Source organism: Blastococcus sp. SYSU D00813 (assembly GCF_054050735.1).
In genome coordinates, this window is record NZ_JBJGZX010000025.1 from 1 (window position 1) to 56,754 (window position 56,754).

Below are 56,754 nucleotides of genomic sequence, written 5' to 3' on the forward strand. Positions count from 1 at the left end.
CCCGCCCCCCCCCCCCCCCCCCCCCCCCCCCCCCCCCCCCCCCCCCCCCCCCCCCCCCCCCCCCCCCCCCGCCCGGTCGGGGGTCAGCTCAGGTCGAGGCCCGGGTACAGCGGGTGGGCGCTGAGCAGCTCGGCCGCCGCGGCGCGGGTCTTGTCGGCCAGCCCCTCGTCCATCGCGTACCTGGCCTTCGACGGGCTGCCGTCGCGCGTGGTGGTCGGCGTGGTGGCGGCGAGCACGTCGGTGATCAGCTCGGCGACCCGGTCGAACTCGGCGGCGCCGAACCCGCGGCTGGTCAGCGCCGGGGTGCCGATCCGGACGCCGGAGGTGTACCAGGCGCCGTTCGGGTCGGCCGGGACGGCGTTGCGGTTGGTCACGATGCCGGCGTCGAGCAGCGCCGACTCCGCCTGCCGGCCGGTCAGGCCGAAGGAGCTCACGTCGATGAGCACCAGGTGGTTGTCGGTGCCCCCGGTGACCAGCGTCGCGCCCCGCCGGGACAGGCCCTCGGCCAGGCTCTTCGCGTTGTCGGCGACGGCGGCCGCGTAGCCGGCGAACTCCGGCCGGCGGGCCTCGGCGAAGGCCACGGCCTTGGCGGCCATCACGTGCGGCAGCGGGCCGCCGAGCACCATCGGGCAGCCGCGGTCGACCGCGTCGGCGTACTCCGGCTGGGCCAGCACGAACCCACCGCGCGGGCCGCGCAGCGACTTGTGGCTGGTGCTCGTGACGATGTGCGCGTGCGGCACCGGGTCGAAGTCGCCGGTGAACAGCTTCCCGGCGACGAGGCCGGCGAAGTGGGCCATGTCGACGACGAGGGTGGCGCCCACCTCGTCGGCGATCTCGCGCATCTTCGCGAAGTCGACGCGTCGGGGGTAGGCGGAGTAGCCGGCCATGAGGATCAGCGGCCGGAACTCCCTGGCCCGCGCGCGGACGGCGTCGTAGTCGAGCAGCCCGGTCGCGGGGTCGGTGCCGTAGGAGGACTGGGCGAACATCTTGCCGCTGATGTTCGGGCGGAAGCCGTGGGTGAGGTGGCCGCCGGCGTCCAGGCTCATGCCCAACATCCGCTGGTCGCCCAGGGCCCGGCGCAGCGCCGCCCAGTCCTCGTCGGTGAGGTCGTTGACGTGCTTGGCGCCGGCCCGCTCCAGCGCCGGGGACTCCACGCGGGTGGCCAGCACGGCCCAGAAGGCGACCAGGTTGGCGTCGATGCCCGAGTGGGGCTGCACGTAGGCGTAGGGGGCGCCGAACAGCTCGCGGGCGTGCTCGGCGGCCAGCGCCTCGACGGTGTCGACGTTCTGGCAGCCGGCGTAGAAGCGGTGGCCGACGGTGCCCTCGGCGTACTTGTCGCTGAACCAGTTGCCCATGGTGAGCAGCACGGCGGGGCTGGCGTAGTTCTCGCTGGCGATCAGCTTCAGCGAGGCCCGCTGGTCGGCCAGCTCGCTGCTGATCGCGTCGGCGACCCGCGGCTCGACCGAGGAGATGACCTCCAGCGCCGCCCGGTAGGCGGTGCTCGCGGCGGAGGCGTCGAAGGGCGTGGCGTGCGTCATGGCAGGCTCCTGCGTGGCGTCGTCGGAGTGGATGCCCAGGCGCCCGGCGGGGGGTTGCAGGCCGCTCCCCGGTGGTCGGTCCCACCTCGATGCGCCAGTCACGGCCCGGCGTCGATGCTACCGGGCAGGACCGGTGCCCGGACCACGGTCTCCCTCGGGACGGTGGTGACGTCGGCGAGCCCGCAGAGGGTCATCGTGGTGGCGAGCTGGGCGGACAGGCCGTCCAGGACGGCGCGCACGCCGTCGGCCCCGCCGGTGGCCAGTCCCCAGATGACCGGGCGGCCGACGAACACGGCCCGGGCGCCGAGGGCCAGCGCGGTGAGGACGTCGGAGCCGGCCCGCACACCCCCGTCGACGTACACCTCCGCTGTGTCGCGCACCGCCTCGGCCACCTCCGGGAGCGCGTGCGCGGTGGCCACGACGGGGTCGGCCTGCCGCCCGCCGTGCGCCGACACCCACACCGCGGCCGCCCCGGCGTCCACGCACGCGGCGGCGTCGTCGCCGCGCAGCACGCCCTTCACCACGACCGGCAGCCCGGAGAGCCGGCCGAAGCGGGCGATGTCGTCGAACGTCCAGACCGGGTGGTCGACCGCGGGCACCGTGCCGCCGGGGCGGTTGGGGACCGGCAGGTCCACCGGGAGCGCGAAGCCGTGCGCCGCCTCGCGCAGCCGCCGGCCGAAGACCGGCAGGTCGACGGTGAGCACCAGCGCCCGGTAGCCGGCGTCCCCGGCGCGGCGGGCCAGGTCGTCGGTGTGGGCGGGGGAGTGCAGCCGGTAGAGCTGGAACCAGCGCGGCCCGGGCGGCTCGACGGCGGCGACGTCGGCCAGGCCGGTGGTGGCCGAGGTGGACACGGTCATCAGCGCCCCGGCGGCGGCCGCGCCGCGGGCGGTGGCGCGCTCGCCCTCGGGGTGGGCCAGGCCCTGGTAGGCCCACGGCGCGACCCCGACCGGGGTCGCCACCTCGTCGCCGAGCAGGGTGGTGCGCAGCCGGACGGCGGAGACGCCGGTCAGCACCCGCGGCCGCAGCCGCCACGAGCGCCAGGCCGGCGCCGCCTCGCGCAGCGTCGTCTCGCTCTCGGCGCCCCCGGCGTAGTAGTCGAAGACGTCGGGTGGCAGCAGCTCGCGGGCCCGGCGCTCCAGCGCGGCCGGGTCCAGCAGCTCCGGCCGCAGGCCCGGGTCGTCGGGCAGCTCCTCGCCCCGGCGGCGCTGCACCGGCGCGCCGGCACCGCCCCGGTCCGGCCCGGGGAGGGGTCGCGGGTCCGGGGTGCGTCGGTCCTCGGGCAGCGCCATAGGCTCGGAGCCTATGGAGACGCTCACGCCCGCGGAGGTCGCCCAGGCCCTGGGGGTCTCGCCGAACCGGGTCCGGCAGCTGCTGCGCGAGCACAAGCTGATGGCCGTGCCCGGCAGCGGCAACAGCCGCATCCCCGCGGACTTCCTGCAGGACGGCCAGGTGCTCAAGCACCTCCCCGGGCTGATCACCGTGCTCAAGGACGGCGGCTTCCGGGACGAGGAGGTCTTCGAGTGGCTGTTCCGGGCCGACGACACGCTCCCGGGCACCCCGGTGGAGGCGCTGCGCAGCGACCGGCACACCGAGGTGACCCGCCGGGCGCAGGCCCTGGCGTTCTGAGCGTGCATCCGGGCCGGGGCGGCGGGCCGAAGCTGGTCGCGTGGGCTCCCTGACGTACCTGGCGCTGCTCGCCGGGTGCCTGGTGGTCACCGCGCCGCTGGAGCTCCTGCTGCGGGTGCGGGTCTACGCCCGCTGGCGGCGGCTGCTCGTGGCCGTGCTGCCGGAGTTCACCGTCTTCGTCGTCTGGGTGCTGTACGCGATCGCGCAGGGCCACTGGGACTACTCGGCCGAGCTCACCCTCGACGTCCGCCTGCCCGGCGGCATCCCGGTCGAGGAGGTGCTGTTCTTCCTCGTCGTCCCGCTGTGCTCGGTGCTGGCGCTGGAGGCGGTGCGGCGGGTGACCGGCTGGGACGCCGGCTACCCGGCCGAGGAGGCCGACCCCGAGCCGGCGGAGGCGGCGCGGTGAGCTACTCGGCCCTGGCCGTGGCGGCCGTCGTCGGCGTCCTCGTGGTCGACCTGCTCGTGTACCGCACCCGCATGGTGACCCGCCGGGTGTTCTGGGTGGCCTACGCGATCATCGTGACGTTCCAGCTGCTGATGAACGGCGTGCTCACCGGGCTGGACGTCGTCACCTACGACGAGCGGGCCATCTGGGGGCCGCGGGTCGCCTACGCCCCGGTCGAGGACCTGCTCTTCGGCTTCGCCATGGTCACCCTGACCCTGGCCAGCTGGGCGGCGGTCAACCGGCGGGCGAACACCGCCAGGCGCCGCGGCCTCGACACGCGCACCCGCCGGTCGAGCACCCGGTAGCCGGCCCGCTCGATCTCGTCGAGGATCCCGCCGTAGAGGGCGGTCGCGGCCCGCACGCAGTCCCGCGACTCGGGCGCGAGCAGCGGGGTGCCCGGCGCGGCGTCGTCGTAGCGGCGGCGGACGATCGCGACCATCTCCCGCATGAGCGCCTCGAACCGGGCGTCGTGCCGCCGCTGGGCCAGCTGCTCGCGCGTGACGCCGTGGGCGGCCATCAGGTCGGCGGGCAGGTAGACGCGGCCGCGGTCGACGTCCTCGGCCACGTCGCGGCAGAAGTTGGTGAGCTGGAAGGCCTCGCCCAGCGCGATCGCGTGCGGCGCGGCCTCCTCGCGCAGGACGCCGGGCGCGGTCCCCAGCACCGGCAGCACCTGGAGCCCGATCACCGAGGCCGAGCCCCACATGTAGCGGTCGAGCGCGTCCATGTCGGCGTAGCCGGTGACGGTCAGGTCGCTGGTCATCGCGGCGAGGAAGTCGACGAGGTGCTCGACCGGGATCGCGTACCGGCGGTAGGTGTGCACCAGCGCCAGGCGGACCGGGTCGGCCGACCAGCCGGCCTCCAGCTCGGCGAGCACCGCGCGCGACCAGTCGCCGAGGTCGCGCTCGGGGTCGGCCCCGGGGTGGTCGACGAGGTCGTCGGCGGTGCGCGCGGCGGCGTACAGGGCGTGCACCGCCGGCCGCCGGTCGGCGGTGAGCAGGCGGGTGGCCAGGTGGTAGCTCTTGCCGTGCTCGGCGGCGATCGCCGCGCAGTGCCGGTAGGCGGCGGTGAGGTGCGCCTGCTGCTGCTCGCGCGTGGGCGGGGGCTCGACGAGCGTCATCCCGTGGTCCTCCCCGTGATCCGCTCGGCGGCGAGCCGGCCGCTGATCACGACCATCGGGACACCGACCCCGGGCTGCACCGACGACCCGGCCAGCACCACGTTCTCCGGCCCGCGCCGGGGCAGCGTCGGCGGGCGGAACGGGCCGGTCTGGCCGAAGGTGTGCGCCAGCGCGAACGGCGTCCCGGCGGCCATGCCCTGCGCGGCCCAGGTCAGCGGGGTGTCCATGTGCTCCACCTCGATCGCGTCGGAGACCCCGGTGTACCCGCGGGCCTCGAGGGTGGCCAGCAGCTCCTCGCGGTAGCGCGGCGCCAGCGCCGTCCAGTCGATCGACGGGTTGCCGCCGCTGCGCGGGTCGAGGTTCGGGGTGGGGGCGACGACGCTGAGCACCTGCCCGCCGTCGGGCGCCAGGGAGCGGTCGGTGACCGACGGCGTGCTGATCAGGAGGCTGGGGTCGCTCATCGGCCGGCCGTCGCGGGTGAGCTCGTCGAACACCTGCCGCCACGACTCGCCGAAGCTGATCGTGTGGTGCGCCTGGCCGGGCAGCTCCGCCCGGACGCCGAGGTGCAGGGCCACGCAGCTGGGCGAGTACACCGGCCGCCGCGGCCCGCGCAGCCCGGGCACGAGGGTGTGCGGCGCGTCGGCGGTGACGACGACGGCGTCGGCCGGCAGCCGCTCGCCGTCGTCCAGCACGACGCCGGTGACCCGGTTGCCGCCGACGTCGAGCCGCCGCACCGGCGTGGCGTACCGGAGGACGACGCCGGCCTCGGCGGCGGCCGCGGCCATCGCCCGGGGGACGGCGCCGATGCCGCCCACCGGGTGCCAGACGCCGGCGCCGATGTCGAGCTGGGCGATCACGGCGTAGGCGGCGATCGCGCGGTAGGGGGAGACGCCGGCGTAGAGCGCCTGGAAGCTGAACAGCCGGCGCAGCCGGTCGTCGGCGAAGTGCCGCTCGACGTGCCGGGAGAGCCGGCCGAAGCCGCCGCGCCGGGCCAGCTGCACGAGCTCGGGGCCGAGCAGGTCCAGCGGGGTGTCGAGGTTGCGGTCGATGAAGGTGCGCAGCTGCAGCCGGTACAGGTCGGCGAGGTCGGCCAGGTAGCGGCGCAGCGCCGCGGCCTCGGCCGGGCCGCACAGCGCCTCGACCTCCGCGGCGAACGCGTCGGGGTCGGCGTGCACGTCCAGGTGCGAGCCGTCGGGGAACTGCGCCCGGTAGGAGGTGGTGAGCGGGACCAGCTCGAGCCGGTCGTCGAGCTCCTCGCCGACGGCGGCGAGGGTGTCGGCGACCAGCTCGGGCGCGGTGAACACCGACGGGCCGGTGTCGAGGGTGTAGCCGCGGTCGGCGACCACGCCGGCGCGGCCGCCGGGGCCGGGGCCGCGCTCGACCACGGTGACCTCGCGGCCGGCGCCGCGCAGCCGCAGGGCGGCCGACAGCCCGGCCAGGCCGGCGCCGACGACGACGACGCGGTCGGTGCGCCCGGGGACGGTGCGCACCTCAGGCGGTGCGGGAGGTCGCTGCGACGGCGAGCGCGTCGAGGGCGGCGCGGGCCTCCTCGGCGATCGGCGCCTCGGCGATGGCGGCCCGGGCACGGGCGGTCTGCTCGGCGATCCGCTGCTCGACCCGGCCCCGGGCGCCGGTGCTCTCGATGAGCGCGCGCAGCGAGTCGAGGTCGGCGGCGTCGCAGTCGGGGTTGCCCAGGCACTCGGCGAGCAGCCGCCGGCCGACGTCGTCCGCCTCCTCCTCGGCCAGCGCCACGAGCAGGGTCCGCTTGCCCTCCCGCAGGTCGTCGTCGACGGACTTGCCGGTGACCGCCGGGTCGCCGAACACGCCGAGGACGTCGTCGCGCAGCTGGAACGCCTCGCCCAGCGGCAGGCCGATCGCGGTGTAGACGTCGGCGGCGCGGGGGCCGGCCCCGGCCAGCGCCGCGCCCAGCTGCAGCGGGCGCTGCACGGTGTAGCCGGCGCTCTTGTAGCGGGCGACGGTCAGCGCGCCCTGGGCGCCGGGCAGGCCACCGGCCGCGCGCAGCAGGTCGAGGTACTGGCCGGCGGTCACCTCGGTGCGCATGGTGTCCCACACCGACCGGGCGCGGGCCAGGGCGGCGGCGGAGATGCCCGAGCGGCGCAGCAGCTCGTCGGACCAGACCAGGGCGAGGTCGCCGACCAGGATCGCCGCCCCGACGCCGAAGGTGCCGCCGTCGCCGGCCAGGCCGTCGTCGCCGTGGCGCGTGGCGAACCCGATGTGGGTCGCCGGCCGGCCGCGGCGGGTGAGCGCGCCGTCCATCACGTCGTCGTGGACCAGGGCGCTGGCGTGCACGAACTCCAGGGCGGCGACGGCACGCAGCACCGCGGCGTCGTCCTCGGCGGGCCCGGAGACGGCCTCGACCGCGCCGCGCCAGCCCCAGTACGCGAAGGCGGGGCGCAGCCGCTTGCCGCCCTCGGCGACGGCGGTGACCTCGTCGACGACGGGGCCGAGCGCCGGGTCCATGCCGGTGAGGACGGCGCGCTGCTCCTCGAGGAAGCCGGTCAGGGCGGCCGCCACGGCGCTGCGGACGCGCGGCAGGTCGGCGCTGGCCAGCGGCGCGCTGCTCAGCGGGGCCGGCGGCGGGGGTGCGGGCTGGCGGCGCTCCGCCCCGGTGATCACGGGGCCAGTATCGCCCCACCGGGTGGCGTGCCGCTGGTCCGGGCGCTGCCGTCCGGGTCCGGGCAGGGGGTGCGGGGTCATGCCGGTGGCCTCCTCGTTCCGGTGCGTCCCGCTCTTCGTCCGGGGGGACGGCCGTGGATGCACCGGTGCCTCCCGGGCCGGCCGGTGGGGCCGCCGTATCCTCCACAGCCATGACCCGGACCGTCCGCGAGCTGCTGGCCCAGGGCGCGCCCACGTGGTCCTTCGAGTTCTTCCCGCCCAAGACGCCCGAGGGCGAGCAGCAGCTGTGGACGGCGCTGCGCGAGCTGGAGCGGCTGCAGCCGTCGTTCGTGTCGGTGACCTACGGGGCCGGCGGCAGCACGCGCGAGGGCACGGTGTCGGTCACCGAGCGGATCGCGACCGAGACCACGATGACGCCGCTGGCGCACCTGACCGCGGTCGACCACAGCGTCGCCGAGCTGCGGCACGTGGTCAGCCGGCTGGCCGCGGCGGGGGTGCGCAACCTGCTGGCGCTGCGCGGCGACCCGCCCGGCGCCGACCCGCAGGCCGACTGGGTCGCCCACCCCGAGGGGCTGTCGTACGCGGCCGAGCTGGTCGAGCTGATCCGGTCGATGGGGGACTTCTCGGTCGGCGTCGCGGCCTTCCCCGAGCGGCACCCGCGGTCGCCGGACTTCGACACCGACGTCCGGATGTTCGTGGCCAAGTGCCGCGCCGGCGCCGACTACGCCATCACCCAGATGTTCTTCCGCACCGAGGACTACCTGCGGATGCGCGACCGGGTCGCCGCCGCCGGCTGCGACGTGCCGATCATCGCGGGGGTGATGCCGGTGACCAACGCCCGGCAGATCGCCCGCATCGTGCAGCTGTCCGGCCAGGCGTTCCCGGAGGAGCTGGCCGCCCGCTTCGCCGAGCTCGACGGGGACCGGCCCGAGGACAAGGCCGCGGTGCGCGCCTACGGCGTCGAGGTGGCGACGGCGATGTGCCGCACCCTGCTCGACGAGGGCGTGCCCGGCATCCACTTCATCACCATGAACCGGTCGACGGCGACGCGCGAGGTCTTCGCCAACCTCGTGCCAGCGGCACCCGGGACGGCGGCGATGACGGCGGTCCCCGCGGACGCCGGCGCGGCCGTCAGCTGACCCGGGCACGTCCCGCGGCGAGCGCGGCGGCCCGGCCCGCGGCCCGGCGCAGGGCCTCGCGCTCGGCGGCGTAGCCGCCCAGCACGCCCACGACGGGCAGGTTCGACAGGGCCCGCGCGCCCAGCCGGCCCTTCGGCCGGGCGTCGAGCGCGTCGTCGATGCGGCCCAGCAGGCGGGCGGCGCGCCACAGCGTGCGGCCCGCGCCGCGGAGGCCCGCCCGCTCGTCGCGGGCGCCGAGGGCGGCCTCGGTGTAGGTGCCGCGGGTGCGCTCGAGCAGCGGACGGACGCGGTCGGCGGGCAGGTCGCGGTCCAGCAGCACGCGGGCGAGCAGCGACACCCGGTCGGCCGGGTCCTCGACGCCGTACTCGCCGGCGACGCCGAGCACGACCACGGCCTGCGCCGCCGCGCCGACGGTGTTCTGCAGGGGGAGCAGGTCGGCGAGCTTGCCGGCGAAGCGGGGAGCGGCCGAGACGCCGGCGGCGTAGCGGGAGACGCGGTCGGCCCACCACTGGTCGCGCTCGGCCTGGGACAGCGCCGGCGGCCGCCCGAGCCGGCGCACCAGCGGGGCGGTCAGCCGGTCCACCCGGCGGAGCACGTCGACGACGGCGGCGTCACTGTTCGGCGGGGCCATGCCGACCCCCTACCCACCGCCGGTGGCCGCTCATGCCCGGCCCGTCCGGCCTACCGTGGGCGCCGTGGCACGTCGCGGATCGGGCGCCGCGGCGCGCTGGGCCGTCGTCGGCCTCCTCGTCGCCGCGCTGGTCGCGCTGCCCCTGGTCCTCCGGGTGCTGCCGGCCCGCGACCGGCCCCTCTCCGCCGACGACCTGCGGGCCGCCGTGCTGGCGGGCGCGGACGTCGGGTTCTCCGGCTACGCGGTGTCGGCCGGGGGCCTGGCCCTGCCGGTGTCCGGGCAGCTGCCGGAGGTCGCCGACCTGTTCAGCGACCGGACGGCGATGCGGGTGTGGTGGCGCACGCCCGAGGAGCACCGGGTGGACGTCGTCACCCCCGCCGGTGAGACCGGCCTCCACCGGGACCCCGCCGGGTCCTGGACCTGGGACCACGAGGAGGGGACGGCGACCCGCGCCGACCCCGCCGTCATCGCGCTGCCCGCGCCGGCCGACCTGCTGCCCGCGACCCTGGGCCGGCGCCTGCTGTCGGAGGCCGCCCCCGGCGAGCTGAGCCGCATCGGCGCCCGACGCGTCGCCGGCACCGACGCCCTGGGCGTCCGGCTGGTCCCCGCCGAGCCGGCCGCCTCGGTGGGCCGTGTCGACGTCTGGGTCGAACCCACGTCCGGGCTCGCCGTCCAGGTCCAGGTCTTCGCCGCGGGGGCGCGGCAGGCGTCGCTGGACACGCGGTTCCTCGACCTGACCCTGGGGGACCCGCCGTCCTCCGTCCTGGCCTTCACCCCGCCGCCGGGCGCCGAGGTCCGGCCGGCACCCGAGCTCGAGGGCCTGGTCGCCCTGGCCCAGCGCGGGCTCGCGCCGGTGGACCTGCCGGCGACCCTGGCCGGACTGGCGCCGCGGTCGCAGGGCGGGGTCCCCGTGGGCATCGACCTCTACGGCCGCGGGGTGACGCTGCTCGCCGTCGTCACGCTGCCGACGAGCCAGGCGGCCACGATCCGGCGCGCCCTGGACGAGGAGCCCGCGGCGGTCACCGACGAGCTCGGCACGCGCGTGGCGGCGGGCCCGCTCGCGATCATGGTGGTCCGGCAGTCGCCCGAGGCGAGCCGCCTGCTGGTCGGCACGGTCACCCTCGACGCCGTGGCCGCCGCGGCCCGAGAGCTGACCGGGGCGCCGTCGTGACGGCGGTGGTCCGCACGTCCGGCCTGGTCAAGCGCTACGGCCGGGTGGTGGCCGTGGACGGGATCGACCTCGACGTGCGTGCCGGTGACGTCTACGGCTTCCTCGGGGCCAACGGCTCCGGGAAGACGACGACGGTCCGCATGCTGCTCGGCCTCGTGCTGCCCACCCGGGGCGAGGTCGAGCTGTTGGGCGAGCCGATGCCACGTGCCGCGCGCCGCGTCCTGCCGCGGGTCGGGGCGCTCGTCGAGGCACCGGCCGCCCACGGCCACCTCTCCGGCCCGGTGAACCTGGCGCTGCTGGACGCCGCCGGCCCGGGCGGTGCCCGCCGGACCCGGCGCCGGAGGATCGGCGAGGTCCTCGACCGGGTGGGGCTCGGCGGGGTGGGACGCCGGCCCGTCCGTGCCTACTCCCTGGGCATGCGCCAGCGGCTCGGGCTGGCCGGTGCGCTGCTGCGCCGACCCGAGCTGCTGGTCCTCGACGAGCCGACCAACGGCCTGGACCCGCAGGGCATCACGGAGATCCGCGAGCTGCTGCTCGAGCTCAACCGCGACGGCACGACCGTCCTCCTCTCCAGCCACCTGCTCGCCGAGGTCGAGCAGCTGTGCACCCGGGTCGGGGTGCTCGACCGCGGCCGGCTCGTCCTGCAGGACGACCTCGGCAGGCTCACCGCGCCGACCGGCGCGACGGTCGTCGACACCCCCGAGCCCGACCGGGTGCGGGGTCTCCTCGACGGGCGGGTCCTGTCGGTGACCGGGACCCGGGTGCTGGTCCGCGGGGACGACCCGGCGGAGGTGAACGCGCGCCTGGTCGCCGCCGGTGTGCCCGTGTCCGGGCTGGCCCTCGACCGGCCCAGCCTCGAGAGCGTCGTCCTCGCGGCCGCGACCGCCAGCGCGGACCGGGTCGACGCGCCCGCCCCGGGACGGCGCCGGTGATCGCCGTCGAGCTGCGCAAGCTGTTCGGCCGGCCGCGGACGTGGACGACGATCGCGGTCCTCAACGCCCTGCCCGTGCTGGTGGCCGTGCTGCTGGCGGTCACCGACCTGGCGCCGCGGCCGGGGGAGGGCCCGCCGTTCCTGTCCGCCGTCCTGACCAACGGGGCGCTGTTCCCGCTGGCGGCGCTGGCCATCGTGCTGCCGCTGTTCCTGCCCATCGCCGTGGCGGTGGTCGCCGGGGACTCGGTCGCCGGAGAGGCGCAGGCCGGCACGCTGCGCTACCTCCTGGTGCGGCCGGCGGGGCGGACCCGGCTGCTGGTGGCCAAGCTGCTGGCCGTCATGGCCTTCGTGCTGGTCGCGGTGGTGGTCGTGGCCGCGGTCGGGTACGTGGTCGGCCGCCTGCTGTTCGAGGCCCAGCCCGTCGCCGGCACGTCGGTCTCGGGCACCACGCTCACGGCCGGGCAGCTCGGCGGCCGGACCCTGCTGGCCATCGGCTACGTGACCGTGAGCATGCTCGGCGTCGCGGCGTTCGGGCTGTTCTTCTCGACGCTGACCGACTCGCCGCTGGCCGCCGCCCTGGGGGCGCTGGCCGTCCTCGTCGGCTCCTCGCTGCTGTTCACGCTGGACGCGGCGTCGCCGATCGCCCCGTACCTGCCCACCCGCTACTGGCTGGCGTTCGTCGACCTCTTCCGCGACCCGATCCACTGGCGCGACGTCATCCGGGGTCTGTCGCTGCAGGGCGTCTACGTGGGCGTGCTGCTCGCCGCGGCGTGGGCGCGCTTCACCACCAAGGACGTCACGAGCTGAGACGCCCGCCGTCGCCCGGGCGTGGTGGACTGCACCCCGTGGGGCGGGCGCCGTGCTGAGCAGGGACGAGTACCTCGCCGCGTGGTCGCGCTGGCACGGCGGCACCGACCCCGCCGGCAGCCGGCTGGTGCGCGGCTGGCTGACCGCGGCCTACACGCTCGCCCGCCCGGTGGCCGGCATCCCTCCGGTGGTGGCGACGGCGGTCGGGCTGCTCGTCGCCGTCGCGGCGGTCGGCCCGGCGCTCGCCGGCGGGTACTGGCTCGTCACCGCGGGCCTGCTCGTGGGCCTGTCCGGACTGCTGGACTCGCTCGACGGCGCGCTGGCCATCGCCACCGGCCGGGCCTCGCGCCGCGGGTACGTCCTCGACTCCGTCGTGGACCGGCTCACCGAGGCGGCGTACGCGGCCGCCCTCTGGGCCGCCGGCGCGCCGGGCTGGCTGGCCGCCGTCTTCGGGGCCCTGTGCTGGCTGCCCGACTACCTGCGGGCCCGCGCCGGGCAGGCCGGCGTCAGCGAGACCGGCGCCATCTCCGTGTGGGAGCGGCCCACCCGGGTCGCCATGACCGGCATGACCCTGGGCGGCGCCGGCGTGGTGGCCGGGGCCGGCGACGGCGTGGTCGCGGGCGTGGTCACGTCGGGGGCGGCGGTGGGCTCGCTGCTGGGCGTCGTGGCCGTCGTCCAGCTCGGGAGCGCCATCCGGCGGTCACTGGCCGACTGACACCTCCTACTCTTGTCGGGCCCGATCCCGCGCCGCCGGCGCTGGTCGCCCAGCCGAGGAGCACCCGTGCCCGTCGTCGTCACCGGCTCCATCGCCACCGACCACCTCATGACCTTCCCGGGGAAGTTCACCGAGCAGTTCGTCGAGGGCCAGATGGAGAACGTCTCGCTCTCCTTCCTCGTCGACGACCTCGTCCAGCACCGCGGCGGGGCCGGCGCCAACATGGCCTACGGCCTCGGGCAGCTCGGCGTCGGCCCGGTCCTGGTCGGGGCGGTCGGCAACGACTTCGCCGACTACGAGGCCTGGCTCAACCGCCACGGCGTCGACACCGGCAGCGTCCACTGGTCGGAGCTCAAGCACACCGCCCGCTTCGTGTGCACGACCGACCAGGTCAACAACCAGATCGCGTCGTTCTACTCGGGCGCCATGGCCGAGGCCTGCCAGATCGAGCTGGCGCCGGTCGCCTCCCGGGTGGGCGCGCCCGACCTCGTCGTCGTCGGCCCGAACGACCCGACGGCGATGGTGCGGCACACGCAGGAGTGCCGGCAGCGGGGCTACCCGTTCGCCGCCGACCCCAGCCAGCAGCTGGCCTGGGCCGACGGCGCGATGATCCGCGAGCTGGTCGCCGGCGCCGAGCTGCTGTTCACCAACGAGTACGAGTCGCACCTGCTGCTGCAGAAGACCGGCTGGTCCGACGCCGAGGTGCTCGAGCGGGTCGGCCTCTGGGTGACCACGCGCGCGGCCGACGGCGTGCTCGTCCGCTCCGCCGGCGCCGACCCGATCGAGGTCAAGGCCGTGCCCGAGACCAAGCCGGTCGAGCCCACCGGCGGCGGGGACGCACTGCGGGCCGGGTTCATCGCCGGGCGCTCCTGGGGCCTGTCGGTGGAGCGGGCCACCCAGCTGGGCTCCGCCGTGGCGACCGAGGCCGTCGAGGTCATCGGCACCCAGGAGTACGAGCTGCGCCGGGAGCCGTTCCTGGCCCGCTTCGCGGAGGCCTTCGGCGAGGCGGCCGCCGCCGAGGTCGGCGAGCACCTGCCGGCCTGACGCCCGCGCCGGGATCAGGTCACCTGGTCATCGAGCGTCCTCCCTCACGGTCTGCGGTGAGGGAGGACGCGCCACGATCAGGTGAGCTGATCGTGGCGGGTCAGCGGTCGCGGACGCGCTCGCCGATCGCGGGGTCCTCCGCCCAGTGCCGGTAGGGGATCCGCGCGATCTCCAGCACCTCGCCGATCGTCGACCACTCGTTGCCGCCGAGCCGGGCCAGCGGCCGCAGCTCCTCGATCCGCGGCCGCCCGTCGCGCACGGCGCTGCTGCGCACGCTGATCAGCTGCACCCGGCCGAACACCACGGTGCTGTCGCCCAGCCGCACCGTGGAGTGCAGCGTGCACTCGATCGACACGGGTGACTCGGCGACCCGCATCGCCGCCACCCGCTCGCTGGGCTCCAGGTGCACCCCCGCGTGCTCGGCCTCGCTCTGGTCCGGCGGGAAGTCGGTGCCCGTGGCGTTGACCTGCTCGAACAGCGGCTCGGGGGTGAGGTTCACCGTGAAGTCGCCGGTGGCCTCGACGTTGTTCAGCGAGTCCTTGCGGCCCACCGAGGTGAACTGCACGACCGGCGGCTGCACGCACGCGACCGTGTAGAAGGAGTGCGGGGCCAGGTTGTGCACGCCCTCGGCCGACCGGCTGCACACCCACGCGATCGGCCGCGGCACCACCACCGAGTTGAGCACCCGGTAGAACGACCGGCCCTCCATCTGCGCGGGGTCGAAGACGGTCCGGTCGGCGGGGGGCTGGGAGGTCACCGGGTCATCCTCTGCCACCGGCCGGGACGCGGCGCGACCGGTGGGCCGGGATCACACCCGGCGGCCGCGCCAGGTGAGCGTGCCCCGGCGGTGCCCGGCGACGGAGCGGGCGAGCAGCAGGTCGAAGGCCAGCAGCGACACGGGGTGCGCCAGCGCGTCGGGCCAGACCCGGCTGCCGGTCGCGGCGGCGCTCACCGCCCGCCCGGCGACCCCGGCCGCGTAGCCGAGCAGCCCGGCGCGCGAGCCCCGCAGCGCCGCGACCGCCGGGACGACGCCGACGGCGCTCAGCACCGCCGCCGCCGCCACGCTCGCCGCGGGGGAGCCGCCGACCGCGGCCCACAGCGACTTGGCGTAGCCGGCAGACAGCGCCGTCCACCCGTCGTACATCCGGCACGCGGCGAGCTCCGCGCCGGCCACCGGCACCGCCCGCCCGCCGGCGCGCTTGACCGCCCGCGCCAGGGCGACGTCCTCGAGCACCTCGCCGCGGACGGCGGCGTGCCCGCCGGCCGCCAGGTAGGCCGGCACCGTCATCACCAGGAACTGGCCGTTGGCCGCGGTCAGCGACGGCCGCCGGGACCGCTCAGCCAGCCGCAGCGGCAGGGTGGTGGCCCACAGCCACGGCGACAGCGGCTGCACCAGGCGCTCGGCGAGGGTCCCGGCCAGCGGCCGGGGCCAGGGCGAGGCGAGGTCCAGGCCGTGCGCGTCGAGGACGGCGACCGCGCGGGCGATCGCGTCGGGGAACAGCCGGACGTCGGCGTCGAGGAACACCAGCACCCCGTCGGGGTCGGCCGGCACCTCGGCGACGCCGGCCGCGCAGGCGTGCGGCTTGCCCAGCCAGCCCGGCGGGGGAGGCGGCGCCGCGACCAGCCGCACCCGGGGGTCGGCGACCGCCCGGACGGCGTCGGCGGTGCCGTCGGTGGAGCCGTCGTCGACCACGACCACCGTGAGGTCGGGCACCCCGCGCTGGGCCAGCACCGCGGCCAGGCACTCGCCGACGTGCCGCTCCTCGTCGCGCACGGGGAGCACGACCGTGACCGGGCGCAGCACGGGCGGGTGCCGCTCGGGCGGGCGGCGCAGCAGCCGGACGTTGACCGCCGCGTGCGCCGCCGTGCCCACCGCGGCGGCCGACAGCGCCCGGACGGCCCGACCGCTCACCGGCGGGCCTGGACGGCGAGAGCGACCAGGACCGGGACGGCCAGCCCCGCTCCCCACGCGGCCGAGCCCGGCAGGTCCAGCCAGCCGGCGTGGGCCAGCGCCCCGCCGAGGGTCATCCACGCCAGCGCGGCCAGCGGGGCGCCGTCACCGGTCCGCGGCGTCGTCGCCGTCCGCGCGACCAGCAGGTCGAGCAGCGTCATGAGCACCGCCCCGGCGAGCAGCCAGCCGGCCAGGTTGGTCAGCGGCACGGTGTCGATGCCGGGCAGCCCGGGGGAGGGGTGCGCCCACGTCCAGTAGCCGGCCTGCACCATCTGCGGGTCCAGGACGACGTCCCACCCGGCGAACACCGCCGCCGCGGTCGCGATCCGCGCCGCCCGCCGTCGGCCCGGCCGCACCCCGCGGGTCAGCCGTCCGGCGAGCAGGAGGCTGGGCCACGCCATCATCAGCCAGGCCAGCGGCACGAGGAACGGGACGCCGAGCAGCGTCGGGCCCAGGTCGTCGCTGTAGGTGTACTCGCCGTAGGGGAAGCCGGTGGCCAGGCCGACCGACTCGAACGCGATCGCCGCCAGCGCGACGACGGCGAGGACGCCGAGTCCGGTGCGGGAGCCCCGGCTCAGCGCCGCGTGCGTCACCGACAGCGCCGCGCCGAGCAGCACGATCGTCCAGCTCACCGCGGTGCGGGCGTCGCCGTCGGTCAGGGGGTAGGAGATCGCCGTCAGGACCAGGACGGCGGTCAGCGCCCACGGCACGGCCGCCCGCGGCCCGGCGGCCCGTGCCCGCCCGGCGAGGACCGCGGTCACCGGCGCAGCCTCCGCGCCAGACCGGCCAGCGTCCGCCGCCCCCGGGCCGCCCGGCCGCGGTCGGCCAGCACCAGCCGCGCCGCCGTCCGCCCCGAGTTGCCCGAGACGCCGCCGCCCGGGTGGGTGGAGGCCCCGGCCAGGTACAGGCCCGGCAGGCCGGGCACCCGCTGACCGGCCAGCGCAGGGGTCGGCCGCAGCGAGAACATGCTCGCCAGGCCCATCTCCACGTGCATGACGTTGCCACGCAGCAGCGACAGCTCGCGCTCCAGCGCCACGGGGGTCTGCACGTGCAGCTCGCGGATGGAGCCGGCGAAGCCCGGGGCGTACCGGTCCACGGCGGCGACCAGCCGCTCGGCCGCGGGTGCGGCCAGGGCGTCCCAGTCCGCGCCGTCGGCGAGGGCGTAGGGGTACCACTGCCCCCAGACGGTGACGACGTGCTGCCCGGGCGGGGCGAGCGTGTCGTCGGAGGCGGAGAAGCACATGGCCAGGGGCACCGGCTCGCGCGGCAGCCGGCCGGCGGCGAAGTCGCCGTGCGCCGCGGCCAGCTGGGCCCGGTCGGTGCACAGCAGCTGCAGGCCGCCGAGCGCCGCCTCGGCGGGGACGCCGGGGTAGTCCGGGGGCGCGTCGGTCAGCGCGCGGAGGACCAGGCCGAAGCCGTTGCCCAGCGGCGGGGCGGCGGCGGCCAGGGCCGGGGGAGCGGCGTCGCCGGCCAGGTCGCGGGTGGCCAGCACGTGGCAGGCGGAGACCACGACCGGCGCGCGCAGCTCCCGCCCGGACGCCGTGCGCACGCCGGCGACCCGGCCGTCCTCCACGAGCAGCCGCTCGGCGGCGTCGCCCAGGGCGACCCGGCCGCCGTCGGCCTCCAGCCGGCGGCGCAGCGCCGCGGTGAGCCCGCCGGACCCGCCGACCGGGTGGCCGGGCGGGACGTCGTGCAGCAGCGCGACCCAGCCGACCATCGCCGCCGTCCCCGGCTCGCTCATCGGCGGGCCGGACTGCGCGCCGAACCACGCCAGCGCGGCCTTGAGCCGCTCGCTGGTGAACCAGCGGTCCAGCAGCGCGTCGCCGGAGCCGAGGAAGTCGACGGCGAGGTCGCCGCCGGGCGTGCGCGGCCGCCCCCCGCGCGGGGCGCCCAGCGGCCAGAACGCGCGCAGCAGCCGGCCGGGGCTGGGCGGCCCGGCGAAGGAGGCCACGACGGCGCGGCTGCGCGGTCCCCACTCGGCGACGAACCGGCGGTAGGCCTCGGCGTCGGCCGGACCGCACGCGGCCGCGACGGAGGCGCAGGTGGCGTCGAGGTCGACGGAGAGGACGAGCGGCTGCCCGTCCGGGCCGGGGGCGCCGGGGTGCGGGGCGGGGGCGAACCCCCACGGGTCGCAGTCGACGTAGCGCAGGCCGTGGGCGGCGAGGCCGAGCTCCTCGACGATGCCGCTGTGCCGCACGATCACGTGCGCGCTCGAGCCGCGGTCGACCCGCACGCCCGGCCAGCGCTCCACGGTCGAGACGGCGCCGCCGAGCACCTCGTCGCGCTCGACCACCTCCACGTCCAGCCCGGCGCGGGCGAGGTAGCAGGCGGCCACGAGGCCGTTGTGGCCCGAGCCGACGACGACGGCGTCCCGCTGGTCCGATGAGCTCACACCCGGTCGTTCGGCGCGGCGGGAGCACGCGGATGCAGGGGCAGGCGGGCGCCGAGGATCGCGAACGGCCGGGCGTCACCCGGGAAGTGGTGCCCGCGGGCCAGGTCGACGAAGCCGTCGGCGTGGTACAGACGGAAGGCCTTGGTGTCGGCGTCGGGCGTGGACAGCAGCGCGGCGGCGTTGGGCAGGCCCTCCACCAGCGCGTGCAGCAGCTGGCGGCCGAGACCCCGGCTCTGCGCGTCGGGGTGGACGTGCAGCTCGCACACCTCGAAGGCGCCGGGCAGCCACCGCTTCGCCGTCCGCCGGTCCAGCGCGGCGCGGACCTGGTCGTGCCACCACTGCCCGGGGGCGACCTCGTAGCCGTAGCCGAAGCCGACCATCCGCTCCCCGGTGTCGTCCCCGCCCGTGCCGGCCACGAAGGCGCCGACGGCGCGGAAGCCGGGCCGCTCGGTGTGCTGGATGGCGTAGCCGTACCGGCCGGCGACCACCGACGACGAGTAGCCCATGGCCGCGCCGTAGATCGCCAGCGCCTCGTGCATGTGGTCGCGGATCCAGTCGGTCGGCAGCTGCGTGACCCGGGTCGCGGGGGTGGTGCCGGTCATGCCTGTACCGCCTCGGTGCGGGGCGTCCCCGCCGGCCCGGGACCCACCTCGGCGGGCGTGCCCTCGGTGAGCCGGAGGAGCTCGTCGTAGGTGGTCGGGAAGACGGTGTGCGGGTGCCCGGCGGCGGCCCAGACCTGCTCGTACCGGGCCAGCTCGACGTCGACCAGGGTGCCGATCGGTGCCGGGTGGCCGACCGGGGCGACGCCGCCGATGGCCTGGCCGGTGTGCTCGCGCACGAACGCGGGCCGGGCGACGCGGACCTCGGGCACGCCGAGGAGCCGGGCGACCTGCGCGGTGTCCACCCGGTGCGCGCCGCTGGTGAGCACGAGCAGCGGGTCGCCGCCGACGTCGAAGACCAGGCTGTTGGCGATCGCGCCGACCGGCACGCCGAGCTGCGCGGCGGCCTGCGCGGCCGTGCGGGCGCTGTCGGGGAGCTCGCGCACCTCCCCGGTCGCGCCGGCCTCCCGGAGGGAGCGGACGACCTCGGCGACCCGGGGTGAGGCGGCGGGTGGCATGCGGGCGATCCTCCCACCCGGTCGCGGCGCCCGGCGGGTCGGGGAACGCCGTCGGTCAGCCCCGCGCCCACGCCCGCAGCGCGTCGGCTCCCGGGCCGGCCAGCTCGTCGAGGCGGGCCGGGCGGCGGGTGATGGCGAGCGCGAGGGCCTCGACCGGCCCCTCCACCCGCGGCCCGCTGCCGCGGGTGGTGCCGAGGTCGGAGGCGGTGTAGGTCAGCTCCGGCAGCCCGCGGGGGATGAAGCCGGGCACGGCCCTGCGGCTCACGACGAGGTCGAGGGCGTCGGCCCACGGGTCGAGCGGCCGGCCGTGGTGCAGTCCCAGCGGGACCGTGATGTCGAGCCGGTGGACGAGCAGGTCGGTCAGCGGGGCGTGCCAGTCGGCGCCGGGCGGGGTGAAGCGGCTCCCCGCGTGCTCGCGCAGGTCGGCGACGAGGGTGGCGGTCGGTCGCTGCGCCCGCTGGTCGGCCATGAGGTGGTTGGCCCGGTCGAAGGAGCCGCGGGCGCGCACCATGGCGCGGAGGAACCCGGGGACCGAGCCGGTGGGCCCGACCATGACGTGGGCGGCCACGTGCCGGACGGTCCACCCGCGGCAGAGGCTCGGCGCGGCCCACTGCTCCGGGGCGAGGGTCTCCAGCAGGTCGGCGAGGGCCCGTCGCTCGGCGGCGATCGTCGTCCAGGCGGTCGTCTCGTCCACGCGGGGATCGTGGCAGGCGGGGACGACGTCCGGTCGCTCCGAGCAGCAGGGACCGTCGTACCGCGCTCGTAGCGTGCGGGCACGGGGAGCGGGGGGAGGGCGGCGGCACGCCGGCGCCGGGCCCCGGCTTGACGGCGGCGCGGGGGTCGGGTGTACTCGACGTGTTCGAACACGCGTTCGAACAGCGTCGCTCCCCGCGCCGTCCGGGTCCTTCCCCACCCGCCGGTGCGGTCGGGGCCGGCGCGACGGGTGGCCGAGCGGTGGGGAGAGGGACATGGGCCGGGTGCTGAGCGGGGTCGGCGGTCGGGTCGGCGAGGAGGTCCAGGTCGAGCGGGGGCCGCTCGGCCCGGTGCAGTTCTGGCGCGGTCAGTCCCGGTACGTCGTCGGTGAGCTGCTCGACTCGTGGGTGGAGACGCCGGCCTGGTGGCAGCGTGCGGCCACGGGCGGGGCCTCGGGCGACCTCGTCGCCCCCCGGGAGGTGTGGCGGCTGGAGGCGGTCCGCGCCGGCCGGTCGCGGATGAGCTTCGCCGGCGTCTACGACCTGTCGTGGGACGCGGCGGAGAACCGCTGGTCGCTCGTGCGGGTGCACGACTGATGGGCGCGCTGCGAGCCATGCCGTACGACCGGTCCGCCGACCAGCTGCCGCTGCCCCCGCCGGTCCCGGCCGCCGCGGCCGGGCTGCTCGGCCAGGCCCGGCGCGGGCTGGCCGAGGCCGCTGCGGCCACCGACGCCCGGGAGCGGTACGCCACCGCGCACCTGGCCGCGCTGCGCGCCGCCGCGGCGGTGCTGGCCGCGCGCACCCGTCCGGAGTCCGGCCGTCGCCGTCCGCGCAGCGCCTGGGTGCTGCTCGGCGACGTCTGCCCGGAGCTGGGGGAGTGGGCCACCTTCTTCGCCGCCGGTGCCGCCAAGCGGGCCGCGGCCGAGGCCGGGCTGTCCCGCGCGGTCACCGAGCGCGAGGCCGACGACCTGGTCCGCGACGTCGAGGCGTTCCTGGGCGTGGTCGAGACCACGCTGACCCAGCTCCCGGAGCCCGCGCCGCGTCCCCGGGTCGTCGGCGGCACCGACCACCGCGGCGGCCCCTCCCGCTCCACCTCCCGCTCCCGGAGGTGAGCGACCCCTTCGTCCACCTGCACGTCGCCTCCGGCTACTCCATGCGCCACGGGGCCAACCACCCCGCCGACCTGGTCACCCGCGCCGCCGAGCACGGCATGCAGGCGCTCGCGCTGACCGACCGCGACGGGCTCTACGGCGCGGTGAAGTTCGCGCTGGCCTGCCGGTCGGCCGACGTCCGGCCGATCTTCGGCGTCGACCTGGCGGTCACCCCCGCCGTCGACAGCAGCGTCCCGCCCGCGCTGGCGCACGCCCTCGGCTCCGGCCCCTCGGGTGTGGCGGGGGCGCGGCACCGCTCCCGCCGTCCCCTCCCGCCCGACCTCGACGGTCAGGTCGAGGGTGAGGGTGACGCGGGCCGGGGGAGCCGCCGGTCCCCGGTGCGCGGCGGGGCGAGCGTCGACCCGCGCCTGCCGCGGGTGACCTTCCTGGCCCGCAACGGCGCCGGCTGGCGGTCGCTGTGCCGGCTGACCAGCGCCACCCACCTGCGCGGCACCCGCGGCGAGCCGGTGGGCTCGCTGGCCCTGGCCGCCGAGCACCCGCTCGGCCTGGTCGCGCTGCTGGGGCCCGACTCCCCGGTCGGGCGGGCGCTGGCCGCCGGCCGGGCCGACGTCGCCGCGGCCCGGCTGTCGGCCTGGCGGGCGGTGTTCGGCCCCGGGCAGCTGGCCCTGGAGGTCGTGCACCACCGCGGCCGGGGTGACCGGTCGCGGGCGCAGGGGATGCTGCGGTTCGCCGCCGAGACCGGGATGCCGGTGGTGCTCACCAACGCCGTCCGGTACGTCGACGCCCTCGACGCCCCCACCGCCGACGTGCTCGACGCCTCCCGCCGGCTGGTCGCCCTCGACCAGCGGCACGTCGACCGGCGCACCGCCGAGGGCTACCTGAAGTCGGGCAAGGAGATGGCCGACCTCGCCGAGGATCTCGTCGGCCCGGACCGGGACGCCGCGCTGCGGCTGCTGGAGCGCACCGCCCGGCTGGCCGAGCAGTGCGTGGTCGACGTCCGGGACGACCTCGGCATCGGCACCGTCCGCTACCCCGAGCTCGACGTCGTCACCACGCCCGCCGAGGCCGGCCTGGACCCGGCGCAGGTGCTGCGCGCCCGCTGCGAGGCGGGGCTGGGGCGGCGCGGCATGGCGCCGACCGACGCGGTGCGGCAGCGGCTCGAGGCGGAGTTCGCCGTCATCGAGCAGCTGGGCTACCCGTCCTACTTCCTCACCGTCGCCGACGTGGTCGACCTCATCAAGAGCTTGAGGGTCCGGGCCGCGGCGCGGGGCTCGGGCGCCGGCAGCCTGGTCACCTACCTGCTGGGCATCTCCGACGTCGACCCGATCCGCTACGGCCTGCTGATGGAGCGGTTCCTCTCCCCGCTGCGCCACCAGCTGCCCGACATCGACATCGACGTGGAGTCCGCGCGCCGGATGGAGGTCTACGACGCGGTCATCGACCGCTTCGGCGCCGAGCGGGTCAGCTGCATCTCGATGATGGACACCTACCGAGTGCGGCACGCCATCCGTGACGTCGGCGCCGCGCTGGGCCTGCCGCCGGCCGAGGTCGACGCCGTGGCCAAGGCCTTCCCGCACATCCGGGCCAACCAGGTGCACGCCGCGCTCAAGGACCTCCCGGAGCTGCGCGCCAGCCGGCTGGGCTCGAGACGATCGGGCGGCAGCGGCGATCTCGACCTGCTGTTCGACCTCGTCGCCCGGCTCGACGGGCTGCCCCGGCACATCGCGCTGCACCCCTGCGGGGTGCTGCTGTCCGACGCCACGCTGCTCGACCGCACACCGGTGGAGAACAGCTACCTCGGCTACCCGATGAGCCAGTTCGACAAGGACGACGTGGAGGAGCTCGGGCTGCTCAAGCTCGACCTGCTCGGCATCCGGATGCAGTCGGCGATCGCGCACGCGATCTCCGAGGTGCAGCGGGTGGACCACGAGCAGGTCGACATCGACGCCATCCCGCGCGACGACCCGGCCACCTTCGAGCTGATCCGCAGCACCCGCACGCTCGGCATGTTCCAGATCGAGTCCCCCGGCCAGCGCGAGCTGGTCGGCAAGTTCGGGCCCGAGACGTTCGAGGACATCGTCACCGACATCTCGCTGTTCCGGCCCGGGCCGGTGAAGAGCGACATGGTGACGCCGTTCCTCATGGCCCGGAACGGCTGGCGGGAGCCGGTCTACCCGCACCCCGACCTCGCCCCGTACCTCGAGCAGACCGCCGGGGTGGTCGTCTTCCACGAGCAGGTGCTGCAGATCGTGGCGCAGATGACCGGCTGCGACCTCGCCCAGGCCGACGAGGCGCGCCGGGCGCTGGGCGACCGCGACCTGCACGACGAGGTGCGCACCTGGTTCATGCCGCGGGCGCTGGAGAACTACCCGGTCGAGGTGGTCGAGAAGGTGTGGGAGGTGCTGGTCGCCTTCGGCTCGTTCGGCTTCTGCAAGGCCCACGCCGCCGCGTTCGCGCTGCCCACCTACCAGTCGGCCTGGCTCAAGACCCACCACACCGCGGCCTTTCTCGCCGGGGTGCTCACCCACGACCCGGGCATGTACCCGAAGCGGCTGATCCTCGACGACGCCCGCAACTTCGGCGTCCGGGTGCTGGGCCTGGACGTCAACGCCTCCGGGGCCACCTACCGGGTGGAGCGGGTCTCCCCGGAGGAGATCGGGGGGGACGAGGCCGACGGGGCGGGCACCGGGGAGGGAGGCGGCGCCGGGGCCTGGCGGCGGCCGGAGTGGATGCCCGCGTCGCTGCCCGACCCCTCCCGGTACGGCATCCGGCTCTCCCTCGCCGACGTCAAGGGCATCTCCGACGACGAGGTCGCCCGGGTCGTCGCCGGCCAGCCCTACCGCTCGCTGGGCGACTTCTGGCAGCGGGCGTCGGTGTCGCGGCCGGTGGTCGAGCGACTGGTGCTGGCCGGGGGGTTCGACTCCCTCTACGGCTTCGGGGTGCGCGACCGCGAGGCCGGCCGGCCCACCCGCAGCCGGTCGGCGGTCACCCGGCGCGACCTGCTGCTGCAGATCAGCGAGCTGGACCGGTGGAGCCGCAGCGGCGCCCGGGCCGGCGCCGTCGGCCAGCTGAGCCTCGACCTGCTGGGGCTGGACCTCCCCGAGGAGGAGGGGGCGCCGGAGGAGACGGCGCTGGGCTGGGCCGCCGGCAGCGGGCTGCCCGAGTTCACCGACGCCGAGCTGGTCCGCGCCGAGCTCGAGGTGCTCGGCCTGGACGCCAGCCGGCACGTGGTCGACTTCTACCGCCGCTTCCTCGCCTCCGTCGGCGCGGTGCCCGCCGGGGAGCTGCTCGGCTGCCGCAGCGGGGCGGAGGTGCTCGTGGCCGGGGTGAAGGTGGCCACCCAGACCCCGCCGATCCGCTCCGGGCGGCGGGTGGTGTTCGTGACCCTGGACGACGGCACCGGCTGCACCGACTCCACCTTCTTCGAGGACGTGCAGGGGCCCTACGCGGCGACGGTGTTCCACTCCTGGCTGCTGGTCGTCCGCGGGGTGCTGCGGCGCACCGGGCCGCGCGGGGTGTCGATCCGGGCCACCGGCGCCTGGGAGCTGCCGGCCCTCTACGAGGCCTGGGAGACCGGCGGCCTCGGACTGGTCGCCGAGCAGATGGCCGCGCCGGGGGAGTGCACCGAGCAGGCGATCGCCGGCGCCGCGGCGTCGCACGGTTCGCGGCCGGTGGTGGTCAAGCCGGTGCTGGTCCACCCGACCGGCTTCCGGATGTCGCCCTACGCCGACATCAAGCCGGCCGGGGAGGACGCCGCCACCGCCGCGCGGCGGGCCGCGGCCGGGCGGGGGAGCCAGCCGCCGCGGAAGCTGTGGCACTCCAGCCCCGGCAGCTCCGGCCACTGACGAGGATGGGCGTCGTGACCCGGGACCTGCGCGTGTGCTTCGTCGGCGACTCCTTCACCGCGGGCGTCGGCGACCCCGAGCACCTCGGCTGGACCGGCCGCCTGGCCGCCGCCACCGAGCGCGGCGGCCTCTCCCTGACCCGCTACGTCCTCGGCGTGCGGCGGCAGACCAGCGCCGAGATCGCCGCCCGCTGGCTCGCCGAGTGCACGCCCCGGCTCACCGGCGACTGGGAGGCCCGCGTCGTCCTGTCCAGCGGCGTCAACGACACGACGCACGAGGACGGCGTCCCGCGGCTCCGGCCCGACCGCTCGGTCGCGGCCCTGCGCGAGGTGCTCGCCGGGGCCGCGGCCGCCGGCTGGCCGGTGCTCGTGGTCGGTCCGCCGGCCGTCGCCGACGCCGGCCACGTCGAGCGGACCGCCGCTCTCGACGAGCGCTTCGCCGCCGCGTGCGCGGGGCACGGCGTGCCGTACGTGTCCGTCGTCCGGGCGCTGGCCGCCGACCCCGCCTGGACGCGGGAGGTCGCCGCCGGCGACGGCGCCCACCCCGGGGCGGCCGGCTACGCGCGACTGGCCGACCTCGTCCGCCCGCACTGGGACACCTGGCTGGCCGGCGGCTGATGAGTCCGCGTCCGCGGGGGCGTCCCAGCTCCTGACGGAGCACCGCGGACGAAGGGACCCACCGCCATGCCCAGGACCGTGATCTGCCTGTGGTTCGACACCGAGGCCGAGGAGGCCGCGCGGTTCTACACCTCCGTCTGGCCCGACTCGGAGCTGCTCGGGACCGTGGCCTACGGGCCGGAGACCCGGCGCGCGAGGGCCGAGCGCTGACCGTGGGCTTCCGCCTCGGCGACACCGAGTACGTCGGCCTCAACGGCGGGAAGCAGGACCGGGCCTTCAGCGAAGCCATCTCCTTCCAGATCCTGTGCGCCGACCAGGCCGAGGTCGACCACTACTGGGAGCGGCTCACCGACGGCGGCGAGGAGAGCCGGTGCGGCTGGCTCAGGGACCGCTTCGGCGTCTCCTGGCAGGTCGTGCCCACCCGGATGACGGAGCTCCAGGCCGACCCCGACCCCGAGCGCCGGCAGCGGGCCGTCCAGGCGATGTCCACGATGCGCAAGCTCGTCGTCGCCGACCTGGAGCGCGCCGCGGACGCGGTCCCGGCCTGAGGAGCCGCGGCACCCGCGGGCCCGCACTAGGCTCCGACGGGTGCCGCCCTCCGCCTCCGCCTCGCCGAACGCGGAGCAGCTGCCCGCCCGGACCGCCGCCGTCTGGGCGGCGCTCGACCCGGTCGTCGCGGCGGGCACCCCGCTGCGCGTGCTCGACGTCGGCGGCGGCAGCGGCACCCTCGCCGTCCCGCTGGCCCGCCTCGGCCACGAGGTGACCGTCGTCGACCCCAGCGCCGACGCGCTCGCGACACTCCGCCGCCGCGCCGACACCGCCGGCGTGGGGGACTCGGTGCGGGCCGTGCAGGGCGACGGCGACCGGCTGCACGAGCTGCCGCTCGCGGGGGGCGACGGCGGCGACTACGACCTGGCGCTGTGCCACGCGGTGCTCGAGGTCGTCGACGACCCCGGCGTGACCCTGCGCGAGGTCGCCCGCGCCGTGCGCCCCGGCGGCACGGTCAGCGTGGCCACCGCCAACCGTGCCGGCGCCGTCCTGGCCCGCGCGCTCGGCGGCCACCCGGTGGAGGCCCTGGCCCTGCTCGACGGCCGCGACCCGGCGCCCGGCCGCACCCGGCCCGCGGCCCGCCGCTTCGACCCCGAGGCGCTCCTCGGCCTGGTCCGTGACGCCGGCCTCGAGCCGGGGGAGTGGCGGGGCGTCTCGATCGTCGCCGACCTCCTCGACGCCGCCTCCGGCGCCGACTCCGACGCCGTCCGCCGGCTGGAGCTCCGCCTGGCCGCGCTCTCTCCCTACCGGGACGCCGCCGCCGGGCTGCACGTCCTCGCCACCCGCCCGTGACCGCAGCCGCGACGCTGCCCGCCGACCTCGCCGCACCGGACTACGGCCGCGCCACCCTCGCCGACGTCCTGCCCGGCGTCGCCTCGGCGCTCGGCGTGCCCGTGCGGCGCGGGGACCTCACCGCCGACCCGCTGGGCCTCACCGGCGCCCTCGCGGGCGCCCGCCGCGTCGCCGTCCTCCTCGTCGACGGCCTCGGTGCCGACCTCGTGCGGCAGCACGCGGACCTCGCACCCACGCTCGCCGCCCTCGCCACGCCCGTCGGCGACCTCTCCGCGCCCTGCCCGAGCACCACGCCGGTCAGCCTCACCACGCTCGGCACCGGCCTCCCGCCCGGCAGCCACGGGGTCCTGGGGTTCGTGACCGCGGTGCCGGGGGAGGAGCGGACGCTCAACCACACCCAGTGGGCCGACGACCCCGACCCCCGCGCCTGGCAGTCGCAGCGCACCGTGTTCGAGCAGGCCGCCGACGCCGGCGTCGCGGTCACCACCGTGGCGCCCTACCTCTACCGCGGCTCCGGCCTGTCCGACGCGGCCTACCGCGGTTCGGCCTACTCCGGCACCGTCGGCGCCGGCGACCTCGTCGCCGGCCTGCTGCAGGCGCTGGCCGCCGGGCCGCGCACCCTCGCCTACGGCTACACCCCCGAGCTCGACCTCACCGGCCACGTCCGCGGGGTCGACTCGGCGAGCTGGCGCGCGCAGCTCGTGCTCGTCGACCGGCTGGTCGAGCAGGTCGTCGCGGGCCTCCCCGACGACGCCGCGCTCCTGGTCACCGCCGACCACGGCATGCTCGACGTCCCCGCGCACACCCGGCTGGACCTCGACGACGAGCCCGACCTGCTCGACGGCGTCCGGCTGCTGGCCGGGGAGCCGCGCGCCCGCTACGTGCACGCCGTCCCCGGCGCCGCCGGCGAGCTGGTCCAGCGCTGGCGCGAGGTCCTCGGGCACCGCGCCTGGGTGGCCTCGCGGGAGGAGGCGTTCGCCACCGGGGTGTTCGGTCCGGTGGACGACGCGGTGGCCGGACGCGTCGGCGACGTCGTCGCGCTGGCCCGCGGCAGCTGGGCCCTCACCGCGTCCCGCAGCGAGCCCGGGCCCAGCAGGCTGGTCGCCTACCACGGCTCGCTGACCGGGACCGAGCTGGCGATCCCGCTGCTGCTGGCCCGGGGGCGGGCGCTGGGCTGACCGATGATTCCCGGGGCGCGCCGCCGTCTGCCCCGCAGACCGTCCCGCCGACGAGGAGCACCGATGACCGCGACCGCGCCGAAGAGCGTGACCTTCCAGACCACCGTGACCGCGGTCGGCAACAACACCGGCATCGAGGTGCCCGCCGAGCTGATCACCGAGCTGGGCGCCGGGAAGCGGCCGCCGGTGCTGGTCGACCTGGACGGCTACGAGTACCGCACCACGGTGGGGGTCATGGGCGGCCGGGCGATGGTCAGCGTCAGCGCCGCCGTGCGGAAGGCCACGGGCCTGGCCGGCGGCGACCCGGTGACCGTCACGCTGACCGTCGCCGACACCCCGCGCGAGGTCGTCGTCCCCGAGGACCTCGCCGCGGCGCTGGCCGCCGACGAGACCGCCGGCGCCTTCTTCGCCGGGCTGTCCAACAGCCTGCAGCGCTACCACTGCGACAACGTCACCGGCGCCAAGACGCCGGAGACCCGGCAGCGGCGCGTCGAGAAGGCCGTCGCGCTCTTCCGGGAGGGCAGGCAGCGCTAGAGGCGGCGGCGCTGCGTCGAGGTCACCGTCCGGCCGCCGGAGGTCACCGCCGTCGACAGGACCTCCCACACGCGCGCGTGCGCGTCGTGCGTGGCCGAGCAGGTGAGCCGGAACGCCTCGTCGCTCGGCCGGCACTCCAGATCGACGACGACGTCGCCGTCCGCCCCGGCCAGCACCACCTCCCAGTGCTCCACCGGCTGCCCGGCCGGGGTCAGCCGGGTGGCCCGCCGGGCGGGCAGGTCGTCGACCCCGAGCAGGCCCAGCTCGGCGCGCGCGTGGTGCTGCGCGGCCTGCACCGCCGGGGCCAGCCCGGCGCGGCCGCGCAGGAACGGCAGCGCCACCTGCTCCTTCTCGTGCGCGGCGAGCAGCTCCGTCCCGTCGCCGGGCACCCGGCCGTAGTAGACGCCCAGCGGCAGGACGACGACGTTGGCGGCGAACCGGTCCCCGCCCAGGTGGCTGCACTCCCACACGTCGGCGCCGGCGGCGAGCAGCCCGCGGGCCACCGGCCGCCCGCGCAGCGCGCAGCACGCGTCGTGCCCACCGTGGGCGCACACGAGGTACGTCAGCTCGTCCCGGCGCTCGCCGACGCTGCCGTCCCACGGCGCGTCGGCGATCTCCTCGTCCGACTCGCGCACCGACCACCAGGCGCCCTGGCGGCCCGGGCGGCCGTCGACGTACGCCCAGCGCCGCCCGGACTCGCCGGCCCGCGCGTCGGGCCGGCGGATGAGCAGCACCCGGACGTTCTCGGCGCGGGCCCGCCGGGCCAGCCGGCCGGCCGCCACCGGGTCGATCCGCGACTGGCCGAGCGCGTCGCGGCCCCAGGGGCCCGGCTGCTCCACCAGCACCCAGCGCTGTGCCGGAGCGGCGGTGGCGGTGGGGGAGTCGCCGCGCTCGAGGGCCCGCACCGAGCACCGCTCGTCGCTCAGCTTCCCGGCCGGCCGGTTCGCCGGCGGCCGGGCGGCGGCGGGCGGGCCCTGCCCGGGCGGTCCGGCGGTCACGTTCGGGACGGCGGCCGGGTCACCGTCCCGTCCCGGAGTCGCCGTCACGTGCCCCATCGTGCCCTGCGTCCCGGGCCCCGGGGAGCACGGCGTGCGGGACGACGGCGATCGACTCGGTGACCAGCCGCCGCGCCAGCGTCAGCTGGTCGGCGGGATCGAGCCCCGGCAGGTCGGCGACCTTCAGCTCACCCGTCGCGAGCAGGGCGGCCAGCGCGGGGGCGGCGACGGCGGGGAAGTCGTGCCGGCGGCGGCCGCCGACGAGCACCACCCGGCCGTCGGCCGGCTCGCGCAGCTGGCAGCGCAGCCGCCGGCGCAGGCTCAGCACCGTGTCCGGCGACAGCGCGGCCGCGGCCGTCGCCTGGGCCAGGGGGGAGACGGGCTCGGGGCGCACCTGCGCCCACGTGCGGCTGCGCAGCCGGTCGGCCACCTCGGCCGGGTCCACCCGGTCCAGCCAGTCGCGCAGGCCGGTGAGGACGGCGGCCACGTCGCCGGCGGCGGCCGACGGGTCGGCCAGGTCGACGCCCAGGGGCAGCGAGCGGCGCAGCTCCGGGTCCGCCGCGGCCAGTTCCCGGACGACGTCCAGTGCCGCCTCGGCCGCGCCCCACCGGGTCACGGGGTGGACGCCGACGGTCAGGTGCGCGCTGATCTCGCCCAGCGCGGTCGCCGAGTGCAGGTAGCCGCGGGGCAGGTACAGGACGTCGCCGGGGCGCAGCACGGCGTCGATCACCGGCTCCCCCTCCGCGGCGGCGGCGACCGCGTCGCGGCGGTCGGTCCACGGCTGGCTGCGCAGCGGGTCGGGGTGCACCGGCGCGTGGATGCGCCAGTGCTTCTCGCCGGCGACCTGCAGCACGAAGACGTCGTGCACGTCGTAGTGCGCGGAGAAGCCGCGCGACGACGGCGGGGTCACGTAGGCGTTGACCTGCGTCGGGTGGCCCAGGTCGGCGGCCAGCTGGTCGGCGAACTCGACCAGCGGCGGCCAGAGCCGGTGCAGCCCCTGCAGGACGACGGTGCTGCCCTCGGCGAACAGCCGCAGCACGGAGTCGGAGGAGACCTGGTCGGCGACCTCGGCGCCGGCGCCACCGGAGGTCGTGAAGCGCGCCGCGTCGACCACGGCGCCGTCCTTGGCGATGCGCAGGAACGGGGTCCGCAGACCCCGCCGCGACAGCAGCTCGTCGACGGCGGCGAGGTCGAGCAGGTCGGAGAAGTCGGCCCCGCTGTCGGCGGCGCGGGTGAGCAGCGGCCGGCGGGCCCAGTGCTCGGCGGCGAAGACCTCGGGGTCGAGGGTGGTGCACCGGCGCAGGGCCGGCCGGTCGGGGACCGGCCGGCCCGCACCGGTGTCGTGCTGGCTCAGGCCGAACCGTCCGCGCCGCCGTCGGCCCCGCCGTCCGCACCGCCGTCGGAGCCGCTCCCGGCCGCCCCGCCGTCGGCCGGCCCGTGACCGGCGCCGCTGTCGGCGCCACCGTCGGCACCGCCGTCGCCCGCGCCGCTGTCCGCGCCGCCGTCGGCCCCGCCGTCGCTGCCGCCGCCCCCGGCGCCACCGTCAGCCGGGCCGTGACCCGCGCCGCCGTCGGCACCGCCGTCGGCACCGCCGTCGGCACCGCCGTCGGCACCGCCGTCCGCGCCGCCGTCCGCACCGCCGTCGGCCCCGCCGTCCGCACCGCCGTCCGCACCGCCGTCGGCCACGCTGGTCATGTCGTCGTCGTCGAGCGCCATGCTGCTCCCATCGGTCGTGGGCCACCGGACGGCGGCCCGCCGAGCGTCCCTTACCTCGATCATCCTGCTCTCACACACCCGCCTCGACCAGCGGAGATCCGGCACGGGGCCGGCCACGCAACGGCTCGGACACGACACGCCGCACGACGCGCCGGGGGGCCCGGAGGGGCCGTACTGTCCTCCCATCGGGTCGAACAGACGTTCGAGGGAGGGGGCGGCGTGACGGGCGGCCGGGCCGGGGGGCGTGCAGCGGGGTGCTCGGTGCTGCACGTGGACATGGACGCCTTCTTCGCCAGCGTGGAGGTGCGCCGGCGGCCGGAGCTGGCCGGCACGCCGGTGATCGTCGGCGGGCAGGGCAACCGGGGCGTGGTCACCTCGGCGACCTACGAGGCACGCCGGTACGGGGTGCACGCCGCCATGCCCACCGCCCGCGCGCTGCGGCTGTGCCCGACCGCCACCGTGCTGCCGGGGGACATGGCGCTCTACGCCGAGGTCTCCCGGTCGGTCATGGCGCTGTTCCGGTCGATCACCCCGCTGGTCGAGCCGCTGTCGATGGACGAGGCGTTCCTCGACGTCTCCGGCGCCGGCCGCCGGCTGGGCGACGCCGCCGGGATCGGGGAGTACCTGCGGGCGCGGGTCTTCGACGAGCAGGGCATCACCTGCTCGGTGGGCGTGGCCCCCACCAAGTTCGTCGCCAAGCTCGCCTCCACCCGCGCCAAGCCGGACGGGCTGCTGGTGGTCCGCCCGGCCGAGGTCATGGACTTCCTGCACCCGCTGCCGGTCGGCGCGCTGTGGGGCGTCGGCGCCAAGACCGAGGAGGTGCTGCTGCGGCTGGGCCTGCGCACCGTCGGCGACCTGGCGCACGTGCCGGCCCGCACCCTGCAGCGGGCGGTCGGCCAGGCGGCGGGCAGCCACCTGCACGAGCTGGCCTGGGGCCGCGATCCCCGCCGGGTGGTGCCCGACGAGCCGGAGAAGTCCACCGGCCACGAGGAGACCTTCGGCACCGACGTCGACGACCCCGCCGTCATCCACCGGGAGCTGCTCCGCCTGGCCGAGCGCACCGCCGGCCGGCTGCGGGCCGGGGGCTGGCTGGCGCGCACGGTCAGCATCAAGGTCCGGTTCGCCGACTTCACCACGATCACCCGCAGCCGCACCCTCGACGTGCCCACCGACGTGGGGCAGGAGCTGTACGAGACGGCGCGGGCGCTGTTCGACGCCCTCGGGCTGGACCGGGCGCGGATCCGGCTGGTCGGGGTGCGCGCCGAGCGGCTGGTCGACGCCGGCTCCGCGCCGCGGCAGCTGGAGCTCGGCGCCCGCGAGCACGGCCGCCGCGACGCCGAGCTCGCCGCCGACCGCGCCGCCCGCCGGTTCGGCGCCGGGGCGGTGCGCCCGGCGACGCTGCTGCACCGCGCGGGGGAGGGGCGTGCCGGGGGGCGCGGCACGCCGGGCCCCCGGGAACCCCGGACGCCCTCCGCTCGTCCCAACCGGTGAGGCCACGGCTGCACCCCCGGGGGGCCTGCCGAGGTGTCCGCGACCGCGTCGCGGGTACCCCCGGAGAGGCTCCGAGGCACCCCCGGGAGTGATCTGTGGGGCATCGGGAGCGGGTCGGCGACGACTCGCCTTTCGCGCCCCGCAAACGGCTCGTATCCTCGGTGTCACCGTCGGCGGGAGCCTCCGACGGCCTTGGCTCCGCCCACATGGAGGTCTCGGTGCCGCTCTCCGAGCACGAGCAGCGACTGCTGGAGCAGATCGAGCGCGCCCTCGTCGACGACGATCCCAAGTTCGCCTCCTCCGTACGGACCGGCGACCGCCGGCTGAAGGCCCGGCGCAAGCTCCAGCTCGGGGCACTCCTGGTGCTCGTCGGGCTGGCGATGCTGATCGGGGGGGTGGCCCAGTGGGTCGTCCTCGGCTTCCTCGGCTTCGTCGTGATGTTCGCCGGTGCGGCGCTCGTCGTCCTCAACTACCGGTCGGCCACCGGGGCCCCCGAGCAGGGGGCCGGCCCGGCTGCCGGCGGGAGTGGTCCCGCCGGTCGCGGGCGCGCCGGCAAGGCCCGGCGCCAGCCGCTGAAGAACCGGCTCGAGGAGCGCTTCCGCCGCCGCTACGACCAGTAGCCCAGCGTCGTCCCGGCAGCCGCCGTCCCGCGTGGACGGCGGCTGCCGTCGTCCCCGGGGTGCGCGCCCCGTCCCGCGCTCGTCCTCCGGGAGGGCGCACCGGTCCCGCCGCCCGTCCTCCGGTGAGACCTGCTCACGCCCGAGGACGGTGGCGGCCCCCGCCGGTCAGGAGGCCGGCCGAGGCCACCGGCCGCCGGTGAGCCGGCCCAGGCCCCGGCCGCCGGGCCCGGCCAGGAGGGTCCCCGGCACCGAGGCCGGCAGCAGCAGCGCCCGCAGCCGGGCCGGCAGCGCCGCGGCGGCCAGCAGCCCGCGCCGGGCGGTGTGCACCGCGTCGGCGAGCTCGTCCGGCGCCGGCCCGCTGCCGGGCCGCGCGTAGCTGGCCGCCTCCTCCGCGCGCGCGAGCAGCGTCACCGCGTCCCGGGCGCCCCGGGAGCGACCCCCGTCCGGGCGGTGGGCGCCCCGGCCGGCCGGCGACTGCCCGGGCAGCTGCTCGGACAGCGCCGAGGCGACCTGCCGCGGTGTCTGCCACGGGTCCCAGGCCAGGCCGAGGTCGCGGGCTGTGGCGGCGAGCTCGTCCCACGCCGACGTCGCGGTCCCGGTCGCCAGCCGCCGCCGGCGCTGCACCAGGCGGACGGCGGCGGGGGCGGCGGCCAGGGCGGCGGCACCCAGCACCCCACCGGCGACGGCGAGGGCGGTGCCCAGCCCGTTGCCGCCGTCCGTCCCGCCCCCGGCGGTCGCGGTGCTCTCGACGCCCGGGGCCACCGGCGGCGCCGCCGGCGCGGGCGCCGGCAGCGGCGCGGTGGGCAGGTCGGTGCGCGGGTCGACCTCCTGGTCCGGGGGCCGCGGCGCCCAGGGCAGCGTGACCGCGCGGTCGGCGTCGATCGGGGTGGGGTCGTAGGGCACCCAGCCCACGCCGTCGAAGAAGACCTCGACCCAGGCGTGCGCGTCGTTGCTGGTGACCAGCCGGCTGCCGTCGGGCTGCGGGATGCCGGGGGTGTAGCCGAGCACGACCCGGGCCGGTACGCCGGCGGCACGGACCATGACGGCCATCGCGCCGGCGTACTGCTCGCAGTACCCGCGCCGGTTGACCAGGAAGTCGGCCAGGTCGTCGCCGGTCGTCCCGGGCTCGGTGGAGAGGCTGTAGGTCCAGCGGTTGGCCGGGTCGGTCATGAAGGCGTAGATGGCCTGGACGCGCTCGCCGGGGGTGTCGGCACCCCGGATCGTCTCGGCGACGAGGGTGGTGACGGACACGTCGAGCGCGGGGGAGGCGGCCAGCTCGGCCACGGGCTCGCGCGACGAGACGGGCTCCGAGCGGGCCAGCTGCTCCGGCGTGGGCAGCGGCTCGACGCCGACCGTCCGGTACGCGAGCCCCTCGCCGGTGGTGGTGTCGGGCGCGAAGACCGTCGCCGAGGCGCGGTCGAACCGCCAGTCCCCGGCGCCGTCCTCCAGTTCGACGTCCAGCGGCGAGGAGAGGACCGGCAGGAAGTGGTCGTCGTGGTCGAGCACGGTGACCGTCGCGCCCACGGTCCGGCTCTCCGTCGTGCCGGGCACCGGGGCCAGCGCGCCGGCCTCGTCGACGGCGAGGTCGGCGTCCAGCGCGTCGAGCCGCCAGCCCACCCCCGGGTCGTAGACGTCGAGGGCCACCGCGCGCAGGTAACCCGGGTCGTCGACGTCGGCCTCCACCGTCAGCAGCTCGATCGGGTCCTCGCGGGTCAGCTCGCCCTGCAGCGAGGCCGTGGGGTCCAGCGACGTTCCGGTGGACCCACCGCCGCCGGAGGAGCCGGCCCGCCAGCGGTCGGCGAACTCACCCTCCCCGAGGGTGGGCACCAGCGACCCCAGGACCATCGCCGCGGCCAGGGCGAGCAGTCCCGTGCGGACGGCGGTGACCGCGCCCGTCGCCGGCCGGGGACCGTCGGCGCGCCGCGGCCGCCACGCCAGCCGCCGGTGCTGGTCGGCCCACAGCAGCAGCGCGAGGCCGGCGACCGGCAGGGCGACGGCGGTCAGGCCGATGCCGCCGTCGATGGTGCTGACCGGCACGCAGAAGACGACGAGCAGCGACAGCGCGGCCAGCGCCGGCTGCCGGCCGCCGACGGCCACGAGGTCGACGACGACGGCGAGGATCCCGACCATCAGCGCGGTGAGGGCGCGCAGGCCGGCCAGCGGCTCGGCGGGGGTGAACTGCTCGCGGATCTGGTCGCTGCCGTCGACGAGCACCGCGCCGAGGTCGGCCAGGCTCGCCGGCGTCGGCAGGACCCCGAGCAGCGCCCGCTCCGACGCGAACAGCGCGGTCAGCGCGCAGCCGAGGGCGGCCAGCTGACCCAGCGGCACCAGCGGCACGCCGAGGGCCGCCCAGCGCGGGGACGGCGGCCGCCCCCCGCTGGCCCACAGCCACAGCGCCGGGCCGGCCAGGCGCAGGAGCAGGCCGGTGACCGCGACGGTCGCGATCGCGACGAGCACACCGGGCACCCAGTCGCGGGCGCTGAACACCGGCGCGAGCGCGGCCGCCCCGAGCGCCGTCGCCACCGCGGCGGCCAGGGTGGTGCCGGCGTCCTGCCGCACGACGGCCGGGACGGCGGGCGCGCTCATGCCGGCACCCCCGAGCCGCGGGGAGCCCGCATCAGCGACGCCCAGACCTCCGCCACCGGCTGCCCCGCCGGGGCCACCATTACGCGCCAGCCGGCGTCGCGCAGCACGGCGGTGGCCTCCTCCTGCTGCCGGCCGAGCGTGGCGCGGGCCGCCTCGGTCGCGGCCGAGCGCCGCCCGCGCGGACCGGCGGGGGCGTAGCCGCCGACGTCGACCAGCACGGCCAGGTCGGCCCCCGGTCCGGAGCGGGCCCGCGCCAGCCGGGCGGCGTCCTCGGCCCCGACGGCGCCCAGCAGGGCGACCACCGGGCCCTCCCCGCCGGTCCGGGAGAGCAGGTCCGCCGCCGCGGCGAGGTCGGTCCCCCGGGAGGGCTGGAGCACGGCGAGCCGGTCGAGCAGCTCGCCGGTCCCCAGCCCGCGGCGGCCGTCGGCCGGCGCCAGCTCCCCGGCGTCGGTGAGCACCCGGAGCGCGGCGCCGCCGGCCGCCAGCGCGGTGCCGATGCTGGCGGCCGCCTCGACCACCCACTCCAGGCTGTCCTCGGGCTCGTCCCCGGCTCCCGGGTCCCCGCCGTGGACGAGCAGGTGCGCCCGGGTGCGGGTGTCCAGCAGCAGGGTGGCCGAGGAGCGCCACGGCCGCTCCTCCAGGCGCACCATCAGCTCGCCGGTGCGGGCCGTCGCCCGCCAGTGCACCTTGCGCAGGTCGTCGCCGTGCCGGTACGCCCGGGTGCTGACGTCGTCCTCGCCCTGGACGGCGATCGAGCGGCGTGCGCCCTCGCCGTTGCGCCCCTCGCCGCCGGTCAGCCCCGCGGTGGTCAGCGGCCGCACCCGCGGCACCACGAGCAGCGAGCCGGTGTCGGTGCCCGACACCGACCGCGTCACCAGGCCGAAGGGGTCGACCAGCCGCAGCCGCAGCGGACCCAGGGCGTAGCGGCCGCGGCGGGAGCCGGCGACCCGGTAGTGCAGCGGGGCGGTGCCGCCGGCCGGCAGCCGCTCGAGCACGTAGGTGGGGGCCGGCCCGAGCTCCCGCGGCAGCGGCTCGGTGAGCAGCCACAGGCCGCCGGCGCGGCGGTCGGCGTTCGTGACCTCGAGCAGGACGTCGGCCTGCCCACCCCGGGGGACCCGCGGCGGCGTCACGGTGCGCCGGGTCGAGAGCCGGAACCGACGGCGGGCGACGCCCAGCGCCGACAGCAGCGGCAGGACCAGGACGAAGACGGCGACCTGCACCAGCGGCAGCTCGCCCAGCAGCGCGCCCAGCGCGAGCAGCGTCAGGCCCACGGCGACCATGCAGCGGCCCCGGACGGTGAGGGAGGACAGCACCCCGGGAACGGGTGACCGCGCCACGGTCAGCGCCCGCGGGGCACGGGGGTGGTGCGCAGCAGTCCGCTCACGACCTGCTCGCCGGTGCGCCGGGCGGCGGCGGCGTCGGGGGAGAGGAGCAGCCGGTGGGCGAGCACCGGCACGGCGAGCGCCTGCACGTCGTCGGGGAGCACGTGGTCGCGCCCGGCCAGCGCCGCGGCGGCGCGGGCGGTGCGCAGCAGTTGCAGGCCCGCCCGCGGCGAGGCGCCCAGCCGCAGCTCCGGTGCCCGGCGGGTGCCCTCGACCAGCGCCACCACGTAGCGGCGCACCGCGTCGGACACGTGCAGCCGGCCGACGGTGTCGACCAGGTCGCGGACCGTGGCCGCGTCGGCGACCGGCCGCAGGGTGCTCAGCGGGTCGACCCCGGTCTGGTCGTCCAGCATCGCCAGCTCGGCCTCGCGGTCGGGGTAGCCCATCGACACCCGCGCGGTGAACCGGTCGCGTTGCGCCTCGGGGAGGGGGTAGGTGCCCTCCATCTCCACCGGGTTCTGCGTCGCGACGACCATGAACGGCCGGGCCAGCTCGTAGCTGACGCCGTCGACCGTGACCTGCCGCTCCTCCATGCACTCCAGCAGCGCCGACTGCGTCTTGGGGGAGGCGCGGTTGATCTCGTCGGCCACGACGACGTTGGCGAACACCGCCCCGGGCTTGAACTCGAACTCGCGCGACTCCTGGTCGTAGACGGCCACGCCGGTGACGTCGCTGGGCAGCAGGTCCGGGGTGAACTGGATGCGCCGCACGCTGCCGTCGATCGACCCGGCGAGGGCCTTGGCCAGCGTGGTCTTGCCGACGCCGGGGACGTCCTCCACCAGCAGGTGCCCCTCGGCCAGCAGCACGACCAGGGCCAGGTGGACGACGTCGGCCTTGCCGCGCACCACGCGGGCCATGTTCGCCAGGATCGCGGTACCGGCGGCGGCGACGTCGACCGTGGGGACGGGCCGGTACACGTCGGTCACCCGATCCACGGTACGTGCCGCGCGCCACCGCCGGACCCGCCCGCGCGCGCGACCGGCCCCCGCGGCAGGGACTGCCACCCCGGGCCTCCCGGGCGGCGGCTGGGTCGGAGCCCGTGGCCGCCGTCCCCACGGTGCTCCACCGGCGGTCCCCACCGCTCCCCACCACCGCTCCCCACCGGCGGTCCCCACCGCGCCCCACCTCCGGCCCCACCCCGCCCCACGGTCCGCCCCACCGGGCCCCACCTCCGTCCCCACCGGCCCGCACCGGGCGTCCACCGGCGGTCTCCCGGGCCCTCGGGCGACCGGGGAGCGACCCCCCCGCGTCCCCCTGGCCGGCCCGGCGGGCTCCCGGCGGGACGCGCGTCTGACCTGCGCGGGGAGGTTCCGGGACGCGGGTGGGGGAGAGCGGTCACGACATGGTGTCGAGTGGTGTCCAGTGGGGCGTAGTGGGTTACTGTGTGGCCCGGTGGGGAGGCAGGGCCCGTCCCGGGGTCCCCGCGGAGGTCAGGGAGGACTCATGGGGGAGGTGATCCGGTGTTCGTCGGCAGCTACCCGTTGCGCCTCGACGAGAAGGGCCGGCTCGCACTCCCCGTCCGCTTCCGCGAGCAGGTGGGCGACGGCATGGTGATCAAGAAGGGCCAGGAGCGCTGCATCTACGGCCTGACGATGGCCCGGGTCGCCGAGCAGAGCCGCACCGCCGCCGCGATGGCGCCCTCCGACACCGCCGAGGCCCGCATGCGGGCCCGCATGAGCTTCGGGTCGATGGTCGAGGTGGAGCCGGACAAGACCGGCCGCATCACCATCCCCGCCGGGCTGCGCGAGTACGCCGGCCTGGACCGCGACGTCGTCGTCGTCGGCGTCGACACCCGGTTCGAGATCTGGGATGCCGCCACGTGGGACGCCTACGTGGCCGAGCAGGAAGCCGCCTACGCCGCCATGGAGAGCGAGGGGATGCCGACCCTGTCCTGAGCCGCACGTCCCCGCGACGCCCTCCGCGCCGTCCGACCGAGCCGACTTCCCCGCGGCTCGACCGGCTCCCCGGCCCGAGTCGCCTTCCCCGCGACTCGGTCCGCCCCGCGGACCCGCCGACTCCCCTCGGCACGTCGCCCCCCGGCCCCCGCGGCCGGGACCGGCGGACCCCGGCGCCCCCGCGGAGCACCACCTGACGCACTTCCCCGGCGCCAGGCGACGCTCCGCGGGGCGCCCGGAGCCGTCCCGCACGCCGCCACCCCGCCCCCTCGCACCGGCCGATCCCCCGGGAATCCCCGCGACCCGCCCGGTGCGCTGACACCGCCGACGCCGCGCTCCGCGCCACCATGGACGAGCCCGCATCCGACCCGTTCGAGGAGCAGTCGACGATGAGCAGCAGCGAGCCCGCGCGGGACTCGGCGCCCGCGAGCACTGCGCGGAACTCGGCGCCCTCCGGCACTGCGCGGGACTCGGCGCCCTCCGGCACTGCGCGGGGCTCGGCGCCCTCGGACCCCGTGCACGTCCCGGTGCTGCTCGAGCGCGTGACCGAGCTCCTCGCCCCGGCCTGCTCCGCGCCGGGCGCCGTCCTCGTCGACGCCACCCTCGGCCTCGCCGGGCACTCGCTGGCCCTGCTCGACGCCCACCCCGGCCTGCGCCTGATCGGCCTGGACCGCGACCCCGACGCCCGCGCCGAGGCCGCCCGCCGCATCGCCGCCGCCGGTCACGCCGACCGCGCCACGCTCGTCCCGGCCGTCTTCGACGAGCTGCCCCAGGTGCTGGAGTCCCTCGGTATCGACGAGGTGCAGGGCGTGCTGTTCGACCTGGGCGTCTCCTCGCTGCAGCTGGACCGGCCCGACCGCGGCTTCAGCTACTCCGCCGACGCGCCGCTGGACATGCGCATGGACCCCACCGCCGGCCGCACCGCCGCCGACGTCGTCAACACCTACAGCGCCGGCGAGCTGACCCGCGTCCTGCGCGTCTACGGCGAGGAGCGCTTCGCCGCGCGGATCGCCGCGGCCATCGAGCGCGAGCGCCGGGCTGAGCCCTTCACCCGCACCGGCCGGCTGGCCGACCTCGTGCGTGCCTCCATCCCCGCGGCCACCCGGCGCACCGGGGGCCACCCCGCCAAGCGGACGTTCCAGGCGCTGCGGATCGAGGTCAACGACGAGCTGCGGGTGCTCGAGCGGGCGCTGCCGGCCGCCCTGGACGCCCTGGCCGTCGGCGGCCGCGTCGTCGTCATCACCTTCCACTCGCTCGAGGACCGCATCGTCAAGCAGGTCCTCGCCGCGGGCGCGACCGACCGGACGCCGCCGGAGCTCCCCGTGCCGGTGCCCGAGCTCGCCCCGGTCCTGCGCCTGGTCACCCGCGGCGGCGAGGCGCCGTCGGAGGCCGAGGTGGCCGCCAACCCCCGGGCCGCCTCGGCCCGCGTCCGTGCCGCCGAGCGCATCCGGAGGGCAGCAGCGTGAGTGCCACCGCCCGGGCACCCCGGCCCGACGACGACGTCCCCCGCCCCGCCGCGGTGCGCCCGCGCGCCGCGCGGACGGGCCCCCGCGCCGGTGCGGCCCGACCGGCGTCCGCCCGCGCCGCCGCGCCCGCCCGGCCCGCTCCCCGGAGCGCGCCGGCGCCGGCCGAGAGCCCGGCCGCGCCGGTCCGCGGCCGGGCGCACACCGCGCCGGTCCGTGCCGGTGCCCTCCGCGCGCGCCCGTCCCGCCCGGTGCCGCGGCCCGCGCCGGTCCCGGCCGCGCCGGCGGCGCCGGCGGCCGGCGAGCCGCGCCGGCGGTCGCTGCCCGGCCTCGGCACCGCCCGGCGGACGCCGTTCGTGCTGCTCGTCGTCGGGCTGCTGGTCGGCACCACCCTGGCGCTGCTGTTCCTCAACACCGCGATCGCGGTCAACTCGCTGAAGGCCACCGAGCTGCGCAGCGAGAACACCCAGCGGGCGCAGCGGCTCGAGCAGCTCGAGCAGCAGGTGGTCGCCGCCGGGACGCCGGGCGTCATGGCCGCGGCCGCCGCGGCGGCAGGCCTGGTCCAGGCCGACACCGCCGGTTACCTGGTCATCGGCCCCGACGGGTCGGTCACCCTCCGCGGGACGCCGGAGCCCGCCGAGGCGCCCCCGGCCCCGCCGGCCGCGGGGGACTGACGTGCCGACCCCGCCCCGCCCGGTCCCCGGCCGGCGCGTCGAGCGCCCCGTGCCCGGCCGCGCGCAGCGGTCCGGGGCCGGCGTCCCGCCGCGCCCGGCCGGCGCCTTCACCCCGCGCCGCGCGCCCGGCCGCCGGCGCCGCGCCACGCTTCCCGTGCTGCCCACCCGCGGCCTGCGCGCCGGGATGGTGGTCATCGCGATCGCGCTGCTGCTCGTCACCGGCCGGCTCGTGTTCCTCCAGGGGGTGGACGGCGGGGAGTACGCCGAGGCCGCGTCCCAGGCACGGCTGCGCACGGTCGACATCGCCGCGCTGCGCGGCCAGGTCCTCGACCGCGACGGCGACCTGCTCGCCTACACCGTCGACGCCTCGCTGGTGACCGCGGACCCGTCGCTGGTCGCCGACCCGCAGCGCACGGCGCTGGCGCTGACCACGCTGCTCGACGTCCCCGTCTCCGACCTCACCGAGCTGCTCGAGCGCGACGGGCGGTACGTGGAGCTGGCCCACCAGGTCACCCCCGAGACCGTCAGCGCCATCCAGGAGCTCGCGCTGCCGGGCATCCTCTTCGAGGACGAGCCGATGCGGCTGTACCCGGCCGGGTTCGTCGGCGGGCAGGTCGTCGGCTTCGTGGGCCGCGACGGCGACGGGCTGGCCGGCATCGAGCAGCGCTTCGACGAGCAGCTGTCGGGCACCGACGGCGAGCGGCGCTACGAGGTCGGCAGCGGCGGCAACCCCATCCCCTCCGGCATCGACGAGTCCACGCCGGCCGTCGACGGCAGCTCGGTGCAGCTGACGCTGGACCAGGACGTGCAGTACGTGATGGAGCAGCGGCTGGCCGAGGCCTGCCGCGACGGCGCCACCACCCGCGCCTCGGCGGTGGTCCTCGACGTGCACACCGGCGAGGTCGTCGCGATGGGCAGCTGCCCCGGGTACGACCCCGGTGCCGCGCGCAGCACCGACCCCGAGCTGCTGGGCAACCCGGTGGTCTCCCAGGTCTTCGAGCCCGGGTCGGTCATGAAGGCCGTCACCCTCGCCGGCGCGATCGAGGAGGGCCTGACCACCCCCGACGAGGTGCTCACCGTCCCGGGGCACATCCAGGCCGGCGACGTCGTCGTCACCGACGCCCACGACCACGAGCCGGTCGACTGGACGGTGACCGGCATCCTCGCCAAGTCCAGCAACGTCGGCACGATCATGCTCGCCCGCGAGCTCGGCGACGAGCGGCTGGAGGAGTACCTGCGCGCCTTCGGCATCGGGAGCACCACCGGCATCGAGCTGCCGGGGGAGAGCGCCGGCATCCTCGAGCCGTCGGAGGACTGGACCGCCAGCCGCGCGGCGAACGTGCCCATCGGCCAGGGCGTCTCGGTGACCACGCTGCAGATGGCGTCGGTCTACCAGACGCTGGCCAACGGCGGCGTCCGCGTCGAGCCGCGGCTGGTCTCCTCCGTCACCGCCCCCGACGGCACGGTCACCCCGGTGGAGCGGCCGCAGCCGACCCGGGTGGTCGGCGAGGAGACGGCGGACGCGATGGCCTACATGCTCGAGGCCGTCGTGGGCCCGGGCGGGACCGCGCCGCTGGGCGAGGTCGAGGGCTTCCGCGTGGCCGGCAAGACCGGCACCGCGCAGCGGGCCAACCCCGAGTGCGGCTGCTACGACGGCGGCGGGTACGTCACGACGTTCGTCGGCTACGCCCCCGCCGACGACCCCCAGTACGTGGTCGCGGTCGACCTGGAGCGCCCGACCAGCTCGGCCGAGGGCGGGCAGGTCGCCGCGCCGGTCTTCGCCGACGTCATGCGCTACGCCCTCACCGCCGGGGGCGTCGTGCCCTCCGGCACCGCGCGACCCGACTTCCGCCTGACGGCCGACGGGTGAACCCGGCTCCCTGCAGGGTCCCGCCGCGAGCTCGCGAGCGGTGGGGGGCAGGGGGTCCTCCGTGCGTCGCGGACGGGGCCGCGCGCGACCGACGGTAGATTGGAGCCCCGTGACCCCGACCGTGCCCGGGGCGGCGCCCCGGCCCACGGGCACGACGCCGCTGCCCCTGACCGAGCTCGCCGACCTCGTCGGCCCGCCCGTCCAGGGCGACCCCGCCACCGCGGTCACCGGCGTGACCCTGGCCTCGTCCGACGTGCGCCCCGGCGACCTCTACGCGGCCCTGCCCGGCGCCCGCACGCACGGCGTCCGGTTCGCCGCCGCGGCCGCCGCGGCCGGCGCCCGTGCCCTCCTCACCGACCCCACCGGCCGCGCCGACGCCTGCGCCACGGGGCTGCCGGTGTGCGTGGCCGACGACCCGCGCGCCGTCCTCGGCGCCGTGGCCGCGCGGGTCTACGGCGAGCCCGCGCGCCGGCTGCAGGTCGTGGGCATCACCGGCACCAACGGCAAGACGACGACGGCCTACCTCGTCGAGGCGGGCCTGGTCGCCGCCGGCCGCGGCACCGGCCTGATCGGCACCGTGCAGATGCGCACCCGGCTGCCCGGCGCCGAGCCCACCGCGATCCCCAGCGCCCGGACCACGCCCGAGGCGCCCGTGCTCCACGCGCTGCTGGCCGGCATGGCCGAGTCCGGTGTCGAGGCGGTCGTCATGGAGGTCTCCAGCCACGCCCTGGTCCTGGGCCGGGTCGGTGGCGTGCCCTTCGCCGCCGCCGGCTTCACCAACCTCAGCCAGGACCACCTCGACTTCCACGCCGACCTCGAGGACTACTTCCGCGCGAAGGCGCAGCTGTTCGACGGCCGCGCCGCCGTCGAGGTGGTCGACGTCGACGACCCGCACGGCCGCCGGCTCACCGGCATGCTCGGCGGCCGCCGGGCGGTCACCGTGGCGAGCTCCGGCGAGCGGCCCGCCGACTGGACGGCGGCGGACGTGACGGTCGCCCCCGACGGCGGCTCGGCCTTCACCCTGCACGGCCCCGGCGGCCGGTCCTGGCCGGCCCGCGTGCGGCTGCCCGGCCGGTTCAACGTGGCCAACGCGGTCATGGCCGTGGCGCTGCTCGACGCCGTCGGCGTACCGGTGGAGACCGCGCTGCGCGGCGTCGCGGAGACCGTGGTGCCCGGCCGGATGGAGCCGGTGGACGCCGGCCAGCCCTTCGTCGCCGTCGTCGACTACGCGCACACCCCCGACGCCGTCGCCACGGCCCTCGCCGCCCTGCGCACCGCCACGGCCGGCCGGGTCCTCACCGTGCTCGGCTGCGGAGGCGACCGCGACCCCGGCAAGCGCCCGGCGATGGGCGCGGCCGCCGCCGCGGGCAGCGACCTGCTCGTGGTGACCGACGACAACCCCCGCTCCGAGGAGCCGGCCGCCATCCGGGCGGCCATGCTCGCCGGTGTGCCCGCCGACCGCCGTCCCGCCGTCCTCGAGATCGGCGACCGCCGGGCGGCGATCGCCGAGGCCGTGGCACGCGCCCGCCCGGGCGACACGGTGCTCGTCGCGGGCAAGGGACACGAGACCGGCCAGGAGGTCGCCGGAGTGGTGACGCCGTTCGACGACCGCGAGGTGCTCCGCGACGCGATCCGCGCGGCCTCGGACCAGGCCCGGCCCTGGGTCGGCGCCCCGTGATCGCCCTGACGCTGGCCGAGGTGGCCGAGGCCGTCGGCGGGTCCCTCCCGGCCGGTGCCGACGGGATCCGCGTGACCGGGGCGGTGACCATCGACTCGCGGTCCGTCGGCGCCGGCGACCTGTTCGTCGCGCTGCCCGGCGAGCGGGTCGACGGGCACGACTTCCTCGGCGCCGCCGCCGCGGCCGGCGCCGTCGCCGCCCTCACCACCCGGGACGACGAGGCGCTGCCCTGCGTGGTCGTCGAGGACCCTGTCGCCGCGCTCGGCCGGCTGGCCGCCGCGGTGCACGCGCGGCTCGTCGCCCGGGGCCTGGTCACCCTCGGCATCACCGGCTCCTCGGGCAAGACCTCCACCAAGGACCTGCTCGGCCAGGTGCTGGCCACCGCTGGGGCCACGGTGAGCCCGCCCGGCTCCTTCAACAACGACATCGGCCTGCCGCTGACGGTGCTGTCCGCCGACGCCGCGACCCGGTTCCTCGTGCTGGAGATGGGCGCGCGGGGCGTCGGCCACATCGCCCGCCTGTGCGCCGTCGCCCGCCCGCGGATCGGGGTCGTGCTCAACGTCGGCTCCGCCCACCTGGGGGAGTTCGGCTCCCCGGAGGGGACGGCGCGGGCGAAGGGCGAGCTCGTCGAGGCGCTGCCCGACGACGGCACCGCCGTGCTCAACGCCGACGACGCGCGGGTGATCGGCATGGCGCCGCGGACCCGCGCCCGCGTGCTCACCACCGGGCGCGGCGCGGACGCCGACGTGCGCGCCACCGGCGTCGCCCTCGACGGCGAGGGACGGGCGTCGTTCACCCTCGCCGCGGCGGGGGAGGAGCACCCGGTCGCCCTGCAGGTTGTCGGCGAGCACCAGGTGGCCAACGCGCTGTCGGCCGCCGGGGCCGCGCTGGCCGCGGGCATGTCCCCGGCCGCCGTGGCCGCCGCGCTCTCCGCCGCCCAGGTGCGCAGCCGCTGGCGGATGGAGGTCACCCGCCGGCCCGACGGCGTCACCGTGGTCAACGACGCCTACAACGCCAACCCCGAGTCGATGCGGGCCGCGCTCGCGGCCCTGACCGGCATGGCCGCGACCCGCCGGGTCGCCGTCCTCGGCGGGATGGCCGAGCTCGGTCCCGGGGCCGAGGGCGAGCACGAGCGGCTCGGCCGCGACGCGGTCGCGGCGGGGGTCGACCTCGTCGTGGCCGTCGGTCCGGATGCGGTAGGGATAGCGACCGGGGCCCGCGCGGCGGGTGCCCGGAACGGAGAGGGGTCGGTGCACGTGCCGGACCGGGCTGCCGCCCGCGAGCTGCTGTCGGAGGTGCTCGTGCCCGGCGACGTGGTGCTGGTCAAGGCCAGCCGGGCCCACGGGCTGGAGCTGCTCGCCGCCGACCTGCTGTCCGGCGGGACCGCCGCGTGAAGTCCGTCCTGATCGCCGGGGCCTTCGGGCTCATCATCTCGATCCTGGCCACGCCGCTGGCGGTGCACCGGTTCCGCCGGATGGGCTTCGGCCAGGAGATCCGCGACGACGGCCCCGAGTCGCACCTGTCGAAGAAGGGCACGCCCACCATGGGCGGGACCGTCATCGTCGCGGCGACCGTGGGCGGCTACCTGATCGCCCACCTGTTCCTGCTCGGCCAGCCCGGCCGCGGGGTCACCGCCACCGGCCTCCTGCTGCTCTTCCTCATGGTCGGGCTGGGCACCGTCGGCTTCCTCGACGACTACCTGAAGATCCGCTACCGGCGCAGCCTCGGCCTGAACAAGACGGCGAAGCTGGTCGGCCAGCTGGTGGTCGGCCTGACCTTCGCGATCCTGGCGATGAACTTCCCCTCCGACGGGGTGACCCCGGCGTCGACGAACATCTCCTACGTCCGCGACATCGCCCCGCTGGCGCTGGGGCCGATCCTCTTCGTCGTCCTGGCCTACCTGTTCATCGCCGGCTTCTCCAACGCGGTGAACCTCACCGACGGCCTGGACGGGCTGGCCGCCGGCGCCTCCGCGATGGTCTTCGGCTCCTACGTCGTCATCTCCTTCTGGCAGTTCACCCACGACTGCTCGACGGCGCTGGCGGTGGAGGGCTGCTACGAGGTGCGCGACCCGCTGGACGTCACGCTGGTCGCCGTCGCGGCGATGGGCGCCTGCCTGGGCTTCCTGTGGTGGAACACCAGCCCCGCCAAGATCTTCATGGGCGACACCGGGTCGCTGGCCCTGGGCGGCCTGATGTCCGGGTTGGCGATCGTCACCCGCACCGAGCTGCTGCTGGTGGTCCTCGGCGGGCTGTTCGTCGCGGTCACGCTGTCGGTCGTCATCCAGGTGGCCTTCTTCCGGGCCACCCGCCGCCGGGTGTTCCGGATGGCGCCGCTGCACCACCACTTCGAGCTCGCGGGCTGGACGGAGAACACCGTCATCGTGCGCTTCTGGCTCGTCACCGGGATGGCGGTGGCCTTCGGGCTGGGGCTGTTCTACGCCGACTGGCTGTCCTTCACCGGGCTGTGACGGGCGCGCGCGGTCCCGCCGGCCCCACGACCCACACGCGACACGCCCGTCCGCTGCCGGGCGGGACGCCGCTCAGCGGCGACGATGGCGGGATGGAGCCCACCGCAGGCCGGGCCGCGGCCGCCCGTGCCCGCGGCACGGCCCCCGCCGCCGCCCGGCGCCGCCTGCTGCCCGCCCTCCCCGGGTGGCTCGACGGCCCGATGACCAGCAGCCACCTCGTCATCGGCGCGGCCGGCATGCTGCTGGCCATCGGCCTGGTGATGGTCTTCTCGGCCTCGGCGATCGAGGCGGCGCTGGCCGACCAGCCCGCCTGGCGCCCCGGCGTCGACCAGTTGGTCTTCGCCGCCATCGGGGTGCTCGCCGCCCTGGTGGCCGTCCGGCTGTCGACCGCGGTGCTGCGCCGCTGGGCGCCGATCGCGCTGCTGGTGGTGCTCGGGCTGCTGCTGCTGGTGGCGATCCCGGGGATCGGCACGGAGCTGAACGGCTCGCGCGCCTGGTTCGACCTGGGCTTCACCAACTTCCAGCCCTCCGAGGTGGCCAAGCTCGTGCTGGCGCTGTGGGGCGCCCACGTGCTCGCGCTGCGGGCCAGCTACCTGACCGTGCGCAGCCTCCTGGTCCCGCTGGTCCCGGTCTTCCTGGTCATGTGCGGGCTGCTGATGCTGGAGCCGGACTTCGGGGCGACGGTGACCCTCGGGCTGGTCCTGTGCGGGCTCTTCCTCGCCGCCGGCGCCCCGCTGCGGGTGTGGGCGACCATGCTGGCCGCCGCCGTCACCGCCGGCATCGCGCTCGTCGCCGTCGCGCCGTACCGGATGGAGCGCTGGACGTCGTTCCTCGACCCCTTCGCCGACCCCACGGACTCCGGCTTCCAGGCGATCCGCGGCTTCTACGCCCTGTCCTCGGGCGGCTTCTGGGGCGTGGGCCTGGGCAACAGTGCGATGAAGTGGAACCTGCTGCCCGAGGCCGAGTCGGACTACATCTTCGCGATCATCGGCGAGGAGCTGGGCTTCCTCGGCTGCCTGGTCGTCGTCGCGCTCTACGGCGTGCTGGCCGCGGCCGGCTTCCGCATCGCCCGCCGCTCCGCCGACCGGTTCGTGCAGCTGGCCAGCGTGGCCATCACCGTGTGGCTGGTCGGTCAGGCGGCCATGAACATGGGGTACGTGGTGGGTCTGGGTCCGGTCACCGGGGTGACGCTGCCGCTGGTGTCGGCCGGCGGCACCTCGCTGGTGCTCACGCTGTTCATCGTCGGTCTGCTGCTGCGCTTCGCCCGGTCCGAGCCCGAGGCGATCGAGCACCTGCGCCGCCGGGACAGCGGCCGGCTGGCCCGCGCGCTGCTGCCGGTCCCCGCGCAGGCCGTCGAGCCGGTGCGCAGCCGCCCGCGGCGACGGCCCGAGGAGCCGGCCCGGCCCGCCCGCCGGCCGGCCGGTCCCGGCGCGCGCACCGTCGTCCGGGTGCCGCAGGCGCCCGGGGCCGGTGCCCCCCGGGAGCGTGCGGCGGCGCCCCGCGAGCGCCGGACGGCCGACCGGCCCCGGGCCGGCGAGGCCCGGCGGCAGCCGCCACCGCGCGCCCGTGCCGGCGCGCCCGACGTCCCGCGGCGGCCGCGGTGACCCGCGCGACCGGGCCGGTCAGCGTGGTCCTGGCCGGCGGCGGCACCGGCGGCCACATCGAGCCGATGCTGGCCCTGGCCGACGCGCTGCTGCGCCGGGGCGGTGCGGTCCCCGGTGGCGTGCGCATCACCTGCATGGGCACCGCGCGCGGCATGGAGACCCGGCTGGTCCCCGCCCGCGGCTACGACCTGCGGCTGATCCCGCCGGTGCCGCTGCCGCGCAAGCCGACGCCGGACCTGCTGCGGGTGCCCGGCCGGGTGCGCCGCGCCGTCCGCGAGACCCGGGCCCTGCTCGACCAGCTGTCCGCCGACGTCGTCGTCGGCTTCGGCGGCTACGTGGCGCTGCCGGCGTACCTGGCCGCCCGCGGGAGGGTGCCGGTGGTCGTGCACGAGCAGAACGCGCTGCCGGGGCTGGCCAACCGCATCGGCGCGCGGATCGCCGCCCGCGTCGCGGTGACCGTGCCCGGTACCCCGTTGCACGGCGCTGAGCACGTCGGCATGCCGCTGCGGACGGCGATCAGCTCGCTGGACCGCCCGGCCCGCCGCGCCGAGGCCCGCGCCGCCTTCGGGCTGGACCCCGACCGGCCCACGCTGCTGGTCTTCGGCGGCTCGCAGGGAGCAGCGTCGCTCAACCGCGCCGCCACCGGCGCCGCCGACGCGCTGACCGCCGCCGGCGTCCAGGTGCTGCACGCGCGCGGCCCGAAGAACACCGACGTCACGGTCCCCGCCCGCGCGGCCGGGCAGGCGCCCTACGTGGTCGTCGACTACCTGGAGCGCATGGACCTCGCCTACGCCGCGGCCGACCTGGCACTCTGCCGGGCGGGCGCGGTGACCGTCGCCGAGCTCTCGGCGGTCGGGCTGCCCGCGGCGTTCGTGCCGCTGCCGATCGGGAACGGGGAGCAGCGCCGCAACGCGCTGCCCGTCGTGGAGGCCGGGGGAGGGCTGCTGGTGGACGACGCCGAGCTCTCCCCGGCCTGGATCGGCGAGCGCCTCGTCCCGCTGCTGACCGACCCCGCCGCCCTCACCGGCTACGCGGCCCACGCGGCCGCGGCCGGCGTGCCCGACGCCGACGAGCGGCTGGCCGACATCGTCCTGGAGGTCGCGAACCGATGAGCGCCGCTGCGGTGGCCGCGTGGAAGGACCCGATCCCGGCCCTGGCGGAGCTCGGCTCGGTCCACTTCGTCGGCATCGGGGGTGCCGGGATGAGCGGCATCGCCCGCATCATGCTGGCCCGCGGCGTGCGGGTCTCCGGCAGCGACCGGCGCGACACGCCCACGCTGCTGGCCCTGCGCGCCCTCGGCGCCCGGGTGGAGCTCGGCCACGCCCCCGGGCACCTGGGGGACGCCGACACCGTCGTCGTCTCCACGGCCATCCGGGAGGACAACCCCGAGCTCGCCGCCGCCCGCGAGCGCGGCCTGCGGGTGCTGCCGCGCGCGGTGGCCCTGGCCGCGGTCATGGCCGGCCGGCGCAGCGTCGCCGTCGCCGGCACCCACGGCAAGACCTCGACCACGTCGATGCTCACCGTCGCGGTGCAGGCCTGCGGCGCCGACCCGTCCTTCGCCATCGGCGGCGACCTCAACGAGTCGGGCAGCAACGCGCACGCCGGCGAGGGCGACGTCTTCGTCGCCGAGGCCGACGAGAGCGACCGCTCCTTCCTGCTCCTGGCCCCGCACGGCGCGATCGTCACCAACGTCGAGGCCGACCACCTGGACAACTACGGCGACCTGGCCGCGGTCGAGGAGGCCTTCGACCGGTTCCTCGGCACCGTCGACCCGGCCGGCTTCGTCGTGCTGTGCGCCGACGACCCCGGCTCGGCCCGGCTGCGCGGCGTCCCCACGCCCGCGCGGACCCGCACCTACGGCACCGCCGTCGACGCCGACCTGCGCATGGTCGACGTCGAGGTCGGCAGCGAGACCACGGCCTGGACGGCGGTGCTGGACGGCGAGGTGCTCGGCCGGGTGACCATCCGCGTGCCGGGCGAGCACATGGCCCGCAACAGCGCGGCCGCGCTGCTGGCCGGCCTCGAGCTCGGCCTGCCCGCCGACGGGCTGGTAGCCGGGCTCGGCCGGTTCGGCGGGGTGCACCGGCGGTTCGAGCTCAAGGGCGTGGCCGGCGGCGTGCGGGTGTACGACGACTACGCCCACCACCCGACCGAGGTGCGCGCCCAGCTGCGGGCGGCGCGGGCGGTGGCGGGGGAGGGGCGCGTGGTCGTGGCCTTCCAGCCGCACCTGTACAGCCGCACCCGCGAGTTCGCCGCCGGCTTCGGCGAGGCGCTGGGCCTGGCCGACGAGGTCGTGGTGATGGACGTCTACGGCGCCCGCGAGGACCCGGTCCCCGGGGTGACCGGCGCGATGGTCGCCGACGCGGTGCCGCTGCCGGCCGGCCGCGTGCACTTCGAGCCGTCCTGGTCGGCCACCGCGCCGGCGCTGGCCGAGCGGGTCCGCCCCGGCGACCTCGTCATCACGATGGGCGCCGGCAACGTCGTGATGGTCGGGCCGGAGGTGCTCTCCGTCCTCTCGGCCCGCGACGCCGCCGCGTCCGCCGGGGAGACGTCGCAGCGGTGAGCCGGGCCGCCACCACCCGCGACCGGCAGCGCGGTGCGCCCGCCGACACCGGCCGCCGGTCGGCCGAGCGCCGGCCCCGGCGGGTCCGGGCGGTCGACCCGCGCCGCCGCCTGGCGGTCCGGGTGGGCCTGGCGCTGACCGCGGTCGCGGTGGCCGTGTGGGTGGTGTGGGGCAGCCCGCTGCTGGCCGTCTCGGCCGTGCGCGTCGACGGGGCCGGCTCGCTCACCGCCGAGCAGGTCCGCACCGCGGCCGGGGTCGAGGAGGGGACGCCGCTGCTGCGGGTCGACACCGACGCCGCGGCCGCCCGCGTCGCACGGCTGCCGCAGGTCGCCGCGGTGCAGGTGACCCGCGGCTGGCCGCAGACCGTGGTGATCACGGTCGAGGAGCGGGTGCCGGTCGCGGTCGTCACCCAGGCGGGCACCCGGTCCCTCGTCGACGCCGGGGGCGTGCTCTTCGACACCGTCACCGGGGAGCCGCCGGCCGGCGTGGTGCCGCTCGAGGTCGCCGACCCCGGACCCGACGACGCCGCCACCCGCGCCGGGCTCGCCGCGCTGGTCGAGCTGCCCCGCGACGTCCGGGACCAGGTCGCCGCGGTCGCGGCCACGTCGGGCAACGACGTGACGCTGACGCTCACCGACGGCACGACCGTCGTCTGGGGGAGCGCCTCGGAGTCCGCCGACAAGGCCGACGTGCTCGTCGCGCTGCTCGGGCAGCTCGCCTCCGGCGCCCTGGAGCCGGCCACGACGATCGACGTCAGCGCGCCGACGGCGGTCGTCCTGCGGTAGCGCGCCGGCCGCCGGTCGCGGGCAGGCTGGGCGCATGACCGAGCCCGCCGGCCCGCCGCCGGCCAGCCGCTTCCCCGTCCCGGCTCGCGAGGACCTGGACCCCGCCCTGCGCGAGCGCTACGCCGAGGTCGAGGAGCGCTCGGGCTTCCTGCCCAACGTGTTCGCGGCGCTGGCCTGGCGGCCGGCGGAGGCGCAGGGGTTCTTCGCGCTGCACGACGCCCTGATGGACAAGGAGACGCCGGCCCTCTCGCGGGCCGACCGGGAGCTGGTCGTCGTGGCCACCAGCGCGGCCAACGACTGCCTCTACTGCGTCGTGGCGCACGGGGCGATCGCCCGGATCCGCGCCCGGGACCCGTACCTGGCCGACCAGCGGAAGGACCTTCGACCCCCCGGCGCTCGCGAGCTCGCACCGGGACCCTGTCGAAGGCCGGAACGGTGGCGGTCGACCCGGCCGCGGTGACCGCGGCCGACCAGGAACGGCTGCGCGGGCACGGCCTCAGCGAGGACGACGTCTGGGACGTCGGCGCGATCGTGGCGCTGTTCGCGCTGTCGAACCGGCTGGCGCACTGGGCGGCGATCCCGCCCAACGCGGAGTTCTTCCTCATGGGCCGCCTCCCGCGCGGCTGAGGCACGACACACCGAGCGGCCGCGACACGCCCGGGCGGACATGTCGCCGGGAAGTTCCTCGGCTCGGCGGGTCGGGGCCCGTGGACCCGGACATGAGACGGATCGACCGCGGGTCGTCACGATCAGTGGTGCCGGTGTGACCAACGCGTCGCCGGAGTTTCGTGGGAGTCGGCCGGTGCGACACGCCGGGCCCGTGGCGGTGCTTGTAGGCCCCTCTGGCCCCACCTAACTTCGTCCGCGTCGACCCAGTTGACATAACTATAAGGCTTTACTTGAGGATGAGGGTCGAGGTCGGGAGCCCCACATGACACCTCCGCACAACTACCTCGCGGTCATCAAGGTCGTCGGCATCGGCGGCGGCGGGGTGAACGCGGTCAACCGGATGATCGAAGTCGGCCTCAAGGGGGTCGAGTTCATCGCCATCAACACCGACGCCCAGGCGCTGCTGATGAGCGACGCGGACGTCAAGCTCGACGTCGGCCGCGAGCTCACCCGCGGGCTGGGCGCCGGCGCGCAGCCCGACGTCGGGCGGCAGGCCGCCGAGGACCACCGCGAGGAGATCGAGGAGGTGCTCAAGGGCGCCGACATGGTCTTCGTGACGGCCGGCGAGGGTGGTGGCACCGGCACCGGTGGCGCCCCCGTCGTCGCCTCGATCGCGCGCAAGCTGGGCGCGCTGACGATCGGTGTCGTCACCCGCCCCTTCTCCTTCGAGGGCAAGCGCCGCGCGGTGCAGGCGGAGTCGGGCATCGAGGAGCTGCGCAACGAGTGCGACACGCTCATCGTCATCCCGAACGACCGGCTGCTGCAGCTGGGCGACCGCAACGTCAGCGTCATGGACGCCTTCCGCACCGCCGACCAGGTGCTGCTCTCCGGTGTCCAGGGCATCACCGACCTGATCACCACGCCCGGCCTGATCAACCTGGACTTCGCCGACGTCAAGTCGGTCATGTCCGGGGCGGGCTCGGCGCTCATGGGCATCGGCAGCGCCCGCGGCGACAACCGAGCGCTGCTCGCGGCCGAGCAGGCCATCGCCAGCCCGCTGCTGGAGGCCTCGATGGAGGGCGCCCACGGCGTGCTGCTGTCGATCTCCGGCGGGTCGGACCTGGGTCTGTTCGAGATCAACGAGGCCGCGTCGCTGGTCTCCGACGCGGCGCACGCCGACGCCAACATCATCTTCGGCGCCGTGATCGACGACGCCCTCGGCGACGAGGTGCGGGTGACCGTCATCGCGGCCGGCTTCGACAGCGGCCGGCCCAGCGCCCGCAAGGACGCCGGGCTCGCCTCGGTCGCCCCGGCGGCGCCGGTCGCCCCCGTGGCGCAGCGCCCGGCCGCGGTCCCGCAGCCGGTCCGCCCGGTCACGCCCGTCGCCCCGGCCGCGACGGGGGAGCGGCTGGTCGGCCAGGCCCCGGCGCCCGCGCCGGCCGCGGCCCCGCAGCCGGCCCGTCCGGCGCCCGCGACCGGTGGCGGGATCACCGTCCCGCCGCTGCCGCCCATCCCGGGTCCGGTCGCCGCGAGCCAGGCGGGCCGCCGGCCGCTGTCGAGCGAGGACTTCGAGGAGGAGCTCGACATCCCGGAGTTCCTGCGCCAGTAGGAGGACCCCCGTGCCCCCCACCACTCGCACGCTCGCGGCGGGCCCCTGCACGGGGCCGCGTGAGTGACGTGCCGGCCGCCTCCTCGGCGGTGCGACCCCGCAGGGTCGTCACCGACCGGCGGGGCGGCCGGTCCGCGTCGCCCTACGACTCGTTCAACCTCGGCGGCCACGTCGGCGACGACCCGGGCGACGTCGCCGCCAACCGCGAGCGGCTGGCCCGCGAGCTCGGGGTGGGCGCCGGCCGGCTGGTGTGGATGGACCAGGTGCACGGCACGGGCGTCGCGGTCGTCGACGGCCCTGTCGAGGGTCCGCTGCCGGCCACCGACGCCGTCGTGACCGCCACCCCGGGGCTGGTGCTGTGCGTGCTGGTCGCCGACTGCGTGCCGATCCTGCTGGCCGACTCCGACCGCGGCATCGTCGCCGCGGTGCACGCCGGGCGCGAGGGCGTGCGCCAGGGCGTCGTCCCGGCCGCGCTGTCGGCGATGGCGAGCCTCGGGGCCCGGGCCCGCCACGTGTCGGCGCTGCTGGGCCCGGCGGTGTGCGGCGCCTGCTACGAGGTGCCCGCCGCCATGCAGGCCGACGTGGCCCGCGTGGCCCCGGCCGCCGCCGTCCGCACCCGGCAGGGCACCCCGGGCCTGGACCTGCGCGCCGGGGTCGAGGAGATCCTGCGCCGGGCCGGGATCCCGGAGGTCGTGCACGACCCGCGCTGCACGGTCGAGGACCGGCACCTGTACTCCCACCGGCGCGACGGCGTGACCGGCCGCCAGGCGGGCGTCGTCTGGCTCGAGTGAGGGCCTTCGTCCCCCCACCCCTCGCATGCCCGGGGGTGGGCTCCTGCCCGGGGGCCGTCGGTCGGAACGCGGGGCGGGGGAGGATCGGCGGCATGAGCGCGCTCGCCGACAACCTGCGCGCGGTGCGCGAGCGGATCGACGCCGCCGCCCGCGCGGCCGGCCGCGACCCTGCGTCGGTCGGCCTGCTCGCCGTCAGCAAGACGTGGCCCGCCGACGACGTCCGGGCGCTGGCCGCCCTCGGCCACCGGGACTTCGGCGAGAACCGCGCCCAGGAGCTGGCCGCCAAGGCGGCGGAGCTGGCCGGCGTCGACCTCCGCTGGCACTTCGTCGGCCAGCTCCAGCGGAACAAGGCCGCGGCCGTCGCCCGGCTCGGGGCGGTGGTGCACTCGGTGGACCGCGCCTCCCTCGCCGGCGTCCTCGGCCGGGTCGGCGTCGAGACCGGGCGGCCGGTCGAGGTCTACCTGCAGGTCGACCTCGGCGGCCCCGAGGGGGAGCTGGCCGCCCGCGGCGGGGCGGCGCCGGCCGACGTCCCGGCCCTGGCCGACGCCGTCGCCGCGACCGCGGGGCTGCGGCTGCTCGGGCTGATGGCCGTCGCCCCGCGCGGCGAGGAGCCGGCCGCGGCCTTCGCCCGGCTGGCCGAGCTGTCCGCGCGGGTGCGCCGGGACCACCCCGGGGCCCGCGGGCTGTCGGCCGGGATGAGCGGGGACCTCGAGGCGGCCGTCGCGGCCGGCAGCACGCTCGTGCGTGTCGGAACCGCGATCTTCGGCGATCGGCCCCTACCCTCCCCGTCAGATGCGGCTCACCAGCCACGCGAGTCACACCAGTCACACGGACCCCACGGGTCCGAGTAGAGGGGGAGGTCCGATGGCCGGAGCCATGCGGAAGATGGGCATCTACCTCGGGCTCGTCGAGGACGACGACGCCCGCGCCTACGGCCGGTACGACGCCCGTCAGACCGACGACCGCTACGACGACCGCCGCTACGGCCGCTACCTCCCGGAGGACGGCTACGACGACGGCTACCTCGACGGTCACCGGGACGGCCTCGACCGGCACGGGGACCCGCGCCACGACTACTACGACGACGAGCTGCCGGCGCCCGAGCCGCAGCCCGCGCCCGAGCCGGTGACGCTGCGCCGCGCCGGGTCCACCCGCAACCTCGGGCTGGCCCCCGCGGCGGGCTCGGCGGGCTCGGCGCGCACGCCCGCCGGCGCCTCGGCCTCCGGTGGCGGCGCCGCGGCCGCGCAGGTGCGCGAGCCCGTGGTCGCCCGGGCGCCCGAGCCGGCCCCCGAGCCCGCGCCGGTGCCCCAGCCCTACCGGATCACCACGCTGCACCCGCGCACGTACAACGAGGCCCGCCAGATCGGCGAGAG

Annotated in this window: 53 protein-coding genes, 2 pseudogenes and 1 riboswitch (1 of these 56 only partly in view); of the genes and pseudogenes, 36 read left to right on the forward strand and 19 right to left on the reverse strand. The window is 77.3% G+C overall.

Annotated features, from left to right (window positions below):
• Positions 1-83 precede the first annotated feature (83 nt).
• Together ACI8AX_RS16340 and ACI8AX_RS16345 are read right to left on the reverse strand one after the other, a co-directional pair.
• Positions 84-1,538: a glycine hydroxymethyltransferase gene (locus tag ACI8AX_RS16340; protein WP_456550890.1), complete on the reverse strand. Its 1,455-nt coding sequence runs from the start codon at positions 1,536-1,538 to the stop codon at positions 84-86.
• A gap of 26 nt (positions 1,539-1,564) precedes the next feature.
• A riboswitch (ZMP/ZTP riboswitch) is annotated at positions 1,565-1,650 on the reverse strand.
• A complete protein-coding gene (locus tag ACI8AX_RS16345) occupies positions 1,637-2,827 on the reverse strand; it encodes an alpha-hydroxy-acid oxidizing protein (protein WP_456550891.1) in 1,191 nt (396 codons plus the stop codon). Its footprint overlaps the riboswitch before it by 14 nt.
• 13 nt (positions 2,828-2,840) lie before the next feature.
• Between ACI8AX_RS16345 and ACI8AX_RS16350 the strand changes: the two genes are divergently transcribed.
• The 3 genes and pseudogenes from ACI8AX_RS16350 to ACI8AX_RS16360 form a co-directional block, all read left to right on the forward strand.
• Positions 2,841-3,164: an Rv2175c family DNA-binding protein gene (locus tag ACI8AX_RS16350; protein ID WP_456550892.1), complete on the forward strand. Its 324-nt coding sequence runs from the start codon at positions 2,841-2,843 to the stop codon at positions 3,162-3,164.
• A 40-nt stretch (positions 3,165-3,204) separates the two neighbouring features.
• The gene (locus ACI8AX_RS16355; protein ID WP_456550893.1) at positions 3,205-3,570 is read left to right on the forward strand and encodes a lycopene cyclase domain-containing protein; all 366 of its coding nucleotides are present in this window, start codon (positions 3,205-3,207) and stop codon (positions 3,568-3,570) included.
• A gap of 56 nt (positions 3,571-3,626) precedes the next feature.
• Positions 3,627-3,776: pseudogene (locus ACI8AX_RS16360) on the forward strand (lycopene cyclase domain-containing protein); the annotation flags it as partial.
• On the opposite strand, the gene ACI8AX_RS16365 reads toward ACI8AX_RS16360, so the two are convergent.
• Genes ACI8AX_RS16365 through ACI8AX_RS16375 form a run of 3 tightly spaced genes read right to left on the reverse strand, consistent with a single transcriptional unit; the run spans position 3,773 to position 7,444 of the window.
• Positions 3,773-4,726, reverse strand: coding sequence for a phytoene/squalene synthase family protein (locus tag ACI8AX_RS16365; RefSeq protein ID WP_456550894.1), 954 nt, complete (start codon positions 4,724-4,726; stop codon positions 3,773-3,775). The pseudogene ACI8AX_RS16360 and the gene ACI8AX_RS16365 sit on opposite strands and share 4 nt — an antisense overlap.
• Positions 4,723-6,216: a phytoene desaturase family protein gene (crtI, locus tag ACI8AX_RS16370; protein WP_456550895.1), complete on the reverse strand. Its 1,494-nt coding sequence runs from the start codon at positions 6,214-6,216 to the stop codon at positions 4,723-4,725. The genes ACI8AX_RS16365 and crtI overlap by 4 nt, the downstream gene beginning before the upstream one ends.
• Position 6,217: 1 nt before the next feature.
• The gene (locus ACI8AX_RS16375) at positions 6,218-7,444 is read right to left on the reverse strand and encodes a polyprenyl synthetase family protein (RefSeq protein WP_456550896.1); all 1,227 of its coding nucleotides are present in this window, start codon (positions 7,442-7,444) and stop codon (positions 6,218-6,220) included.
• Positions 7,445-7,554: 110 nt separating this feature from the next.
• Between ACI8AX_RS16375 and metF the strand changes: the two genes are divergently transcribed.
• On the forward strand, positions 7,555-8,502 hold the full coding sequence (gene metF, locus ACI8AX_RS16380) for a methylenetetrahydrofolate reductase [NAD(P)H] (protein ID WP_456550897.1): 948 nt from the start codon (positions 7,555-7,557) through the stop codon (positions 8,500-8,502).
• Here the strand turns inward: metF and ACI8AX_RS16385 are convergent.
• Positions 8,495-9,133 carry a hypothetical protein gene (locus ACI8AX_RS16385; protein ID WP_456550898.1) on the reverse strand — a complete coding sequence of 213 codons (639 nt, stop codon included), beginning with the start codon at positions 9,131-9,133 and terminating at the stop codon, positions 8,495-8,497. The two genes, metF and ACI8AX_RS16385, sit on opposite strands and share 8 nt — an antisense overlap.
• Positions 9,134-9,197: 64 nt before the next feature.
• Between ACI8AX_RS16385 and ACI8AX_RS16390 the strand changes: the two genes are divergently transcribed.
• The 5 genes from ACI8AX_RS16390 to ACI8AX_RS16410 all read left to right on the forward strand — a co-directional run bounded on the left by ACI8AX_RS16390 (position 9,198) and on the right by ACI8AX_RS16410 (position 13,801).
• A complete protein-coding gene (locus ACI8AX_RS16390) occupies positions 9,198-10,304 on the forward strand; it encodes a LolA family protein (RefSeq protein ID WP_456550899.1) in 1,107 nt (368 codons plus the stop codon).
• Between the two features lie 5 nt (positions 10,305-10,309).
• A complete protein-coding gene (locus tag ACI8AX_RS16395) occupies positions 10,310-11,236 on the forward strand; it encodes an ABC transporter ATP-binding protein (RefSeq protein WP_456550900.1) in 927 nt (308 codons plus the stop codon).
• Positions 11,233-12,042 (forward strand): ABC transporter permease, encoded by an 810-nt coding sequence (locus tag ACI8AX_RS16400; protein ID WP_456550901.1) that lies wholly within the window; start codon positions 11,233-11,235, stop codon positions 12,040-12,042. Before ACI8AX_RS16395 ends, ACI8AX_RS16400 begins: the two co-directional genes overlap by 4 nt.
• A gap of 52 nt (positions 12,043-12,094) precedes the next feature.
• Positions 12,095-12,757, forward strand: coding sequence for a CDP-alcohol phosphatidyltransferase family protein (locus ACI8AX_RS16405; RefSeq protein WP_456550902.1), 663 nt, complete (start codon positions 12,095-12,097; stop codon positions 12,755-12,757).
• 66 nt (positions 12,758-12,823) lie between these two features.
• Positions 12,824-13,801, forward strand: coding sequence for a carbohydrate kinase family protein (locus tag ACI8AX_RS16410; RefSeq protein WP_456550903.1), 978 nt, complete (start codon positions 12,824-12,826; stop codon positions 13,799-13,801).
• Between the two features lie 100 nt (positions 13,802-13,901).
• Here ACI8AX_RS16410 and ACI8AX_RS16415 read toward each other — a convergent pair whose 3' ends face one another.
• Genes ACI8AX_RS16415 through ACI8AX_RS16445 form a run of 7 tightly spaced genes read right to left on the reverse strand, consistent with a single transcriptional unit; the run spans position 13,902 to position 19,955 of the window.
• Positions 13,902-14,558 carry a flavin reductase family protein gene (locus ACI8AX_RS16415; RefSeq protein ID WP_456550904.1) on the reverse strand — a complete coding sequence of 219 codons (657 nt, stop codon included), beginning with the start codon at positions 14,556-14,558 and terminating at the stop codon, positions 13,902-13,904.
• Positions 14,559-14,609: 51 nt separating this feature from the next.
• Positions 14,610-15,713: a glycosyltransferase gene (locus tag ACI8AX_RS16420; protein ID WP_456550905.1), complete on the reverse strand. Its 1,104-nt coding sequence runs from the start codon at positions 15,711-15,713 to the stop codon at positions 14,610-14,612.
• The gene (locus ACI8AX_RS16425; RefSeq protein WP_456550906.1) at positions 15,710-16,513 is read right to left on the reverse strand and encodes a carotenoid biosynthesis protein; all 804 of its coding nucleotides are present in this window, start codon (positions 16,511-16,513) and stop codon (positions 15,710-15,712) included. The genes ACI8AX_RS16420 and ACI8AX_RS16425 overlap by 4 nt, the downstream gene beginning before the upstream one ends.
• Positions 16,510-18,144: a phytoene desaturase family protein gene (locus tag ACI8AX_RS16430; protein WP_456550907.1), complete on the reverse strand. Its 1,635-nt coding sequence runs from the start codon at positions 18,142-18,144 to the stop codon at positions 16,510-16,512. The genes ACI8AX_RS16425 and ACI8AX_RS16430 overlap by 4 nt, the downstream gene beginning before the upstream one ends.
• Positions 18,141-18,746, reverse strand: coding sequence for a GNAT family N-acetyltransferase (locus tag ACI8AX_RS16435; protein WP_456550908.1), 606 nt, complete (start codon positions 18,744-18,746; stop codon positions 18,141-18,143). Before ACI8AX_RS16435 ends, ACI8AX_RS16430 begins: the two co-directional genes overlap by 4 nt.
• Positions 18,743-19,261 carry a YbaK/EbsC family protein gene (locus ACI8AX_RS16440; RefSeq protein WP_456550909.1) on the reverse strand — a complete coding sequence of 173 codons (519 nt, stop codon included), beginning with the start codon at positions 19,259-19,261 and terminating at the stop codon, positions 18,743-18,745. Before ACI8AX_RS16440 ends, ACI8AX_RS16435 begins: the two co-directional genes overlap by 4 nt.
• 55 nt (positions 19,262-19,316) lie before the next feature.
• Positions 19,317-19,955 (reverse strand): maleylpyruvate isomerase family mycothiol-dependent enzyme, encoded by a 639-nt coding sequence (locus tag ACI8AX_RS16445; RefSeq protein ID WP_456550910.1) that lies wholly within the window; start codon positions 19,953-19,955, stop codon positions 19,317-19,319.
• 274 nt (positions 19,956-20,229) lie between these two features.
• Between ACI8AX_RS16445 and ACI8AX_RS16450 the strand changes: the two genes are divergently transcribed.
• The 8 genes and pseudogenes from ACI8AX_RS16450 to ACI8AX_RS16485 all read left to right on the forward strand — a co-directional run bounded on the left by ACI8AX_RS16450 (position 20,230) and on the right by ACI8AX_RS16485 (position 28,580).
• Entirely contained in the window at positions 20,230-20,550 is a 321-nt protein-coding gene (locus ACI8AX_RS16450) for a DUF6504 family protein (RefSeq protein ID WP_456550911.1), read from the forward strand.
• Positions 20,550-21,065, forward strand: coding sequence for an SAV_6107 family HEPN domain-containing protein (locus ACI8AX_RS16455; protein WP_456550912.1), 516 nt, complete (start codon positions 20,550-20,552; stop codon positions 21,063-21,065). The genes ACI8AX_RS16450 and ACI8AX_RS16455 overlap by 1 nt, the downstream gene beginning before the upstream one ends.
• Positions 21,062-24,910, forward strand: coding sequence for a DNA polymerase III subunit alpha (locus ACI8AX_RS16460; RefSeq protein WP_456550913.1), 3,849 nt, complete (start codon positions 21,062-21,064; stop codon positions 24,908-24,910). Before ACI8AX_RS16455 ends, ACI8AX_RS16460 begins: the two co-directional genes overlap by 4 nt.
• A 14-nt stretch (positions 24,911-24,924) precedes the next feature.
• Entirely contained in the window at positions 24,925-25,527 is a 603-nt protein-coding gene (locus tag ACI8AX_RS16465) for a GDSL-type esterase/lipase family protein (RefSeq protein ID WP_456550914.1), read from the forward strand.
• Between the two features lie 66 nt (positions 25,528-25,593).
• A pseudogene (locus tag ACI8AX_RS16470) lies at positions 25,594-26,075 on the forward strand (VOC family protein).
• A 40-nt stretch (positions 26,076-26,115) separates the two neighbouring features.
• Positions 26,116-26,868, forward strand: coding sequence for a class I SAM-dependent methyltransferase (locus ACI8AX_RS16475; protein ID WP_456550915.1), 753 nt, complete (start codon positions 26,116-26,118; stop codon positions 26,866-26,868).
• Positions 26,865-28,046 carry an alkaline phosphatase family protein gene (locus tag ACI8AX_RS16480; RefSeq protein ID WP_456550916.1) on the forward strand — a complete coding sequence of 394 codons (1,182 nt, stop codon included), beginning with the start codon at positions 26,865-26,867 and terminating at the stop codon, positions 28,044-28,046. Before ACI8AX_RS16475 ends, ACI8AX_RS16480 begins: the two co-directional genes overlap by 4 nt.
• Positions 28,047-28,109: 63 nt before the next feature.
• Positions 28,110-28,580 (forward strand): YdeI/OmpD-associated family protein, encoded by a 471-nt coding sequence (locus ACI8AX_RS16485; RefSeq protein WP_456550917.1) that lies wholly within the window; start codon positions 28,110-28,112, stop codon positions 28,578-28,580.
• Here ACI8AX_RS16485 and ACI8AX_RS16490 read toward each other — a convergent pair.
• The 3 genes from ACI8AX_RS16490 to ACI8AX_RS16500 all read right to left on the reverse strand — a co-directional run bounded on the left by ACI8AX_RS16490 (position 28,577) and on the right by ACI8AX_RS16500 (position 31,291).
• Entirely contained in the window at positions 28,577-29,635 is a 1,059-nt protein-coding gene (locus ACI8AX_RS16490; RefSeq protein ID WP_456550918.1) for a sucrase ferredoxin, read from the reverse strand. The two genes, ACI8AX_RS16485 and ACI8AX_RS16490, sit on opposite strands and share 4 nt — an antisense overlap.
• Positions 29,598-30,689: a cupin domain-containing protein gene (locus ACI8AX_RS16495; protein WP_456550919.1), complete on the reverse strand. Its 1,092-nt coding sequence runs from the start codon at positions 30,687-30,689 to the stop codon at positions 29,598-29,600. The genes ACI8AX_RS16490 and ACI8AX_RS16495 overlap by 38 nt, the downstream gene beginning before the upstream one ends.
• Positions 30,690-30,925: 236 nt before the next feature.
• Positions 30,926-31,291 (reverse strand): BatC protein, encoded by a 366-nt coding sequence (locus ACI8AX_RS16500; protein ID WP_456550920.1) that lies wholly within the window; start codon positions 31,289-31,291, stop codon positions 30,926-30,928.
• Positions 31,292-31,552: 261 nt separating this feature from the next.
• On the opposite strand from ACI8AX_RS16500, the gene dinB reads away from it, so the two are divergent.
• Positions 31,553-32,782 (forward strand): DNA polymerase IV, encoded by a 1,230-nt coding sequence (gene dinB / locus ACI8AX_RS16505; protein WP_456550921.1) that lies wholly within the window; start codon positions 31,553-31,555, stop codon positions 32,780-32,782.
• Positions 32,783-33,000: 218 nt separating this feature from the next.
• On the forward strand, positions 33,001-33,402 hold the full coding sequence (locus ACI8AX_RS16510; protein WP_456550922.1) for a DUF3040 domain-containing protein: 402 nt from the start codon (positions 33,001-33,003) through the stop codon (positions 33,400-33,402).
• Positions 33,403-33,567: 165 nt separating this feature from the next.
• Here the strand turns inward: ACI8AX_RS16510 and ACI8AX_RS16515 are convergent, their stop codons facing one another.
• From ACI8AX_RS16515 to ACI8AX_RS16525, 3 genes are read right to left on the reverse strand one after another with little or no spacing between them, the layout of a single operon-like run.
• Positions 33,568-35,988, reverse strand: a complete 2,421-nt coding sequence (locus tag ACI8AX_RS16515) for a transglutaminase family protein (RefSeq protein WP_456550923.1) — start codon at positions 35,986-35,988, stop codon at positions 33,568-33,570.
• Entirely contained in the window at positions 35,985-37,301 is a 1,317-nt protein-coding gene (locus ACI8AX_RS16520; RefSeq protein WP_456550924.1) for a DUF58 domain-containing protein, read from the reverse strand. Before ACI8AX_RS16520 ends, ACI8AX_RS16515 begins: the two co-directional genes overlap by 4 nt.
• Positions 37,302-37,327: 26 nt before the next feature.
• A complete protein-coding gene (locus ACI8AX_RS16525; RefSeq protein ID WP_456550925.1) occupies positions 37,328-38,296 on the reverse strand; it encodes an AAA family ATPase in 969 nt (322 codons plus the stop codon).
• A gap of 534 nt (positions 38,297-38,830) precedes the next feature.
• On the opposite strand from ACI8AX_RS16525, the gene mraZ reads away from it, so the two are divergent.
• The 17 genes from mraZ to ACI8AX_RS16610 all read left to right on the forward strand — a co-directional run.
• Positions 38,831-39,265 carry a division/cell wall cluster transcriptional repressor MraZ gene (gene mraZ / locus ACI8AX_RS16530; protein ID WP_456550926.1) on the forward strand — a complete coding sequence of 145 codons (435 nt, stop codon included), beginning with the start codon at positions 38,831-38,833 and terminating at the stop codon, positions 39,263-39,265.
• 515 nt (positions 39,266-39,780) lie between these two features.
• Positions 39,781-40,731: a 16S rRNA (cytosine(1402)-N(4))-methyltransferase RsmH gene (gene rsmH / locus ACI8AX_RS16535; protein WP_456550927.1), complete on the forward strand. Its 951-nt coding sequence runs from the start codon at positions 39,781-39,783 to the stop codon at positions 40,729-40,731.
• Positions 40,728-41,402 carry a hypothetical protein gene (locus ACI8AX_RS16540; protein WP_456550928.1) on the forward strand — a complete coding sequence of 225 codons (675 nt, stop codon included), beginning with the start codon at positions 40,728-40,730 and terminating at the stop codon, positions 41,400-41,402. Before rsmH ends, ACI8AX_RS16540 begins: the two co-directional genes overlap by 4 nt.
• Position 41,403: 1 nt before the next feature.
• Positions 41,404-43,272, forward strand: coding sequence for a peptidoglycan D,D-transpeptidase FtsI family protein (locus ACI8AX_RS16545; protein ID WP_456550929.1), 1,869 nt, complete (start codon positions 41,404-41,406; stop codon positions 43,270-43,272).
• Between the two features lie 109 nt (positions 43,273-43,381).
• Entirely contained in the window at positions 43,382-44,950 is a 1,569-nt protein-coding gene (locus ACI8AX_RS16550) for a UDP-N-acetylmuramoyl-L-alanyl-D-glutamate--2,6-diaminopimelate ligase (RefSeq protein WP_456550930.1), read from the forward strand.
• Positions 44,947-46,344, forward strand: a complete 1,398-nt coding sequence (locus ACI8AX_RS16555; protein ID WP_456550931.1) for a UDP-N-acetylmuramoyl-tripeptide--D-alanyl-D-alanine ligase — start codon at positions 44,947-44,949, stop codon at positions 46,342-46,344. Before ACI8AX_RS16550 ends, ACI8AX_RS16555 begins: the two co-directional genes overlap by 4 nt.
• Positions 46,341-47,420, forward strand: a complete 1,080-nt coding sequence (mraY, locus tag ACI8AX_RS16560; protein WP_456550932.1) for a phospho-N-acetylmuramoyl-pentapeptide-transferase — start codon at positions 46,341-46,343, stop codon at positions 47,418-47,420. The genes ACI8AX_RS16555 and mraY overlap by 4 nt, the downstream gene beginning before the upstream one ends.
• A gap of 92 nt (positions 47,421-47,512) precedes the next feature.
• On the forward strand, positions 47,513-49,024 hold the full coding sequence (gene ftsW, locus ACI8AX_RS16565; protein WP_456550933.1) for a putative lipid II flippase FtsW: 1,512 nt from the start codon (positions 47,513-47,515) through the stop codon (positions 49,022-49,024).
• A complete protein-coding gene (murG, locus tag ACI8AX_RS16570) occupies positions 49,021-50,136 on the forward strand; it encodes an undecaprenyldiphospho-muramoylpentapeptide beta-N-acetylglucosaminyltransferase (RefSeq protein WP_456550934.1) in 1,116 nt (371 codons plus the stop codon). The genes ftsW and murG overlap by 4 nt, the downstream gene beginning before the upstream one ends.
• Entirely contained in the window at positions 50,133-51,587 is a 1,455-nt protein-coding gene (gene murC, locus ACI8AX_RS16575) for a UDP-N-acetylmuramate--L-alanine ligase (protein ID WP_456550935.1), read from the forward strand. The genes murG and murC overlap by 4 nt, the downstream gene beginning before the upstream one ends.
• Positions 51,584-52,372, forward strand: a complete 789-nt coding sequence (locus ACI8AX_RS16580; RefSeq protein ID WP_456550936.1) for a cell division protein FtsQ/DivIB — start codon at positions 51,584-51,586, stop codon at positions 52,370-52,372. The genes murC and ACI8AX_RS16580 overlap by 4 nt, the downstream gene beginning before the upstream one ends.
• Positions 52,373-52,406: 34 nt before the next feature.
• Complete coding sequence (locus tag ACI8AX_RS16585) at positions 52,407-52,832, forward strand: peroxidase-related enzyme (RefSeq protein ID WP_456550937.1); 426 nt, start codon at positions 52,407-52,409, stop codon at positions 52,830-52,832.
• Positions 52,808-52,999, forward strand: coding sequence for a hypothetical protein (locus tag ACI8AX_RS16590; RefSeq protein WP_456550938.1), 192 nt, complete (start codon positions 52,808-52,810; stop codon positions 52,997-52,999). The genes ACI8AX_RS16585 and ACI8AX_RS16590 overlap by 25 nt, the downstream gene beginning before the upstream one ends.
• A 304-nt stretch (positions 53,000-53,303) precedes the next feature.
• Positions 53,304-54,590, forward strand: a complete 1,287-nt coding sequence (gene ftsZ / locus ACI8AX_RS16595) for a cell division protein FtsZ (RefSeq protein WP_456550939.1) — start codon at positions 53,304-53,306, stop codon at positions 54,588-54,590.
• A 59-nt stretch (positions 54,591-54,649) separates the two neighbouring features.
• Positions 54,650-55,381 (forward strand): peptidoglycan editing factor PgeF, encoded by a 732-nt coding sequence (gene pgeF, locus ACI8AX_RS16600; RefSeq protein ID WP_456550940.1) that lies wholly within the window; start codon positions 54,650-54,652, stop codon positions 55,379-55,381.
• 92 nt (positions 55,382-55,473) lie between these two features.
• Positions 55,474-56,232, forward strand: a complete 759-nt coding sequence (locus ACI8AX_RS16605; RefSeq protein WP_456550941.1) for a YggS family pyridoxal phosphate-dependent enzyme — start codon at positions 55,474-55,476, stop codon at positions 56,230-56,232.
• 13 nt (positions 56,233-56,245) lie between these two features.
• Positions 56,246-56,754, forward strand: partial view of a cell division protein SepF gene (locus ACI8AX_RS16610; protein ID WP_456550942.1) — the 5' portion only. It continues 217 nt past the right edge of the window; 509 of the gene's 726 nt are visible here — the first part of the coding sequence; it begins with the start codon at positions 56,246-56,248; its stop codon lies beyond the right edge, outside the window.

Bases quoted from the DNA above. Each gene is read 5' to 3' on its own strand.
- ACI8AX_RS16340 (WP_456550890.1), bottom strand. From the start codon at position 1,538: ATGACGCACGCCACGCCCTTCGACGCCTCCGCCGCGAGCACCGCCTAC.
- ACI8AX_RS16345 (WP_456550891.1), bottom strand. From the start codon at position 2,827: ATGGCGCTGCCCGAGGACCGACGCACCCCGGACCCGCGACCCCTCCCC.
- ACI8AX_RS16350 (WP_456550892.1), top strand. From the start codon at position 2,841: ATGGAGACGCTCACGCCCGCGGAGGTCGCCCAGGCCCTGGGGGTCTCG.
- ACI8AX_RS16365 (WP_456550894.1), bottom strand. From the start codon at position 4,726: ATGACGCTCGTCGAGCCCCCGCCCACGCGCGAGCAGCAGCAGGCGCAC.
- ACI8AX_RS16375 (WP_456550896.1), bottom strand. From the start codon at position 7,444: ATGACCCCGCACCCCCTGCCCGGACCCGGACGGCAGCGCCCGGACCAG.
- metF (WP_456550897.1), top strand. From the start codon at position 7,555: ATGACCCGGACCGTCCGCGAGCTGCTGGCCCAGGGCGCGCCCACGTGG.
- ACI8AX_RS16385 (WP_456550898.1), bottom strand. From the start codon at position 9,133: ATGGCCCCGCCGAACAGTGACGCCGCCGTCGTCGACGTGCTCCGCCGG.
- ACI8AX_RS16435 (WP_456550908.1), bottom strand. From the start codon at position 18,746: ATGACCGGCACCACCCCCGCGACCCGGGTCACGCAGCTGCCGACCGAC.
- ACI8AX_RS16440 (WP_456550909.1), bottom strand. From the start codon at position 19,261: ATGCCACCCGCCGCCTCACCCCGGGTCGCCGAGGTCGTCCGCTCCCTC.
- ACI8AX_RS16450 (WP_456550911.1), top strand. From the start codon at position 20,230: ATGGGCCGGGTGCTGAGCGGGGTCGGCGGTCGGGTCGGCGAGGAGGTC.
- ACI8AX_RS16455 (WP_456550912.1), top strand. From the start codon at position 20,550: ATGGGCGCGCTGCGAGCCATGCCGTACGACCGGTCCGCCGACCAGCTG.
- ACI8AX_RS16485 (WP_456550917.1), top strand. From the start codon at position 28,110: ATGACCGCGACCGCGCCGAAGAGCGTGACCTTCCAGACCACCGTGACC.
- ACI8AX_RS16490 (WP_456550918.1), bottom strand. From the start codon at position 29,635: ATGGGGCACGTGACGGCGACTCCGGGACGGGACGGTGACCCGGCCGCC.
- ACI8AX_RS16500 (WP_456550920.1), bottom strand. From the start codon at position 31,291: ATGGCGCTCGACGACGACGACATGACCAGCGTGGCCGACGGCGGTGCG.
- ACI8AX_RS16515 (WP_456550923.1), bottom strand. From the start codon at position 35,988: ATGAGCGCGCCCGCCGTCCCGGCCGTCGTGCGGCAGGACGCCGGCACC.
- ftsW (WP_456550933.1), top strand. From the start codon at position 47,513: ATGGAGCCCACCGCAGGCCGGGCCGCGGCCGCCCGTGCCCGCGGCACG.
- murC (WP_456550935.1), top strand. From the start codon at position 50,133: ATGAGCGCCGCTGCGGTGGCCGCGTGGAAGGACCCGATCCCGGCCCTG.
- ACI8AX_RS16585 (WP_456550937.1), top strand. From the start codon at position 52,407: ATGACCGAGCCCGCCGGCCCGCCGCCGGCCAGCCGCTTCCCCGTCCCG.
- ftsZ (WP_456550939.1), top strand. From the start codon at position 53,304: ATGACACCTCCGCACAACTACCTCGCGGTCATCAAGGTCGTCGGCATC.
- ACI8AX_RS16605 (WP_456550941.1), top strand. From the start codon at position 55,474: ATGAGCGCGCTCGCCGACAACCTGCGCGCGGTGCGCGAGCGGATCGAC.